General features: G+C 68.2%; 50 protein-coding genes and 1 pseudogene (1 of these 51 cut by a window edge). 21 read left to right on the forward strand and 30 right to left on the reverse strand.

Translation table 11 applies throughout. The annotated features are described in order from the left end of the window. Positions 1–633 precede the first annotated feature (633 nt). From BM388_RS18240 to BM388_RS18055, 3 genes and pseudogenes are all read left to right on the forward strand, one after another. On the forward strand, positions 634–783 hold the full coding sequence (locus tag BM388_RS18240; RefSeq protein ID WP_425431900.1) for a hypothetical protein: 150 nt from the start codon (positions 634–636) through the stop codon (positions 781–783). Between the two features lie 462 nt (positions 784–1,245). Continuing rightward, a complete protein-coding gene (locus BM388_RS01805; protein ID WP_217641030.1) occupies positions 1,246–1,587 on the forward strand; it encodes a YbjQ family protein in 342 nt (113 codons plus the stop codon). 277 nt (positions 1,588–1,864) lie between these two features. After that, positions 1,865–2,062: pseudogene (locus BM388_RS18055) on the forward strand (carboxylate--amine ligase); the annotation flags it as partial. Here the strand turns inward: BM388_RS18055 and BM388_RS01815 are convergent. The 4 genes from BM388_RS01815 to fabI all read right to left on the reverse strand — a co-directional run bounded on the left by BM388_RS01815 (position 2,010) and on the right by fabI (position 6,927). Then, the gene (locus BM388_RS01815; RefSeq protein ID WP_089846577.1) at positions 2,010–3,185 is read right to left on the reverse strand and encodes a histone deacetylase family protein; all 1,176 of its coding nucleotides are present in this window, start codon (positions 3,183–3,185) and stop codon (positions 2,010–2,012) included. The pseudogene BM388_RS18055 and the gene BM388_RS01815 sit on opposite strands and share 53 nt — an antisense overlap. A gap of 272 nt (positions 3,186–3,457) precedes the next feature. After that, positions 3,458–4,672, reverse strand: a complete 1,215-nt coding sequence (locus BM388_RS01820) for an acetate/propionate family kinase (RefSeq protein ID WP_089846579.1) — start codon at positions 4,670–4,672, stop codon at positions 3,458–3,460. 1 nt (position 4,673) lies between these two features. After that, positions 4,674–6,101, reverse strand: coding sequence for a bifunctional enoyl-CoA hydratase/phosphate acetyltransferase (locus tag BM388_RS01825; RefSeq protein ID WP_089846581.1), 1,428 nt, complete (start codon positions 6,099–6,101; stop codon positions 4,674–4,676). A 52-nt stretch (positions 6,102–6,153) separates the two neighbouring features. Then, the gene (gene fabI, locus BM388_RS01830) at positions 6,154–6,927 is read right to left on the reverse strand and encodes an enoyl-ACP reductase FabI (protein ID WP_089846583.1); all 774 of its coding nucleotides are present in this window, start codon (positions 6,925–6,927) and stop codon (positions 6,154–6,156) included. 280 nt (positions 6,928–7,207) lie between these two features. Between fabI and BM388_RS01835 the strand changes: the two genes are divergently transcribed. The 4 genes from BM388_RS01835 (at position 7,208) to BM388_RS01850 (ending at position 11,909) form a co-directional block, all read left to right on the forward strand. Next, positions 7,208–7,627 carry a phasin family protein gene (locus tag BM388_RS01835; RefSeq protein ID WP_089846585.1) on the forward strand — a complete coding sequence of 140 codons (420 nt, stop codon included), beginning with the start codon at positions 7,208–7,210 and terminating at the stop codon, positions 7,625–7,627. A 248-nt stretch (positions 7,628–7,875) separates the two neighbouring features. After that, the gene (locus BM388_RS01840) at positions 7,876–10,158 is read left to right on the forward strand and encodes a CehA/McbA family metallohydrolase (RefSeq protein WP_089846587.1); all 2,283 of its coding nucleotides are present in this window, start codon (positions 7,876–7,878) and stop codon (positions 10,156–10,158) included. A gap of 122 nt (positions 10,159–10,280) precedes the next feature. Further along, the gene (locus BM388_RS01845; RefSeq protein ID WP_089846589.1) at positions 10,281–10,742 is read left to right on the forward strand and encodes a DUF3592 domain-containing protein; all 462 of its coding nucleotides are present in this window, start codon (positions 10,281–10,283) and stop codon (positions 10,740–10,742) included. Between the two features lie 102 nt (positions 10,743–10,844). After that, entirely contained in the window at positions 10,845–11,909 is a 1,065-nt protein-coding gene (locus BM388_RS01850; RefSeq protein WP_175535014.1) for an endonuclease/exonuclease/phosphatase family protein, read from the forward strand. 12 nt (positions 11,910–11,921) lie between these two features. Here BM388_RS01850 and arsH read toward each other — a convergent pair whose 3' ends face one another. Then, a complete protein-coding gene (arsH, locus tag BM388_RS01855) occupies positions 11,922–12,638 on the reverse strand; it encodes an arsenical resistance protein ArsH (protein WP_089846591.1) in 717 nt (238 codons plus the stop codon). 601 nt (positions 12,639–13,239) lie between these two features. On the opposite strand from arsH, the gene BM388_RS01860 reads away from it, so the two are divergent. Then, positions 13,240–13,845 (forward strand): DUF4202 domain-containing protein, encoded by a 606-nt coding sequence (locus BM388_RS01860; RefSeq protein ID WP_089846593.1) that lies wholly within the window; start codon positions 13,240–13,242, stop codon positions 13,843–13,845. 36 nt (positions 13,846–13,881) lie between these two features. Here BM388_RS01860 and BM388_RS01865 read toward each other — a convergent pair whose 3' ends face one another. From BM388_RS01865 to BM388_RS01880, 4 genes are all read right to left on the reverse strand, one after another. Beyond that, positions 13,882–14,265 (reverse strand): DUF6746 family protein, encoded by a 384-nt coding sequence (locus tag BM388_RS01865; protein WP_089846595.1) that lies wholly within the window; start codon positions 14,263–14,265, stop codon positions 13,882–13,884. Between the two features lie 72 nt (positions 14,266–14,337). Then, entirely contained in the window at positions 14,338–15,447 is a 1,110-nt protein-coding gene (locus BM388_RS01870; protein ID WP_089846597.1) for a C45 family autoproteolytic acyltransferase/hydrolase, read from the reverse strand. 221 nt (positions 15,448–15,668) lie between these two features. Further along, positions 15,669–16,925 (reverse strand): dicarboxylate/amino acid:cation symporter, encoded by a 1,257-nt coding sequence (locus BM388_RS01875; protein WP_089846599.1) that lies wholly within the window; start codon positions 16,923–16,925, stop codon positions 15,669–15,671. Positions 16,926–17,083: 158 nt separating this feature from the next. Continuing rightward, positions 17,084–17,851, reverse strand: a complete 768-nt coding sequence (locus tag BM388_RS01880; protein ID WP_390882397.1) for a dienelactone hydrolase family protein — start codon at positions 17,849–17,851, stop codon at positions 17,084–17,086. Between the two features lie 235 nt (positions 17,852–18,086). Between BM388_RS01880 and BM388_RS01885 the strand changes: the two genes are divergently transcribed. Next, complete coding sequence (locus BM388_RS01885; RefSeq protein ID WP_089846700.1) at positions 18,087–19,295, forward strand: ABC transporter substrate-binding protein; 1,209 nt, start codon at positions 18,087–18,089, stop codon at positions 19,293–19,295. Positions 19,296–19,627: 332 nt separating this feature from the next. After that, positions 19,628–21,433 carry a methyl-accepting chemotaxis protein gene (locus BM388_RS01890; RefSeq protein WP_089846601.1) on the forward strand — a complete coding sequence of 602 codons (1,806 nt, stop codon included), beginning with the start codon at positions 19,628–19,630 and terminating at the stop codon, positions 21,431–21,433. Between the two features lie 94 nt (positions 21,434–21,527). Here BM388_RS01890 and BM388_RS01895 read toward each other — a convergent pair whose 3' ends face one another. The 8 genes from BM388_RS01895 to BM388_RS01930 form a co-directional block, all read right to left on the reverse strand. Continuing rightward, positions 21,528–22,829: a branched-chain amino acid ABC transporter permease gene (locus BM388_RS01895; protein ID WP_089846603.1), complete on the reverse strand. Its 1,302-nt coding sequence runs from the start codon at positions 22,827–22,829 to the stop codon at positions 21,528–21,530. Further along, positions 22,829–23,833: a branched-chain amino acid ABC transporter permease gene (locus tag BM388_RS01900; protein ID WP_089846605.1), complete on the reverse strand. Its 1,005-nt coding sequence runs from the start codon at positions 23,831–23,833 to the stop codon at positions 22,829–22,831. Before BM388_RS01900 ends, BM388_RS01895 begins: the two co-directional genes overlap by 1 nt. Positions 23,834–23,861: 28 nt before the next feature. Continuing rightward, positions 23,862–24,566, reverse strand: a complete 705-nt coding sequence (locus tag BM388_RS01905) for an ABC transporter ATP-binding protein (protein ID WP_089846607.1) — start codon at positions 24,564–24,566, stop codon at positions 23,862–23,864. 83 nt (positions 24,567–24,649) lie between these two features. Beyond that, positions 24,650–25,417, reverse strand: a complete 768-nt coding sequence (locus tag BM388_RS01910; RefSeq protein WP_089846609.1) for an ABC transporter ATP-binding protein — start codon at positions 25,415–25,417, stop codon at positions 24,650–24,652. 66 nt (positions 25,418–25,483) lie between these two features. Continuing rightward, positions 25,484–26,929, reverse strand: coding sequence for a sodium-dependent transporter (locus BM388_RS01915; protein ID WP_089846611.1), 1,446 nt, complete (start codon positions 26,927–26,929; stop codon positions 25,484–25,486). Positions 26,930–27,058: 129 nt separating this feature from the next. Continuing rightward, the gene (locus tag BM388_RS01920) at positions 27,059–27,397 is read right to left on the reverse strand and encodes a hypothetical protein (protein ID WP_089846613.1); all 339 of its coding nucleotides are present in this window, start codon (positions 27,395–27,397) and stop codon (positions 27,059–27,061) included. Between the two features lie 125 nt (positions 27,398–27,522). Further along, on the reverse strand, positions 27,523–29,349 hold the full coding sequence (typA, locus tag BM388_RS01925; RefSeq protein WP_089846615.1) for a translational GTPase TypA: 1,827 nt from the start codon (positions 29,347–29,349) through the stop codon (positions 27,523–27,525). A gap of 139 nt (positions 29,350–29,488) precedes the next feature. Beyond that, positions 29,489–30,028, reverse strand: coding sequence for a hypothetical protein (locus tag BM388_RS01930; RefSeq protein ID WP_089846617.1), 540 nt, complete (start codon positions 30,026–30,028; stop codon positions 29,489–29,491). A gap of 586 nt (positions 30,029–30,614) precedes the next feature. Between BM388_RS01930 and glnA the strand changes: the two genes are divergently transcribed. Further along, a complete protein-coding gene (gene glnA, locus BM388_RS01935; protein ID WP_089846619.1) occupies positions 30,615–32,021 on the forward strand; it encodes a glutamate--ammonia ligase in 1,407 nt (468 codons plus the stop codon). Between the two features lie 127 nt (positions 32,022–32,148). Here the strand turns inward: glnA and BM388_RS01940 are convergent, their stop codons facing one another. Next, entirely contained in the window at positions 32,149–32,862 is a 714-nt protein-coding gene (locus BM388_RS01940; RefSeq protein ID WP_089846621.1) for a ZIP family metal transporter, read from the reverse strand. A 149-nt stretch (positions 32,863–33,011) separates the two neighbouring features. Between BM388_RS01940 and BM388_RS01945 the strand changes: the two genes are divergently transcribed. The 3 genes from BM388_RS01945 to glnG all read left to right on the forward strand — a co-directional run bounded on the left by BM388_RS01945 (position 33,012) and on the right by glnG (position 36,639). Beyond that, positions 33,012–33,590 carry a DUF4124 domain-containing protein gene (locus BM388_RS01945; protein ID WP_089846623.1) on the forward strand — a complete coding sequence of 193 codons (579 nt, stop codon included), beginning with the start codon at positions 33,012–33,014 and terminating at the stop codon, positions 33,588–33,590. 597 nt (positions 33,591–34,187) lie between these two features. Beyond that, the gene (gene glnL, locus BM388_RS01950; protein WP_089846624.1) at positions 34,188–35,234 is read left to right on the forward strand and encodes a nitrogen regulation protein NR(II); all 1,047 of its coding nucleotides are present in this window, start codon (positions 34,188–34,190) and stop codon (positions 35,232–35,234) included. Next, entirely contained in the window at positions 35,227–36,639 is a 1,413-nt protein-coding gene (gene glnG, locus BM388_RS01955; protein ID WP_089846626.1) for a nitrogen regulation protein NR(I), read from the forward strand. Before glnL ends, glnG begins: the two co-directional genes overlap by 8 nt. A 311-nt stretch (positions 36,640–36,950) precedes the next feature. Here the strand turns inward: glnG and BM388_RS01960 are convergent, their stop codons facing one another. Together BM388_RS01960 and BM388_RS01965 are read right to left on the reverse strand one after the other, a co-directional pair. Then, positions 36,951–38,765 carry an aminopeptidase P family protein gene (locus BM388_RS01960; protein ID WP_089846628.1) on the reverse strand — a complete coding sequence of 605 codons (1,815 nt, stop codon included), beginning with the start codon at positions 38,763–38,765 and terminating at the stop codon, positions 36,951–36,953. Position 38,766: 1 nt separating this feature from the next. Beyond that, the gene (locus BM388_RS01965; protein WP_089846631.1) at positions 38,767–40,347 is read right to left on the reverse strand and encodes a peptide MFS transporter; all 1,581 of its coding nucleotides are present in this window, start codon (positions 40,345–40,347) and stop codon (positions 38,767–38,769) included. Between the two features lie 258 nt (positions 40,348–40,605). Here BM388_RS01965 and BM388_RS01970 point away from each other — a divergent pair, with 258 nt between their 5' ends. Both BM388_RS01970 and BM388_RS01975 read left to right on the forward strand, forming a co-directional pair. Beyond that, complete coding sequence (locus BM388_RS01970) at positions 40,606–41,955, forward strand: deoxyguanosinetriphosphate triphosphohydrolase (protein ID WP_089846633.1); 1,350 nt, start codon at positions 40,606–40,608, stop codon at positions 41,953–41,955. 2 nt (positions 41,956–41,957) lie between these two features. After that, complete coding sequence (locus BM388_RS01975) at positions 41,958–42,776, forward strand: ribonuclease T2 family protein (RefSeq protein ID WP_089846634.1); 819 nt, start codon at positions 41,958–41,960, stop codon at positions 42,774–42,776. 40 nt (positions 42,777–42,816) lie between these two features. Here BM388_RS01975 and BM388_RS01980 read toward each other — a convergent pair whose 3' ends face one another. After that, positions 42,817–43,716: a nuclease-related domain-containing protein gene (locus BM388_RS01980; RefSeq protein WP_089846636.1), complete on the reverse strand. Its 900-nt coding sequence runs from the start codon at positions 43,714–43,716 to the stop codon at positions 42,817–42,819. Positions 43,717–43,860: 144 nt separating this feature from the next. Here BM388_RS01980 and BM388_RS01985 point away from each other — a divergent pair, with 144 nt between their 5' ends. Beyond that, on the forward strand, positions 43,861–44,742 hold the full coding sequence (locus tag BM388_RS01985; RefSeq protein WP_089846702.1) for an NAD-dependent protein deacetylase: 882 nt from the start codon (positions 43,861–43,863) through the stop codon (positions 44,740–44,742). Here the strand turns inward: BM388_RS01985 and BM388_RS01990 are convergent. Together BM388_RS01990 and BM388_RS01995 are read right to left on the reverse strand one after the other, a co-directional pair. Beyond that, complete coding sequence (locus BM388_RS01990) at positions 44,723–45,097, reverse strand: translation initiation factor Sui1 (protein WP_089846638.1); 375 nt, start codon at positions 45,095–45,097, stop codon at positions 44,723–44,725. The two genes, BM388_RS01985 and BM388_RS01990, sit on opposite strands and share 20 nt — an antisense overlap. A 209-nt stretch (positions 45,098–45,306) precedes the next feature. Beyond that, positions 45,307–45,990 (reverse strand): HAD family hydrolase, encoded by a 684-nt coding sequence (locus BM388_RS01995; protein ID WP_089846640.1) that lies wholly within the window; start codon positions 45,988–45,990, stop codon positions 45,307–45,309. A gap of 232 nt (positions 45,991–46,222) precedes the next feature. Between BM388_RS01995 and BM388_RS02000 the strand changes: the two genes are divergently transcribed. After that, the gene (locus tag BM388_RS02000; protein WP_089846641.1) at positions 46,223–46,606 is read left to right on the forward strand and encodes a DUF6394 family protein; all 384 of its coding nucleotides are present in this window, start codon (positions 46,223–46,225) and stop codon (positions 46,604–46,606) included. Positions 46,607–46,672: 66 nt separating this feature from the next. After that, positions 46,673–48,406 carry a potassium channel family protein gene (locus tag BM388_RS02005; protein ID WP_089846643.1) on the forward strand — a complete coding sequence of 578 codons (1,734 nt, stop codon included), beginning with the start codon at positions 46,673–46,675 and terminating at the stop codon, positions 48,404–48,406. A 102-nt stretch (positions 48,407–48,508) separates the two neighbouring features. Here the strand turns inward: BM388_RS02005 and BM388_RS02010 are convergent, their stop codons facing one another. Then, the gene (locus BM388_RS02010) at positions 48,509–49,546 is read right to left on the reverse strand and encodes a sodium:calcium antiporter (RefSeq protein WP_089846645.1); all 1,038 of its coding nucleotides are present in this window, start codon (positions 49,544–49,546) and stop codon (positions 48,509–48,511) included. Positions 49,547–49,749: 203 nt separating this feature from the next. Between BM388_RS02010 and BM388_RS02015 the strand changes: the two genes are divergently transcribed. Then, entirely contained in the window at positions 49,750–50,355 is a 606-nt protein-coding gene (locus BM388_RS02015; protein WP_245781434.1) for a histidine phosphatase family protein, read from the forward strand. Between the two features lie 70 nt (positions 50,356–50,425). Here the strand turns inward: BM388_RS02015 and fba are convergent, their stop codons facing one another. From fba to BM388_RS02040, 5 genes are all read right to left on the reverse strand, one after another. Beyond that, complete coding sequence (gene fba, locus BM388_RS02020) at positions 50,426–51,490, reverse strand: class II fructose-bisphosphate aldolase (protein ID WP_089846649.1); 1,065 nt, start codon at positions 51,488–51,490, stop codon at positions 50,426–50,428. Positions 51,491–51,570: 80 nt separating this feature from the next. After that, positions 51,571–52,737: a phosphoglycerate kinase gene (locus BM388_RS02025; RefSeq protein WP_089846651.1), complete on the reverse strand. Its 1,167-nt coding sequence runs from the start codon at positions 52,735–52,737 to the stop codon at positions 51,571–51,573. Between the two features lie 37 nt (positions 52,738–52,774). After that, complete coding sequence (locus BM388_RS02030; RefSeq protein WP_089846653.1) at positions 52,775–53,830, reverse strand: type I glyceraldehyde-3-phosphate dehydrogenase; 1,056 nt, start codon at positions 53,828–53,830, stop codon at positions 52,775–52,777. Positions 53,831–53,921: 91 nt separating this feature from the next. Continuing rightward, positions 53,922–54,632, reverse strand: a complete 711-nt coding sequence (locus BM388_RS02035) for an LrgB family protein (protein WP_089846656.1) — start codon at positions 54,630–54,632, stop codon at positions 53,922–53,924. Beyond that, entirely contained in the window at positions 54,629–54,991 is a 363-nt protein-coding gene (locus BM388_RS02040; RefSeq protein WP_089846658.1) for a CidA/LrgA family protein, read from the reverse strand. Before BM388_RS02040 ends, BM388_RS02035 begins: the two co-directional genes overlap by 4 nt. A 202-nt stretch (positions 54,992–55,193) precedes the next feature. On the opposite strand from BM388_RS02040, the gene BM388_RS02045 reads away from it, so the two are divergent. Continuing rightward, positions 55,194–56,246, forward strand: coding sequence for a class I fructose-bisphosphate aldolase (locus BM388_RS02045; RefSeq protein WP_089846660.1), 1,053 nt, complete (start codon positions 55,194–55,196; stop codon positions 56,244–56,246). Between the two features lie 118 nt (positions 56,247–56,364). Here the strand turns inward: BM388_RS02045 and tkt are convergent, their stop codons facing one another. Next, on the reverse strand, positions 56,365–56,791 hold the 3' portion of the coding sequence (gene tkt, locus BM388_RS02050) for a transketolase (RefSeq protein WP_089846662.1). 1,577 nt of this gene lie beyond the right edge of the window; the window shows 427 of its 2,004 coding nt (coding positions 1,578–2,004); the start codon falls outside the window, past its right edge; it ends in the stop codon at positions 56,365–56,367.

The raw sequence follows: 56,791 nt of genomic DNA on the forward strand, positions 1-56,791 counted from the left end.
TGCCGGTCCCCGCAGCCGCGGGGATGATCCGCATCCGCTACGCGGGCGACGCGTCCAACCGGCCCGGTCCCCGCAGCCGCGGGGATGATCCGGACGAGGCCGAGCTTTGCCGCTGGGAGGGTGACCGGTCCCCGCAGCCGCGGGGATGATCCGGTGGCTGACGGCACGTGGCGGATGCGGAAGAACCGGTCCCCGCAGCCGCGGGGATGATCCGCAGCAGGCGGTGCACAAGATGGAGGGCTTGGCCCGGTCCCCGCAGCCGCGGGGATGATCCGATCGACAACACGGACAGCGTGGCGAGCGTGGCCCGGTCCCCGCAGCCGCGGGGATGATCCGGTGTCGGTGGGCATGACTACCCCCTGAATAGCCCGGTCCCCGCAGCCGCGGGGATGATCCGTCGTCGGTGGCATGGGTCTTCCACGGCGTAGACCGGTCCCCGCAGCCGCGGGGATAACCCGCGGTGAGAACCTGACCCAAGCACACATGGAAGCCGGTCCCCGCAGCCGCGGGGATAACCCGGCGTCTGGGTCTCCGTTGCGGCGAGCTGAGAACCGGTCCCCGCAGTCGCGGGGATAACCCGCTCGGCACCTCGGGCACCATCGCCACCGGCACTCGGTCTCCGCAGGCGCGGGGATGATCCGCAAACGAGCGATTGGCAAGGGTGGAGACTCGACCGGCCCCCGCAGGCGCGGGGATGATCCGCCGCTGGTCGGCGCGCTGGTCGGCGCGCTGGTCGGCGCGCTGGTCGGCGTGCTCTCCCGATCCCCGCAGGCGCGGGGATGATCCGCGGGCCTGGGCCGATCACGCCGCATTCATGTACCGATCCCCGCAAGCGCGGGGATGATCCGATCATCGAGATCGCCACCAGCCTGCCCGAAGCCCGATCCCCGCAAGCGCGGGGATGATCCGACGGCCATGCCGTGGCTGGAGACGGTGGACGCCCGATCCCCGCAAACGCGGGGATGATCCGCAAGCGACCGAGAACGTCGCCGGCATGCTCAACCGGTCCCCGCAGGCAAGGGGATAATCCTACGATGGGGAAGTCGCCCGCGTAGGCATCGAAATGGTCCCCGCAGAAGCGGAAACGACGAGGAGCGCCAGATTTCTGTTCTCCGGCGACACTGGCATCTGAGGGGCAAAGCTTGCCCGCCCGCTCGCCCCCTGCGCATGATGGGTGGGCGGTCGCCGTGCCGTTACTCGCGCCGCCTCGCCTACCGTGACCGCCATCAAAGGGAGAAACTCCGTATGTCCGAGCGCGTGATCCTCACTACCTCCTCGCACCTCGAGGGCTACCGGGTGACCGAACACATCGACATCGTGTCCGCCGAATGCGTGTTCGGCATGAACGTTCTCAAGGACATGTTCGCCGGCTTTCGCGACTTCTTCGGCGGGCGCAACAAGTCATCCCAGGATGCGCTGCGCGATGCTCGCGTGTCCTGCCTGGACGAGTTGCGCCGGGAGGCCGAGTCGATGGGTGCCAATGCCGTCATCGGCATCGATCTCGACTACAGCGAGATCTCCGGCGGCGGCAAGTCGATGCTGTTTCTGGTGGCGACGGGCACGGCGGTGAAGGTCACCCGCGCCTGAATCGGTCGCGGAGAAGCCGATGGCCTTCCACAACCTCGACCCGAAGATCCGCGCGCTGGAGCAGCGCAACGCCGAGCTGCTCCGGCGTGAAGCCGGCTAGTCTGCTGTGATGATGCTGCAGGTAGCAGCCACAGACATAGGCGCTATCCGGCGGGCGCCAAATCGCCCCGGGTAGTCCGGCTGGTACGTTTAGGGTTACGGGTCTTGAATTGGCGTTCGCTAAAAGGGTGGTCGTTACCGACCCGTGGCCGGCTATGGCTGCAAGCCACCCCCGGCATCAACGCTGGAAATGCCCAAGGAAACCGTAGATCACCCCTACTTCGAGTCTCACGAACTGGTCGCGCCGACAGAGGAGATGGTTCCGGATCGGTCAGCCTTCGGAACTCATTGAGACCTGACATTCTTCTTTGGTGACGACCCCATCAAGACGTGGGACCTCCTGAAAGCCCAGGAAGAGCTGGACTTCTACGTTTAGCGGTTCTGCTCAGCGCGTCGATGGATTCGATGTGGAAGGCCGCTGCGTCGGCCACGGCGGCACTGCCGGGGTCGTCCGGCAGGACGTTGAGGGCGCTCACCGGATTCCCCGCCAATGCGTCAATGACCGCATAGGTGCTGTCGGCCAATGCCTTCGCGTTGTAGCCGCCTTCCAGCATCATCACCAGTCGGCCGTCACAGAGCTCATCGGCCAGGGCGCACAGGCGCTGGGTGACGGCGGCATAGCCGGTCTCGTCCATGGCGCAGATCATGTCGAGGTAATGGCAGTCGAAGCCAGTGGATATCAGCAGAAGTTCGGGCTGGAATGCGTGCGCTGCCGGTCGTACCACCTGCTCGAACACCTCCAATAGCGCGGCGTTGCCAAACCCCATGGGCAGCGGCACGTTGAGGTGGTAGCCAACGCCCGCCCCGGCGCCGGTTTCGGCCAACAGGCCGCTGCCCGGGTAGAACGGTGCCGCGCAGTGGCTATCGACCACCAGCACATGGGGATCGTCATAGAAAATGTCCTGGGTGCCGTTGCCGTGGTGCATGTCCAGGTCCCAGATCATGACCCGGTCATGGCCGAGCGCTTGGCGTGCATGCGCCGCGGCGACCGCCAGGTTGTTATACAGGCAAAAGCCACGGGCACGGTCGGCCGGCGCATGGTGGCCCGGCGGGCGCACGATACAGAACGCCCGCCGGGCCTCATCGGCGGCGATCGCTTCGACCGCGCTGATTCCGGAGCCGGCCGACAGGCGGGCCGCTGTCACGCTGCCCGGCGATACGGCGGTCGTGTCCTTGGCCAGCCAGCCGGATTGACCGTCCAGCGATTCGACATGGGCCACATAGGCCGCATGATGTGTCCTCTCTAGCTGGGTGGCGCTGGCCGGGGCCGGCAGCATCCAGCGCAACCCGTCGATAGGCCCGTTAAGCAGCCGATCGACGATCGCCGTCAGCCGCCCCGGACGTTCCGGATGACTATAGGTGTCCAGGTTGGCATAGGGATACTGAAGCTCGATCATCGCCTTGACGGCGTCAGTCCACTCGGGACGCTCAGGGTCCCAGCCGTGTGGATTGTGACCGAGCATGCGGAAGTCGTAATAGACCAGTACGGTTGTCGCCATCGCTGTCACTCCCCCGGCTCTTTGGGTTCGTGTTCATCAACCGGGGCGGCCGATCTGGAAACCCAATCGTGGCCGAGGAGCTTTGGCTCCCCGGCCCTTCAGCCATGTTGCTCCCCTCCGGCGCAACTGTACATAGGGACACTTCGGCGCTGTGCGTTCTACCGTCATCGACCAGCGCAGGCTTTCCTCGTCCTGCGCTAAATCCTTCAGCGACAGCCTCCGAGGGGCAAGCGCTGGCCACCGGCACTTCGCCACGCCGTCCAGGCGCACCTTCATGCGGGTGCCGCCTTCAGTCTGCTGGCGTGCCAGGCGATCATGCGTTCCTCGTCGGTGGGGATGATCCAGGCGCCGACGCGGCTGTCGGTGCGGGAAATGCAGGCCGCATCGCGACGATTGGCATCGTCGTCCAGGGTAACGCCGAGCCAGGCGCACCCCCGGGCGATGGCGCGGCGCACCGGGGCCGCCCGCTCGCCGATGCCCGCCGTGAACACCAGATGATCCAGCCCGCCCATGGCGGCGGCGAGGCTGCCGATGTCGCGGACGATGCGATACACGAAGAGGTCGATCGCTTCCCGGGCCTCGGCGGCGTCGCTCTCCAGCAGTCGGCGCATGTCGCCGCTGATGCCGGAAACGCCGAGCAGGCCGGAGCGTGAGTAGAGCAGCTCATTGACCTCGTCGACGCTCATGCCCTCCTCGCCGAGCAGGTAGAGGACCAGGCCGGGGTCGAGGCTGCCGCAGCGGGTGCCCATGGGCAGGCCTTCGAGCGCGGTGAAGCCCATGGTCGAGCCCACGCTCTGGCCGTCCTGAATGGCGCAGAGGCTGGCGCCGTTGCCCAGGTGGGCGACCACCACCCGTCCGGCGGGCTGGCCGTTCAAGTGACGCGGCAGCATGCGATTGATGTAGTCGTAGGAGAGTCCATGAAAGCCGTAGCGAATCAGGCCCCTGGCGGTCAGTTCGCGAGGCAGGGCGAAGTGCCTGGCCACTGCCGGCTGGGTGGTGTGAAAGGCGGTATCGAAGCAGGCGATCTGCGTGATCTCGGGAAGCCGCTCGGCCAGGCGCCTGCTCGGCTCGAGGCCGAAGGGCTGATGCAGCGGGGCCAGGGGCTCGAGGGTCTGCAGTTCATCGATGATGGCCGCGTCGAGCACCACCGGTGCATGGAAGTGGCGTCCGCCGTGCACCACGCGATGGCCGACCACGGCGAGGTCGTCGAGATCGGGACGTTCATCGATCCAGTCGAGCAGCCGCTCCAACGCACCGTGATGATCCAGGGCGGGGGGCAGGTCGCTGAAGGCGCCGGCCCGTACCGGCCGGCCCTCGGCGTCTTGCAGGCGGGCGGCGGAGGCGGCCTGGCCCTGGCCGAGCCCGGTGAGCTTGCCTTGATAACGCAGCGCGAGGCCGTCGAGGTCGTGATAGTCCGCGTCGGGCGCGGAAAACAGGGCGAACTTGAGACTCGACGAACCGCTGTTGATGACCAGGATATCGCCCATCTCAGCGCTCCTGTTGCGGCGCGGCGCCCTGGCGCTGCTGGTGGTCGGCCAGCAGCAATGCCAGGGCGCAGGAGGCCATGCGCGTGATGGCTTCGTCGGCGCGGCTGGTCAGCACGATCGGCACCCTGGCCCCCAGCACGATGCCGGCACCGGTGGCGTCGGCGAGGTAGGTGAGCTGTTTCATCAGCATGTTGGCGGCCTCGAGGTCCGGGGCGACCAGGATGTCGGCCTTGCCGGCCACCGGCGAGACGATGTGCTTGGCCTCGGCGGCGGCCTCGGAGACGGCGTTGTCGAAGGCCAGCGGGCCATCCAGGGTGCCGCCGGTGATCTGGCCGCGTTCGGCCATCTTGCAGAGCGCGGCGGCGTCCAGGGTGGAGGTGATCTTGGGGTTGATGGTTTCCACCGCCGAGAGTATCGCCACCTTGGGGTCGGCGTTGCCCAGCGCCTGGGCCAGCTCGATCACGTTCTGCACGATGTCGCGCTTGTGAGCGAGGGTGGGATAGATGTTGATGGCGGCATCGGTGATAAACAGCGGGCGGGGGTAGGTGGGCACGTCGAACGCCATCACGTGGCTGATGCAGCGTTCGGTGCGCAGGCCGCTCTCGCGCTTGAAGACTTCGCGCATCAGCTCGTCGGTGTGCAGGGCCCCCTTCATCAGCGAGGCGGCGCGACCTTCGCGTACCAGGGCCACGGCCTTTTCTGCCGCGGCGTGACTGTGAGGGGTGTCTATCACCTCGATGTCACGGATATCGACCTCGGCGGCATCGGCGGCGGCCCGTATCTTGCCAGCGGGCCCCACCAGCAAGGGCACGATGAGCCCATGCTCGGCGGCGGCCACGGCTCCCAGCAGCGATTCGCGATCTACCGGGTGGACCACGGCCATGACGATCGGCTCGGGGTGGTCGGCGGCGCTGAGGATCTCATGCAGGCGGCCACGCTCGGCCAGACGCACCTCGGGCATGGCGGTGCGCGGCCGCCGAATCTTCTCGGTCGGGGCGAGCACATGGGCCTGGCCGTCAATGACGACCTTGCCCTTCTGGTTCTCGCAGCGGCATTCCAGGTCGAGCTGCTTCTTCGCCTCGTCCTTAGCCGTGACCCGGACGCACACCTTGAGCACGTCGCCGAGGTTGACCGGGGCATGAAAGCTCAGGGTCTGCCCCATATAGATGGTGCCGGGCCCGGGCAGCTGGGTGCCGAGCACCGTGGAGATCAGCGCGCCGCCCCACATGCCATGGGCAATCACCTCCTGGAAGCGCGTGCTGCGGGCGAAGTCGTCGTCGACATGGGCCGGGTTGACGTCGCCGGACATGATCGCGAAAAGCTTGATGTCTTCCATGGTCAGGCGCTTTTCGAGACACGCCTGGTCGCCGATCCTGATCTCGTCGAAGGTGCGGTTCTCGATAAGGCCATCGTCGCTTGTCGCGGGCATTTTCCTCTCCTCGTCGTTCGCTTCGCCAGGGGCTTCGCTGGCGATGTGGGGCTCAGTAGCGGATGTGGTCGCCGGCATCGACATAGTGCAGCGAGCCGGTGGTCGCGGCGCCGGCAGGGGAGGCCAGGTAGACGACCGCATTGCCCACGTCGCGCACCGTCGCCAAACGCCGCAACGGCGCATGGGCTTCGCTTTCCCGGGCCAGGGCCTCGAAATCCTGGAGGCCGGAGGCCGCGCGGGTGCGGATCGGCCCCGGGGAGACGGCGTGCACGCGAATGCCCTTGGGCCCCAGCTCGGCGGCCAGGTAGCGGGTGGCGGATTCCAGGGCGGCCTTCACCGGGCCCATCAGGTTGTAGTTGTCCACCACCCGTTCGGCGCCGTAGTAGGACATGCACACCAGGGTGCCGCCATGCGGCATCAGCGACTCGGCGCGTTTCGCCATGCGCAGGAAGGAGTGGCAGGAGACATCCATCGCCAGCGTGAAACCGTCTCGCGAGCAATCCACCACGCGGCCATGCAGGTCATCCAGCGGTGCAAAGGCGATCGAGTGCACCACGAAGTCCAGACGCCCCCAGCGCTGATGAGCCCGGTCGAAAAGCTCATCCAGCTGGGCGTCGTCCTGCACATCGCAGAGCCGCAGTTCGGGATGACCCATCTCGGCACCGAGTGGAGTGACGAAGCGCTCGGCCTTGGGGCTGGCATAGGTCACCAGCATCTCGGCGCCGGCTTGGTGCAGGGCCTGGGCACAGCCGAAGGCGATACTGTCCTGGTTGGCCAAGCCGGTCACGATGCCGACCTTGCCCTCCAGAGAGAAGGGGTTCGTCATAGGGGCTCCACGATTTATTGCGTTGCAGCACAGGCTAGCCCAGTGGTGTGGCCCATGCATTACATTGATCTGAATTTCGGGTCCCTGATCGACGCATGCCCAGGCGGTCAGGCGTTTTTTTTCGGCGGGCGGGCGAATGCCAGCCCATGCGCCCTGGCGTAAGGACCTTCGGCGATAAGAAGGGCTTATGTTGCACTGCACAAAAGCGCCTGCTATGATGCACTGCATCAGGACGGGGATCGCCCGTTCCATGGTACTCAGAACCTTGGAGGTTCCCATCATGACCAACGTATTCGCTTTCGACACCAAGCAATTCGACACCGCTCAGTTCGAGTCCATGTTCTTCGCTCCGGCGCGTGCCTTTGCCGCCTTGTCCGTCGACTTCACCGAGAAGATGGTCAACGCTCAGCTCGACGCCACCAGGGCCTATGCCGACACCAACATGTCGCAGCTGCGCAAGCTGGTAGAGGTCAAGGACGCCGAAGGCTTCAAGAGCTTCCTGGAAGGCCAGCAGGAGGTCGCCAAGTCTCTGACCGAGCGCGTGCAGGGCGATGCCGAGAAGATGACGGCTCTCCAGCAGGAGTTCGCCCAGGAAAGCCAGAAGCTGAGCGAGGGCAGCGTCAAGCAGGCCCAGGAAAGCGCCCAGCAGGCCACCGAGACCGTCAGCAAGGCCGTCACCGCATCCAAGGCAGCCAAGTAAGCCTTGAACTCGGCCTGCGGGCCGGGGTGAGGAAAGCATCCAGAAGGCCGCCGATCATTGATCGGCGGCCTTTTTTGGTTCGGCGACGGGCTAACCGAACAGAGCCCATGTCAGCCGTTTCCCGGCGTCGCCAGGAGATCAAGCCGCGCCAGACCGCCTCGTGGTCGTTATTTGAATGGTCAATCAAAATAAAGCAGGATAGAAGCGTTACCTACCAATAACGACATACTCTGCAAGGGAGCGCTTCAATGACCAAGCGGCTCGAACGACTACTGCTTGCCGGCCTGCTGGCCGGCGCCTCCGCGGCGTCTCACGCCGATGTCAGCATCACCCGCGGCGCCACGACGATCCCCGATGGGGAAGCTCAGGCGAGCGAGGACCTGACCATCGCCAATGAGCGGCTGGCCTTCTCCCTCGCCGTGGAATCCGCGCCGCCCTGGGGCGTGCCCCGCGGCACCCTGGTCGACCTGGCCGCCGTGAAGGAGGGCGAGATCGACCTGGATCGCATCGCCTTCGCCGACTTCATCCCCAACAACTGGTCCTCCTGGCCCAACGACGGCAAGGAGGTGGAGATCGTCGAGGACTCGCCCGAGCGTGCCGTGGTCCGCATCCGCCGCAACTGGGGCGAGGCCTGGGTCACCACCAGCTACACCCTCGAGGCGGGAAGCGATCGCATCCGGCTCAAGACCGAGCTGGAAAACGCCGGCGAGGCGCCGCTGGAGGCCATTCGTTCGGGCTACACCCTGTGGCCGGACACCGGCTTCCTGTTCGGCGTCCCGGGGCTTGGCGATGCCAAGGAAACCGTGGCCGTTGAGGCGCTGACCGATCGCATGGTCGCCTACGATCGCGACTGGGTCTTCGCGCTGCATGCCCCCTACTTCGATCGCGTCAACTACGAAGGCCAGGACATGTACCTGGAGTATGACCTCGCGCCCGGCGAGTCGCGCACCTTCGATGGCTGGCTGCAGGTGGTGCCCGAGGGCGACCTGTCGCCGGTGGTGGCCTTCGAGGCCGAGCGGCATGGCGATGCCGTCGGGCAGATCGCGGGCAGCCTGCGCAACGACAGCGGCGAGGCCCCGCAGGACGGCCTGGTCATGGTGGAGCAGGACGGCCACCCCTATGCCTGGACCCTGGCCGAGGACGGCAGCTTCGCGATGTCCCTGCCGGCGGGCGAGTACCGCGCCTATGCCACGGCTCAGGGCCACGCCAACAGCGAGCCCGTCGCGCTGACGGTGACCGAGGGCGGTGAGCAGACGCTCGACTTCGCGGGCCTTAAAGGGCCGGGGACGCTGAGCCTCGACGTGCGCGATGCCGAGACCGGCGCGCCCCGCGATGCCCGCCTGGCAATCCTCGAGGGGCAGCAGCCGCCCGTCGAGTTCCTCGGCAAGCAGACCTTCTTCACCGAGCTGACCCCGGCCGGCACGGCGGAGCTCAACTTGGCGCCCGGCGACTATCGCATGAGCGTCAATGCCGGCGCCGGCTTCACCGCCGAGCAGCAGGAGCTCGAGGTCAGCCTGGCCTCCGGCGAGAGCGTGCAGAAGACCCTCGAGATCGAGCGGCTCGCCGAGCCCAACAACGACTCCTGGTACGGCGCCGACCTGCACCACCACGCCAACATCCTCGAGGGCACCACTCCGCCGGAGACGGTCGTTCGGGCGCAGCTTGCCACCGATCTCGACCTGACGTTCATCAGCGACCATGACTCCACGGCCAACCATGAACGCTTCCAGGCGCTCTCCGGGCAGCGCGGCGTGCCCTTCATCCCGTCCATGGAGGTGTCGGCGTCCTGGGGGCACATGAATCCCTTCCCCATCGACATTGCCGGTGAGCTTCAGGTGGATCCGGGTACCGACAGCGTCCAGGAGATCCTGGCGGAGGCCCGTCGCCTGAACGCCGAGGTGATCCCCCTCAACCACCCGTTCAACGACTACGGTTACCTGCGCAACCTCGCCAATGACAGCGTGCCGGGCGGCTTCGCCACCGGGTTCGACCTGCTGGAGCTCAACGCCGAGGTCGACAACGTCCCGACGCTTCAGACGGCGCATAACCTGTGGGACGAGGGCAGCCGCGTCTACTTCACGGCGGGCACCGACACCCACGACGCCTGGAATGACCTGACCGGCCGCATCCGCATGATGGCCAAGGTGCCGGGCGAGCTGACCCCGCGCGCCTTCGCCCGTTCCCTCAAAGACGGTCATGGCTACGCGACCCAGGGGCCGCTGCTGCATCCGCGCAATGGCCTGTTCGGCGACGAGCTGCGCCTGCCCGAGGGCGAGGACTTCACCTGGCAGGTGGACGTCGTGGCCGTCGACGGCCTCAAGGAGGCCCGCCTGATCGGACCGGGCGGTGAGGTGCTCGAGACCGTCGCCCTGGACGGCCGCGAGGCCCGCCTCTCGCTGACCCTGGACGAGACCGTCGAGGGCTGGGTCGCCCTCGAGGTCGACGACCAGGACGACGAGACCGCCTGGAGCAACCCGCTGTGGGTGGAGCGTGAGCAGCCGGCCCCCTACACGGCCGCCGCCAAAGGCTGATCGCCCGGCTGTCGTGCGTGACCAGGCCGCGCCCTTTGGGGTGCGGCCTTTTTGTATGGCGCCTTTGCAGCGGCGCCGTCGACGGCCATCATGTCGGCTGACCCGGTGAGGAGCCGAAGACCATGCTCGATATCCCCCTGCTGATCGCCGTCGCCGCCCTGGCCGGTGCCGTCCTCTCGGCGCGCGGCGTATGGCGGCGGCGCGGCGCGAATCGCTGGCCGCAGGTGACGGCCACGGTGACCGGCAGCGAGCTCGAGGAGCTCGGTTCGCCGGTGCAGAATCGCGAGAGCCCGGATCAGTCGCGCCGCTACCTGGCGCGGGTGCACTTCGCCTATCGGGTCGACGGCCATGAGATCATCTCCGACAATGGCCGCTTCGATGGCGCGCCCACCTTCGCGAGCCGGGAGGAGGCCGAGGCGTACCTGACCGACTACCCTACCGGCCGCACGCTGGCGATTCGCCACGACCCGGGCAGGCCCTCGCACGCCCTCATCGGCGCGGCGCGCCTGCCGACCCGGCGCCTCGGCCTGACGCTCTTCCTGCTGGGCGTGGCCGCCGCCGCGCTGTGGCTCGGGTGGCGCTGAGTCCCGGGCCGGTTATCTCTCTCCCTCGTTTGTCGCTTTTCGTAACAGATTGATCTTCATGCAGAAGGCCGCCAGGATAGCGGCCTTTTGCCTGGAGATGGCATGCCGCGTTATCTGCTGGCAGGGCTGCTGGCCCTGTCCCCCCTTTCCCTCTCGGCCGACGTGCTCGTCGGCAGCTGGAACATCGAGCATCTGGGCTGGAACAACGACAAGGCCATGCCCCAGGTAGCCCACGTGGCCAACCACTTCGACCTGCTGGCGGTGCAGGAGCTGATGGATCCGGCGGCGCTGAGCGCGCTGGAGCGCGAGCTCGAGTCGCGCTCGGGCGAGGCCTGGTCCTCCATGGCCAGCCACGCCCTGGGCCGCGGTTCCTACGAGGAGCACTACGGCTTCCTGTGGCGGGAGAGCGAGGTGGCCTACCAGGACGGGGCCGTGGTGTTCATCGATCACGGCGACGTCTTCTCCCGCGAGCCCTACTCGGCACGCTTTCGCGACGTGGCGAGCGGCGAGCGCTTCACCCTGGCGACCGTGCACGTGGTCTACGGCGACAGCGTGGGCGACCGCCTGCCGGAGATCGCGGCGCTGGCCGACTACTGGCAGTGGCTCGGCGAGATCGCGCCACAGACGCCGCGGCTGCTGGCGGGCGACTTCAACCTGCCGCCCGACCATCCGGGCTGGGCGCCGCTGCGTGCCCTGGGCGCGGTGCCGGCGATCACCGAGGGGCGCTCGACCCTGGCGACCACGGCGGGCGAGTACGCAAGCCTCTACGACAACCTCTGGTACGACGCCGAGCGCCTGACGCCCGACGGCCGGGGCATCCTGCGCTATCCGGCACTGCTGCCCCTGGATCACCGGGCATCGCGCGAGCGGGTCTCGGACCATGCGCCGGTCTACCTGGCGCTCAACGGCGCACGCCTCGAGCCCATACCGGCGGCAGGCGGCGGGGCGCTGGCGGTCGGCGGCTCGCGGAGGCGCTGCATCGACCTCAACGACAGCGACGCGACGCGGCTCGCCGAGCTGCCCCACGTGGGGCCGGCGCGCGCCGCGGATATCATCGCCGGGCGGCCGTGGCGAGGTGCCACCGAACTTACCCGGATCGGGGGGATCGGCGACGGACGGCTGGGGGAGATTCGCCAGAGCGGCCTGCTCTGTGGCGATCGCGGCTGACGGCCGCGGCGCTCAGATCGCCCGCTGGTTGACGCGTGCGGAGAGCTCACTGGCGCTCTCCTTGCGCTCGGAGTAGCGGTCGGTGAGGGTGTCGGTGCGCCCGCGCACCAGCCAGGTGAACTTCACCAGCTCCTCCATCACGTCGACGATGCGGTCGTAATAGGGCGATGCCCGCATGCGATCGTGCTCGTCGAACTCCAGGTAGGCCTTGGGCACCGACGACTGGTTGGGGATGGTCAGCATGCGCATCCAGCGTCCCAGTACGCGCAGCTGATTGACGCTGTTGAACGACTGGGAGCCGCCGCAGACCTGCATCACGGCCAGCGTCTTGCCCTGGGTGGGGCGCACGGCGCCCAGCGAGAGCGGGATCCAGTCGATCTGCGCCTTCATGATGCCGGTCATCGCCCCATGGCGCTCCGGCGAGCACCACACCATGCCCTCGGCCCAGGCGGCCAGCTCCCGCAGCTCGGCGACCTTGGGGTGGCTGGCCTCCTCGGCATCGGGCAGCGGCAGGCCGCGAGGATCGAAGATGCGGGTCTCGGCGCCCATGGCCTCCAGCAGCCGCGCGGCTTCCTCCACCGCGAGTCGGCTGAAACTGCGCGCGCGCAGCGAGCCGTAGAGCAGCAGGATCCGGGGCCGATGCGCCGCGGCATCGGCGCCGAGGGTCTCGGGGTCGGGGACGCGAAACAGCGGGCGGTCGATATTGGGCAGGTCGTGCAGAGAGGGCATGAGCGTTACGGGGCCTGGGAGGTGGAATGTCTTGCCAACATATCTGCCATTCCATATGTAAGCAACGCCGCCAGCCTGCATCCCTGAGTGCCGGGGAGTCGGCGGCGTGACATCCCGATGATCTTGCGGTGTCCCGGTAATCTCGCTGGGTCCTGATGATCTCTGACGAGGCGCGATCGGCGGGCTGTGATGGGGCACCGGGCCGGCGTGTGGATCCGCCATGGTGCAGGTGCGAAGTGATCGGATGCCGCTAGACGTGGCGTCGAGGCGTCATTTTCCGTCAAGAGGTTGTTATATATGTGCTTTATTTTTATTGGCCCGCTTATCGCAACACGTATGACAGGATCGCCATTGGAGTGGCGATGCAACGAGTGAGCTGGCGTGCTCCCACTGGCCCCCTTCGGGGGGCTTTTTTTATGCGCGCTCGTTACGCCTCGTGCGGGCCGAGGCGAGCGAGGCCATCGCACGATCACCGCGGCCTGGGCGGAGGACGATCCGTGGCGGCGGGGCTGGGCCCCGCGCCCGGCGGCCCGGTATGCTGTGGCCGGCGGCGGCCGTCGCCGTCACCGGACCCGACCCTATCCGATCAAGGAGTGCGCCCATGCCCGTCGAACCCCCTCGCGACCCCTCTCCGTTCGCGGCGACCCTCGCCGCCCTGGATGCCCTGCACGCGGAGGACCCTCGCCCAGTGACGGTGGAGGGCGAGTCGATGCCTCAGGAGCTGTGGCACGCGGGGCGGATGAGCGCCTGGCTGGAGCGGCTCGTCGAGGTGCCGGACGAACTGGTGCGCCTGGCGGTGCGCGGCCAGCACCTGCAGCGCTGGCAGGTGCCGCGCGGCGACTATCCCGAGGGGCGCGTGGGCTATCTGACCTGGCGTCGTGATCAGGGGCAGCGCGCCGGCGAGACCACCGCGGCGCTGATGATTGATGCGGGCTATGACGACGCCTCGGCCGAGCGGGTGGCGACGATGATCCGCAAGCAGGGTCTGGGACGCGACGCGGGGGTGCAGGCGGTGGAGGACTGCGCCTGCCTGGTGTTCCTGGAGAACTACTTCGGCGACTTCTCCCGGCAGGTCGACCACGATCACCTGATTCGCATCGTGCAGAAGACCTGGCGGAAGATGTCGCCGGGCGCCCATGGGCTGGCCCTCGAGCTGCCGATGACCGCCGAGGCCCGTGCGCTGGTCGAGGAGGCCCTGGCCGGCTGAGGCGCCGGCGCGGCCGTGAGGGCCGCGTTCAGGCCCTTACTCTGCTGCCGTCAGCGGACGCGCGGCGTTGAGGTAGGCCATGCCGTTGAGGCGCACGCGCTCGCGATCGACGCTCTCCGAACCCAGGTGCACTTCCTCGAGGGAGACGGCCATGGCGTCGACCTCGGCATCGATGCGGGCCAGGGCGTTCTCCAGGGTGTAGGAGAGCTCGTGGACGGTGCCCAGGTCGCGGTTGCTCAGCTCGTCCTTGGCCAGCAGCTCGGTCAGCCGCTCGTTGTACTCGCCGAGGTTAGCGATCGCCTCCTCGAGGGTGCGCGACGGCTCGCCCGAGAAGTGGTCCGGCCCTTCGGCGTGGGCGGTGGTGGCGAGCATACCGGTGCAGAGGGCGGTAGAGAGTGCGGTGAGCAGCAGCTTCTTCATGCGGGGATCCTTGGTGCAAATGAGAATGTATCGCACGGCTAAGCTATCACCCGCCATTGCACCTGACAATCATTATTGTTCGTTACCCTGTCGCGTTTGACCCGAATCAACGCCGGGCTCGTCGCCGAACTGGACCGTCAGGCTCTCGTCGCTCTCGCACGGCTTGCCGTGGCGCAGCGTGAGGCGCCGCTGGGTCAGGTCCATCACCACCGAGAACAGCGTCTCCATGCGCTCCTCGGCGGGCTGGTCGGGGTTGAAGTGGCGACACAGCGAGAGCGGCGCGCCGTGGTGGTCGGCGAGCAGCGCGAACAGCTCCCTCTCGCCGATCGCGCCCTGGTGTGGCAGCGCATCATCCTTCAGAGCGCCCAGCAGGGCATCCAGCCGGGCCAGGCGAGACCGGGAATCGGCGCGCGGGAAGTCCGCCACACGCTGGGCACCGTCGCCGGCATAGAGATGGTTGGTGTGGGTGACCAGGCCGTTCTCGGGGAGCAGCACGCCGGGCTCGCCGGGCTGCACCTCGAGGCCCAGCGCCCGGCCGTCGCCCTGGGCGATGAGGAAGTGCGCCGGCGAGCAGACCCGGTCGTGGCGCGCCACCGCCACGGCGTCGTCCAGGTCGCGGCACTCCAGAATCTTGCGCAGGGCGACGTGGATGGGCAGCCCCGCACCGCAGGTACGGGAGCGGATGGCGTTGAGGCATACGCCGAGGCCGTGTTCGTTCATGCCGATCTTGGCCACCATGCCGGCCTCGCCGATGCTGAACAGCGTCGGGGCGTCGTCGCCGCTGATCTCCAGCGCCACCACGTTGTGCAGCTGATCGCTGCGCCAGTCCCAGTTCTGGGCCAGCCACTGGGTGTGGTCGCGGGCGAGGGCAAAGGCCGAGCAGCCGCCGCTGGCCTGGGTCAGCGAGATCTCGCTTCGGCAGTTCAGGGTCAGGATATCGGCGAAGTCGAGGCTCGCGCCCCGGGCGATGCCGTCCATCTCCTCGAGGATCGCCGGGAAGCCGCGCTCGATCATCGGCAAGAAGCGCTCGGCCACACGGCGCGCCCGGGACCAGTCCATTCCCACGAAGTCCTGGAAGAGCCGGTCGTAGACCGCGAGGCTCTGGGTGATCCGCTCGCCATGGGCGCGGCCGTGGGCCTCGCCGATCTCGGCCCGGCTGCCGGAGAGAGGGGTGATATGCATGGTGACCTCGCGACTCGCTGCGCATCGACAGGATCACTGTAGCATTCGCCGGGAGCCGGCAGGGCAGGGGGCTGGTCGCGAGCCGGGTCGGGGAGCGCACCAGGATAGCGGCTAAGGGCGAGCCGCTTTTTACAGCGGCCCGGGATGCGCCGTTTATTACAGCGGCCCGGGACGCGCCGCGGAGGGACGCGGCGCCGGAGCGGGTCCGGCGCCGCGGGGGATCAGCTCTTGTGAGTGGCGTTGTAGACGCTCTCGTCTAGCTCGCCTTCGCTCTTGCCGACCAGGGTGGTGACCATCAGGTCGCCGGCCACGTTGACGCTGGTGCGGGCCATGTCGAGGATGCGGTCGATGCCGGCGATCACCGCGATCGCCTCCAGCGGGAGGCCGATCTGGGCCATCACGATGGAGAGCATCACCAGGCCCGCGCCGGGCACGCCGGCGGTACCGATAGAGGCCAGGGTACCGGTCACGATGATCATGCCGTAGTCCATCATGCTGAGCTCGACGCCCAGCAGCTGGGCGATGAATACCGCCACTACGCCCTGGTAGATGGCCGTGCCGTCCATGTTGATGGTGGCACCCACCGGCAGCACGAAGCCGGCCACGCCCTCGGAGACGCCGAGGTTCTTCTGGGCGCAGCGCAGCGAGACCGGCAGGGTGCCGGAGGAGGAGGCCGAGGAGTAGGCCACCACCAGAGCATCGAGGATGCCCTGCAGGTAGCGCACCGGGTTGAGGCGGCCGAGCAGCGCCAGCAGGCCGGAGTAGACGACCAGCACGTGCACCACGCTGGCCAGGTAGGCCACGCCGATGACCTTGGCCAGCGGCAGCAGCACCTCGAGGCCGTAGCTGCCCGAGACGTGGGCGATCAGGCCGAACACGCCGAACGGGGCGAGGGCCATGACGAAGCTGGTCAGCTTGTACATCGCCTCGGCGAAGCTCTCGAAGACGCGCACGACCGGCTCGCCCTTCTCGCCGATCAGGGTCAGCGAGATGCCGAGCCCGATGGCGAAGACGATGATCTGCAGGATGTTGCCGTTGGCCAGCGCGTCGATGGGGTTCTGGGGCACCAGGCCGACCAGGATCTCCACCAGGCTGGGGGCCTCCTTGGCCTCCATGCCGGACTCGAAGCTCATCTCCAGGCCCACGCCGGGCTGGAAGATCAGCGAGGCCAGCAGGCCGATGGCGATGGCGAAGGCGGTGGTGATCAGGTACAGGCCGATGGTGCGCACGCCGATGCGGCCCATCTTCTGCGGGTCGCGCATCGCCGTGATGCCCACCACCAGGGTGGAGAACACCAGCGGCACGATCAGCATCTTGATGGCGCTGATGAAGACGTCACCAATGGGCTTGAAGACGCTGGCGTCCTCGCCCATCAGCGCGCCGGCGAGGATGCCGAGCGCCAGGCCGGCGAGGATCTTCTGCCACAGGGGAATGCGCCGCCACACGTTGGTGGGCGCGGCCGTCGAGGGGCTCGTCACGTCGGTACTCCTTTCTGCAAAACAGCTTTTATGTGGTGGTTGTCAGTTCCGGAAAGCGATTCTACAGAAAGAAAAACCATTAATCTTTGATTAAACGAACGGCTTCTTGCGAGATGGCGACGAGTGCGGCGACCCGCGCCGCGGGCCGCCCGGGGGGATCACAGCGCCTCGTCGAGCAGACTCAGGAAGGCGGCCCAGGACTTCTCGTCGGCCCGCGCCTGGTAGCGCTCGCTGCCGAAGACGGTGAAGGCGTGGGGCGCGCCCGAGTAGATCTCGATCTCGTAGGGGGTGCCGGCGGCCTCGAGCTCACGGCCCAGGGCCGCGACGTCGTCCAGCGAGATCGAGCCATCGGCGCCGCCGTGGGCCACCAGGATCGGTCCGGTATCGGCGCGATAGCCCTGGCCGTCGGGGGTGGTCAGGCCGCCGTGGAAGGTAGCGAAGCCGGCCATCTCCCCGGCCGCGTCCGAACGGGCGAGCTCCAGCACCACCGCGCCCCCGAAGCAGTAGCCCATGATCACCACCGGGCCGGCGGCCCCCTGGGCGCGCGCCTCCTCGAGGCCGGCCAGGGTCAGGCGGCGCATGCGCTCGCGATCCTCGTAGAGTCGCGCGGTCTCGGCCTTCTTGGCGTCCGTCTCCACCGGGCGATTACCCTGTCCGTACAGATCGATGGCGAAGGCGTCGACGCCCAGCTCGGCGAGCATGTCGGCGCGCCGGCGCTCGTAGTCGGTGAGGCCGTCCCAGTCGTGGACGATCAGCACGGTGCCGCGGGATTCATCCGGGGCGCTCGCCAGGTAGCCGGCGAAGGCCTCGCCGTCCACGGCGTAGTCGATGGCCTGGCCGGCGGGTTGATCGGCCTGGGCATGGCTCATGAAAAACGTGAGGGGAGTGATGAGGGCGAAGGCGAGGGGCGTCAGGCGTGGTGTCATGGTGACCTCTTGGCAGGGGGAACGGCCCTCAGTATAGGTCGGGGTGTGCGGTTGCGTTGAAGCGTGTGTGCGAACCCTTAAGCACTGGCGTTCCGCCATTTTGATCAATGACTTGGCGAGTTCCGACGGGCCCGAAGCGTTGGCAGCGCCGGCTTGTGTTTTACTCCTCGGCCTTCCAGATTGGGAGGTGTGATTCATGCAGTTCATGATCCGAGCAACCAGAGCGAGACTAACAATCATGAAGAAACGCGTTCTAGCGACGGCGGTGGCGGCGACCACCCTGGCCCTCTCCGGCATGGCGCAGGCCGAGGTCAAGGTCGGCTTCCTGGGTGGCTTCACCGGCGGCATCGAGAGCCTGACGCCGCCGATCTTCGACGGCGCCCAGCTGGCGGTGAGTCAGGTCAACGAGCAGGGCGGCCTGCTGGGCGGCCAGGAGCTGGTGATGCCCACCGGCGACACTACCTGTTCCGATGCCTCGGCCGCCTCGAATGCCGCCGACCGCATGGTCAACACCGAGCAGGTCACCGCCATCGTCGGGGCTCTGTGCACCGGCGCGACCATCGCCGCGGCCAACAACGCCGCCGTCCCGGGCGGGGTGACCATGGTCTCGCCGGCCTCCACGGCGCCGGCGGTGACCGACCTCGACGACAACGACCTGGTGTTCCGCACCGTGCCCTCGGATGCCTTCCAGGGCGAAATGCTCGCCAAGCTGCTGATCTCCAAAGACATCGAGGAAGTCGTCGTCACCTACGTCAACAACGACTACGGCCGCGGCCTCTCCGAGGCCTTCAGCGCGGCCTTCGAGGCCGCGGGCGGCACGGTGGTGGAGAACCTCGCCCACGAGGACAATCGCGCCGACTACCGCTCGGAGCTGGGGATCCTCTCCTCCACCGGCGTGCCGAACCTGGTGGTGCTGGCCTACGCCGACACCTCCGGCCAGACGGTGGTGCGCCAGGCCTACGAGAGCGGCATGTTCACCCAGTACATCGGGGCCGACGGCATGGTCGGCGACAGCCTGGTCGAGGCCATCGGCGCCGACGTGCTCGACGGCATGATCGCCACCCGCCCGGGCAGCCCCGAATTGCCGGGCACCGAGATGTTCCAGGCCCAGGCCGAGGAAGCCGGCATCGATCCCAGCGCGGTGTTCGCCGCCCAGGCCTACGACGCCGCCTTCCTGGTGGCGCTGGCCATCGAACAGCACGGCAGCGCCGAGCGCGAGGGGCTCAACGAGGCGCTGCGCAGCGTGGCCAGCGCGCCGGGCGAGGTGGTGCTGCCCGGCGAGTGGGAGAAGGCGGTGGAGCTGATCGCCGCCGGCACCGAGATCAACTACGAGGGCGCCTCCGGCACCCACGAGTTCGATGCCAACGGCGATGTGCCGGGCGTGGTGCTGGAGATGGTGATCGAGGACGGCACCTTTACCAGCCAGGGCTACGTCGACCTCTGAGGGTCGCGCTCCCGTTGATCGGAGGCGAATGAACGAGGGCCCCGGCGGGCAACCGCCGGGGCTTTTCTGTGAGGGGTAAATACATAATCATTAATTTAGTTTCATATTTAGCAACAAAGCTTGATCTACATCATTCGGCGGCACCGCCCAATCCCGACAATGGGACGATGTGAGGCACCGCCTCGCCAGGCCAGCGGCCAGAGCCCCCCATAACATCCATGCTTGCCGTCGGCCCGATCCTCGCCCCCGCGGCACGCCGAGGGTCGGGGCCCGCCGTCACCTCGTGGCGCTGGCGAGCTTTCGCCACTTCTGTTTCCCTGGGAGACCCAATAATGAACAATGCTTCCTCCGCCGCGCCCCCCCGGTTTCGCCTGCTGCGGTTCGTCACCGACAGCCTGCAGGTGAAGATCCTGCTGCTGGTCCTCATGCCGCTGATTCTCTCCTCCTCCTGCCTGCTGCTGCTCGAAGGGTATGGCGGCATTCAGGCCAATCAGCAACAGGTCGAGCAGCAGCGTGAGCTGCTGCTCGAGGCGCGCCAGCGCGGCGTGCGGGGCCACGTCGAGCTCGCCACGTCCATGGTGGAACGAATCGCCGCCACGGTGCCCGACACCGACGAGGCGAAACGACGCGCCATGGAGTTGCTCGATAGCCTGCGCTTCGAGGGCGACAACTACATCTTTGCCTTCGAGTCGGACGGCCACATGCTGGTGCAGCCGGCGGCGCCCGACACGGTGGGCACCAACATGTTCGGGGCCACCGACGCCAACGGCATTCACATGATCCGCGACATGGCCCAGCTGGCCGCGCTGGGCGGCGGTTCCTATCGGTACGAGTGGCCGGACCCCGAGACCGGCGAGCCCGAGCCCAAACACTCCTATGTCGCCTCCGTCGAGCCCTGGGGCTGGGTGATCGGGGCCGGCGTCTATGTCAGTGATATCGAGGCGGCCATGGCGGGTATCGAGGCGGCGGCCGAGGAGTCGCTCATCGCTTCTCTGGTCCGGCTCTGGAGCCTGGGCACCGTGGCCAACCTGATCATCGCGGCTTTCGCGATGTGGCTGGCGCGCCGCACGGTTCACCAGGTGCGCTACACGGCCTCGACCATCAAGGAGGTCGCCAGCGAGGTGGCGGCCGGCCGGGGGGATCTGACCCGGCGCCTGACCGTTCGCAGCCGCGACGAGATCGGCGAGCTGGGCGAGCAGTTCAACGCCTTCCTCGAGCGCATGCAGTCGATGCTGCGCGACGTGCGCCACGGCGCCAACGCGGTCTCCTGGGCGGCCAACGATATCGCCCAGGGCAGCGAGGAGCTGGCGGCACGCACCGACCAGGCCGCGGACAGCCTGCAGCAGACCTCCTCGGCCATGGAGGAGATCACCTCCACGGTGGAGAACAACGCCAGCCACACCGAGCAGGCCGACCAGCTGGTCACCGCCACCTCCGGTGTCGCCCAGCAGGGCCAGGCGGCCATGCAGGGCGTCGAGAAGACGATGGGCGACATCAACCGCTCGTCGTCGCAGATCGGCGATATCGTCTCGATGATCGACTCCATCGCCTTCCAGACCAATATCCTGGCGCTCAACGCCTCGGTCGAGGCGGCGCGTGCCGGCGAGCACGGTCGCGGCTTCGCCGTGGTGGCTCAGGAGGTGCGCAAGCTCGCCCAGCGCTCGGCGGAGGCGGCCAGCGAGATCAAGGGCCTGATCGAGTCGTCGGTGACGCTCTCCCAGGACGGCACCAAGATCGTGCAGCGGGCCGGCGAGACCATGCGTGAGATCTTCGACCGCGTGGGGCAGGTGACGGCCGTGATCTCCGAGATCAACGCCGGGTCGCGAGAGCAGAGCGCCGGCATCGCGGAGGTCAACACGGCCGTCAATCAGCTCGATACCATGACCCAGCAGAATGCCACCATGGTCGAGCAGAGCTCCGACACGGCCGCCCAGATGCGCCGCCAGGCCGAGCAGCTCAGCGGCCTGATCAGCGGCTTCGTGCTGGGCGATGAGCGCGAGGAGAGCGCCCTTCATGCCAGCCACCATGCGAGCCAGGCGTCGTCCACCGCCTCGGCGACGCCGGCGTCCGACGAGGCCTCGCCCCGGGCGCGTTTGTCGAAGGCCGAGGAGCGTGAGCCCGAGTGGGAGGCCTTCTAGCGGCAGCCGGCCCGCTCGTCACCTGACGAACGGGCCGGTCAGCCAACAAGAGAGATGCCATCGGCCCGGGACCGCGTCCCGGGCCGATGACGTGTCAGGCCACGTGCCTGACCTTCTCCGGCAGCAGCCCCTTGGGCGCGAAGCGCAGCACCAGGGTGATCAGCAGCCCGATCACGAACACCCGCGCCTGCAGCGCTCGGCTGTCCATGTTGGTGGGCGCCTCCCAGCCGAAGGTGCCCTCGCCGAAGGCGACGACCAGCTCCATCACAAACAGCGCCAGCGGCTCGGACATGATCCAGATGAGATAGACCGCTACGGCGCCGAAGATGGTGCCCAGGTTATTGCCGGGACCGCCCAGGATGACCATCACCAGGACCAGGAAGGTGTGGTTGAGCGGCAGGTAGCCCTGGGGATCGAACATGCTGTTGAAGCTGCCGAGCGCGGCGCCGCCGATGCCCATCAAGATGCAGCCCAGCACGAAGATCTCCAGACGACGCCGGTTGATGTCCTTGCCCATGGCGGCGGCAGAGAGCTCGTTGTCGCGAATGGCGCGGATCATCCGCCCCCAGGGGGCGTGATAGGCGCGACTCAGCAGGAAGAAGATCACCGCGATCATCACCGCGGTCACCGACAGGTACATCGCCCGGGCCAGGGTGAAGCCGACCTCGGCAGGGCCCGGCACCGGCCAGGGCAGTGGCGAGACGGTGGCGGTGCCGCGGGTCAGCCAGTCGGAGTTCTTGAGGAAGGCCTTGATGATCTCGGCGATGCCCAGGGTCGCGATTGCCAGGTAGTCGCTGCGCAGCCCCAGGCAGACCCGGCCGATGAAGAAGCCCACTGCGCCTGCCAGCGCGCCGCCGACGATCCAGCCCACGCCGACCGGCAGCCCCAGGCCGCCGATGAAACCGGCCTGGGACTCGATCTGATCGGTCACGTCGCGCAGGGCGTTGATCACCACCAGGTAGAGCACGACCCCGAGCACCACGGCGATGACGGTGCGCAGCCGCTTCGGCACGCCGAGCCGGTCGAGCCGGGTGGCGCCGAGCACGACGAGGATGGCGGCCAGCATGGCGAGCAGCACCAGGCCAAGCTCGCCGGGCAGCTCGCTGCCCCAGAACGCCTCGTTGACCGGGATGCTGAAGAACATGGCGCTGAAGCCGCCCAGGGCCACGAAGCCCATCACCCCGGCATTGAACTGTCCGGCATAGCCCCACTGGATGGTCAGGCCGAGGGCCAGGATGGCGTAGCAGGAGGCCTCCACCAGCATGCGGGTGCTGTAGGCACTGCCCATCGCGGCGTAGACGCCGAGCACGGCCGCCAGCAGGGCGAGGAAGAGCAGTATTTCCCGCAGCGGCAGGCGGCTGGGGGTGGCGACGATATCGGTGCGTCTGGTTTCCATCAGATCACCTTGCCCTTGAAGATGCCGGTGGGGCGCCACACCAGGATGACGACCAGGATGAAGAAGGGCACCACGATCTTGTACTCGGTGCCGACGAAGGCGAGATTGCCGGCCTGGGTCAGCCACTCCGGCAGGCTGTCCCGGAAGGGCCTGAGCAGCACGCTCCAGTTGAACACCGCCAGGGTCTCGGCGAAGCCCACCACGAAGCCACCGGCCACCGCCCCGAAGGGATGACCCACGCCGCCGACGATGGCGGCGGCGAAGATCGGCAGCAGCAGGAAGAAGCTGAGATCGGGCTTGAAGGTGACGTCCAGCGACAGCAGGGTGCCGGCGATGGCGGCGAGCCCGCCGGCGATCACCCAGGTCACGGCGACGATGGTGTTGGTGTTGATGCCCGAGGCCTGGGCCAGGTCGGGGTTGTCGGACATGGCGCGCATCGCCTTGCCGAGCCGCGAGCGGGTCAGGAAGAGGTGCAGGCCCACCACGGTGACCAGGGTGATCCCGAAGAGCCAGAGCTGCGGCTCGGTGATCACCACCGGCACCCGCACGCCCTCGAAGGGCAGGGCGAGGCGGAATATCTCCTTGCGATCATCGACGTAGAGGCTCTGGCCGCCGGTGCCCGAGAACAGCCGGATCAGGCCCTGTAGCATCAGCGTCACCCCCAGCGAGCCGATCACCAGCACGATGGGCTTGACGCCGTGGGCGCGCAGCGGCTTGTAGAAGGCGCGGTCGATGCCCACCGCGAGCAGCGCCGTGAGCGCCATGGCCACCGGCAGCAGCACCAGCGCGGCGGGCACGCCGAAGGCCGCCCCGGCCCCCGGGAAGGCGCTGGCCAGCAGCAGCACCATGAAGGCGCCGAAGGTCATCATGTCGCCATGAGCGAAGTGGGCGAAGCGCATGATGCTGAAGATCAGCGTCACGCCCACCGCGCCGATGGCGTAGATCGAGCCGGTCACGCTGCCGGCGATCACCACGTTGTTGATGAAGAAGACGAGTTCGTTCACGAAGGATTCTCCAGGTCGGGCGCCGGGACTAGCCGCCGAGGAAGCTCTTGGCGACGTCCGGGTCGGCCAGCAGGGCGGCCCCGGTATCGGTGAAGCGATTCTGGCCGGCGGCCAGCACGAAGCCCTTGTCGGCGATGCCGAGCGCCTGCTTGGCGTTCTGCTCGACCATCAGGATGCCCACGCCGGCCGAGTTGACCCGCTTCACCTGCTCGAAGATCTCGTTCATGTAGAGCGGCGAGAGGCCGGCGGTGGGCTCGTCGAGCAGCAGCAGGCTGGGTTCGGCCATCAGCGCCCGGCCCATGGCCACCATCTGGCGCTGACCGCCGGAGAGCTCGCCGGCCGGCTGGTGGCGCTTCTCATGGAGCGGCGGGAAGAACTCAAAGACCTGGGCCAGCATGCGCTTGACGTTGCCCGGCTTGAGGAAGGCGCCCATCTCCAGGTTCTCCTTCACCGTGAGGCTCGGGAAGACGTTGTTCTCCTGGGGCACGAAGCCCATCCCCTTCTGCACCAGCTTGTTGGGGGGCAGGTTGTGGATCGGCTCGCCGCGCAGCAGGATCTCGCCCTGGCTGACGTGGAGCAGCCCGAACACGGCCTTGAGCATGGTGGACTTGCCGGCCCCGTTGGGACCGACGATCACGCCGATCTGGTCGGACTCGATGGCCATGTCCACCCCGTTGAGGATGTTCATGCCGCCGTAGCCGCCGTGCACGTTGCGTGCGTCGAGTAATGGCATGGTCAGTCGTTCTCTGCGTTCGTTATCGTTATTGGCGGCGTCCCGTGGGACGCCGGACCCCCGAGGAGGCATCGGCACACCGCTCAGCTGGCCGCGCCAAAGTACGCCTCGATGACCTCGGGGTTGTTCTGGATCTCCGCGATGCTGCCCTCGACCATCACGCTGCCCTGGGCCAGCACGATCACCGGGTCGCAGAGCCGGGCGATCATGTCCATGTCGTGTTCGATGACCAGGAAGGTGTAGCCCAGCTCGCGATTGAGCCGCTCGATGTTGGTGACGAGATCGCCGAGCAGGGTGCGGTTGACGCCGGCGGCGATCTCGTCGAGCAGCACCACCCGGGCGTCGGTCATCATGGTGCGGCCGAGCTCGAGGAGCTTCTTCTGGCCGCCGGAGAGGTTGCCAGCGAGCTCGTTGCGCACGTGGTGCAGGCCGATGAAGTCGATCACCTCCAGCGCCCGGCGGCGCACCTCGGTCTCCTCGCTTCGCACCAGGCCCGGCGTGAACCAGGCGGCGAACAGGTTCTCGCCGGACTGGGCCGGCGGCACCATCATCAGGTTCTCCAGCGCCGTCATGTGGGAGAACTCGTGGGCGATCTGGAAGGTGCGCAGCAGACCCCGGTGGAAGAGCGCGTTGGCCGGCTGGTTGGTGATGTCGTCGCCGTCGAGCAGGACCCGGCCGCTGTCCAGCGGCAGGGCCCCGGCGATGATGTTGAACAGCGTCGACTTGCCGGCCCCGTTGGGCCCGATCAGGCCGGTGATCGAGCCTTTCTCCACCTGGATCGAGCAGTCGTTGATGACCTTTAGGCCCCCGAAGGCCTTGTTGACGTGCTGTACATCGATGATGGCGGCCATTGCGGATCCCGTGGGTTGTTGTTCTGGTGATGCGCTTCGGACGCTGCCGTTATCACGCTCCTGCGCTTACTGTTGCTGGCTGTCGTCGGCGAGGAAGGTGCGACCCGCGGCGAAGGCACCGACGATCACCACGGCGCCGATGGCCGGGATCAGGTAGCCCTCCACCTGGGGAATGCTGCGCAGGAAGACGAAGGCCACCGCCGCCGGCGCCACGAAACGCACCAAAAAACGCCAGAGGCGGAACCAGCGCTCGTTGGTGTGCATCTCCTTCATCACCTCGGAGTGGGTCAGCGCCCAGCCGGCGAACAGCGCGATCATCAGGCCGCCCAGCGGCATGAAGATGTTGGTCAGCATCTCGATCAGGCCGAAGGCGCTGCGCCCGAACAGGGTGTGAAAGAGCGTGCCCTCGGCCCACAGGTTGAAGCTGACCACGGTGAGCAGGCCCAGCGCCCAGCTGGCGATCACCATCATGATCACGGCCTGGGGGCGGGTCAGGTCGAAGCGCTCGACCAAAAAGGCCGCCACGGGCTCGATCAGCGAGATCGACGAGCTGATCGCCGCGCCCAGCACCAGCAGGAAGAATACGCCGCCGACCAGGGCGCCGCCCGGCATCTCGGCGAAGGCCAGCGGCAGGGTGACGAACATCAGGCCGGGGCCCTCGCCGGGGTTCAGGCCGGAGCCGAAGACCAGCGAGAAGATCGCCAGGCCCGCCACCATGGCCACCGCGGTGTCGACCACGGCGATCGCGAAGGCGGTGCGGGTCAGCGATGACTCGCCCGGCATGTAGGCGCCGTAGGCCATGATGGCGCCCATGCCGAGGCTCAGCGTGAAGAACGACTGCCCCATCGCCTCGAGCCAGCCCTCGAGGCTCAAGTCGGCCAGGTTGAAGGTGAACAGGAAGCTCGCTGCGGCGCCGATGTCGCCGACCACGGCGCCATAGCCCAGCACCACCAGCAGGATCACGAACAGCGAGGGCATCAGCAGGCGCAGGCCGCTCTCGATGCCCTTGTGGATGCCCAGGCCCACGATCAGCGCCGAGGCGGCGATAAACAGGGTGTGATAGAGGGTCAGCAGCATCGGCGAGGCGAGCAGCGCATCGAAGCTCTGGCCGGCCCCGGCGGCGTCGATATCGGCCATCCCCCCGGTCAGCATCAGCCCGGTGTAGTGGATCGCCCAGCCGGCGATCACCGAGTAGAAGCTCAGGATCAGGAAGGCGGAGGCGGCCCCCAGCCAGCCGATCGACTCCCAGGCGCGGGAGGTCTGGTGGGTGCGGGTGAGAAAGCGCATGCCCATGATCGGACTGCGTCGGCTGTTGCGGCCGAGCATGATCTCGGCGATCAGGATGGGGATGCCCACGGCGAAGATGGTCAGGGCGTAGACCAGGATGAAGGCGCCGCCGCCGTTTTCGCCGGTCAGGTAGGGGAAGCGCCAGAGGTTGCCGAGCCCGACGGCCGAGCCGACGGCGGCCAGCAGGAAGGTGCCCTTGTGGGTCCAGACGTTATGCGTGCTCATGGGAATCCAGGATTGCCTTGGTGGGCCTTGTGAGCCTGTGCCGCCAACTTTGCGGCACGAGGGCCTGTCTGGCTAGTAGGCCAGCGTTTAGGAGGCGTTGGCGGTGCCCGGTGGTCACCGCCGTCGGGATCAGTCTTGGGGATCTTCCGGCTCTTCCGACTCGTCCGATCCCTCGGGGTGACGAGGTTCGAGGGCGCGGAAGGCGTCGGGCAGGCGCACCGTGTCGCCGAGCGTGAGGTCGCCGGCGGCCTGCTGGCGTCGACCGTTGTCGTCGGCGATCAGGGCCACCACCTCGCCGATGCTGGTGCTTTCGACCCGGGCCGCGACCTTCACCCTGACGGTGAATCCACGGTAGCTGGCCGACAGGATGCTGCCGCGCTGGGGCTGGCGGTAGTCGTCGGGATGGTTGGCATAGTAACGCAGGACGCCCCGCTCGCCGGGATCGTCCCACTCCACGTGCTTGTGCATGTCGGCACTCCTTGGGTGGGTGATTCAGCCTCCAGCATAGCCGCCGCCGGGACGCGGGGCCGTTTGCAGCGGCCACAAACGACAGAGCCCGCCGGATGGGCGGGCTCTGGCGGTGGCGGGCCGGCTTACTTCTTGCTGGCGCGCTTGCGTTCGTTCTCGGTCAGGTGCTTCTTGCGCAGGCGGATGTGGCTGGGGGTGACTTCCACCAGCTCATCGGAATCCAGGAATTCGATGGCCTGCTCGAGGGTGAAGTTGATCGGCGGGGTCAGCACGATGTTCTCGTCGTTGCCCGTGGAACGCATGTTGTCGAGCTTCTTGCCCTTGGTGGGGTTGACCACCATGTCGTTGGCACGGTTGTTGATACCGATCAGCATGCCCTCGTAGACCTCGGTGGCATGGTCGATGATCAGCTTGCCGCGATCCTGCAGGGCGTAGAGCGCGTAGGCCAGCGCCTTGCCGGGGACCATGGAGACCAGCACGCCGTTGCGCCGCTCGATGGAGGCGTCGGGCTTGAGCGGGCCGTAGTGATCGAAGCGGCTGGTGAGGATGCCGGTACCGGAGGTCAGGGTCAGGAACTGGCCACGGAAGCCGATCAGCCCGCGGGCGGGGATGATGAAGTCCAGACGCACGCGGCCCTTGCCGTCCGGGTTCATGTTGACCAGCTCACCCTTGCGGTAGCCGAGCTCCTCCATGACGGAGCCCTGGTGCTGCTCCTCGCAGTCGATGATCACTTCCTCGTAGGGCTCCTGCTGCTCCCCGTCGATCTCGCGAATGATCACCTCGGGACGGCCCACGGCCAGCTCGAAGCCCTCGCGGCGCATGCTCTCGATCAGCACCGAGAGGTGCAGCTCGCCGCGACCGGAGACGATGAACTTCTCCGGGCTGTCGCCCTGCTCGACGCGCAGCGCCACGTTGTGGATCAGCTCCTGGTCGAGGCGATCCCTGATGTTGCGGCTGGTGACGAACTTGCCTTCCTTGCCGGCGAAGGGCGAGTCGTTGACCTGGAAGGTCATGGAGACGGTCGGCTCATCGACGGTCAGTGCCGGCAGCGCCTCGACGACGGCCGGGTCGCAGAGGGTGTCGGAGATCGCCAGGTTGTCGATGCCGGTGACGCAGATGATGTCGCCGGCGGTGGCCTCGTCGGTCTGCACCCGCTCCAGGCCCAAGTGGGTCATGACCTGGCCGATCTTGCCCTTGCGCTCCTTGCCTTCCTTGCTGATCACGGTGATCTGCTGGTTCGGCTTGACCGAGCCGCGGGTGATGCGGCCCAGGCCAATGACGCCGACGTAGCTGGAGTAGTCCAGCGCCGAGATCTGCATCTGGAAGGGGCCGTCGAGCTCGACCTTGGGCGGCTCGACGATGTCGACGATGGACTGGAACATCGGCGTCATGTCCTCGGCCAGCTGCTCCGGCTCCGGCCCGGCGATGCCGTTCAGGGCCGAGCAGTAGATGATCGGGAAGTCGAGCTGGTCGTCGCTGGCGCCGAGGTTGTCGAACAGGTCGAAGATCTGGTCGATGACGTAGTCGGGACGCGCGCCGGGGCGGTCGATCTTGTTGACCACGACGATCGGCTTCAAGCCCTGGTCGAAGGCCTTCTGGGTCACGAAGCGAGTCTGCGGCATGGGGCCGTCGACGGCGTCGACCAGCAGCAGCACGGAGTCGACCATCGACATCACGCGCTCGACCTCGCCGCCGAAGTCGGCGTGTCCGGGGGTGTCGACGATGTTGATGTGGTAGTCCTGGCCGTCGGGGGCCTGCCAGCGGATCGCCGTGTTCTTGGCCAGGATCGTGATGCCACGCTCCTTCTCCTGGTCATTGGAGTCCATGATGCGCTCCTGCCCCTCGGCCTTGCGGTCGAGAGTGCCGGACTGGCTGAGCAGTTTGTCGACCAGGGTGGTCTTGCCGTGGTCGACGTGAGCGATGATGGCGATGTTGCGAAGATTCTCGATCACGACGGGATCCTGCTGACAAAATTGGGGGCGCATTATAGGGGCAGGGCGACGACGGCTACCAGCTTTGTCGCCGTGAATCTTCCGTCACGACCATATATCAGTGGTTTGGGAGCCACTGAAAAGAGGGTGAAAGGGCGATTCAGGCCTCGACGGCGGTGACGCGTGCCTGGCAGGCATGCAGGCGGGCGATCAGGTCGGGCAGGGCCTCGGTGTCCAGCGACGGGTCGCAGCCGCCGATGCGCTCGAACCAGGCGCGGGAGACGCAGAGAGTGTCGGCGAGGGGCTGGTGGCGCAGGCGCTGCCAGAGCAGCATCAGCCGATTGGGACGCAGGGCGGTCAGGACCACGGCGTCCTGGGCATGACGTTCGATGTCGGCCAGGGTATCGACCAGCCAGCCGGGGGAGATGAGCGGCCCCGGGGCCGGGAACAGCAGCACCTGCCCCTGGCTGTGGGCGACCGCCGTGTTGAGGCGGTCGCCAAGCGGGGTGCCCTCGGTGGTCACGAGGCGCACCTCGTGGCGACTGGCCATGCGTATCAGGCGCTGATCGCCGGTATCGTCGGCCAGCAGTAGCTCGAGCCGCAGGTCGCGGCGCTGTCTCAGGGGCCTCAGCGCCGCCAGGCGGCGCGGCAGGCCTGCACCCGAGGCGCGGGCATCGAGGAGGATGCTGCAGACGATCATGCTCGCGTCGGCTCCCTTGGTTGGGCGCGGGTCGCTTGGGATGGCACTCACCCCAGAATCCGCGCTGCCTCTCCGGAGCCCGCGCCACACCGGTCGGCGCCGCCATGTAAACGAGTGTAGTTTTTGGTGTTAACACGTATCAATGCGCATCGGACTGATATTTCTGTGTTGCGAAGATGACCTTCCGACCGCAGCAGGGATGAGGGAGGCCATCGCATGGCGTCGGGGCACGGAGGGCCGAAGCGCGGTTCGCGAGACATTCTGGTGCGAGGGACGTTTTTTGTGCACTTTTGTGGTGCGTAAAGGCGGGTGATGCGGTGCGCGGAAAAAATGAATGGCGATTCTGGTGCATGAGTCGGCCAGGAGTGAGTGGAGAAAAACCTTTTTAATCAGTGGCTTGTGATGTTTTTGTCGTTCGGTGGTGCAAAGCTGGCACGCGGCCTGCATTCTTATCGGCAAGGTTATCTTGCGGCAGGTTGGCCGTGGGCATCGGCCCGGCGGCATGCTACAACATCGTCGGAACCCACCTGCGGCAATGCCCTGACACCGCTCAAGCTTTTCAGCTCAGCTCACTGTGGAGGACTCCATGTCCGATAAGACACTCGCCCTGATTGAAGAACACGACGTGAAGTGGATCGACCTGCGCTTTACCGATACGCGTGGCAAGGAACAGCACGTGACCATCCCGGCGCGCGACGTCGACGAGGAGTTTTTCGAGAACGGTCAGATGTTCGACGGCTCCTCCATCTCCGGCTGGAAGGGCATCAACGAATCCGACATGATCCTGCGCCCCGAAGACGGCTCCGGCTTCCTCGACCCCTTCACCGAAGACGCCACCCTGGTGCTGCGCTGCGACATCATCGAGCCGGCCACCATGCAGGGCTACGAGCGCGATCCGCGCTCCATCGCCAAGCGCGCCGAGGCCTTCCTGCAGTCCTCCGGCCTGGGCGACACCGCCTTCTTCGGTCCGGAGCCCGAGTTCTTCATCTTCGACGAGGTGCACTGGAAGTCCGATATCGAGGGCTCCATGTACAAGATCTCCTCCGAAGAGGGTGCCTGGTCCACCGACCGCTCGGTGGAGGGCGGTAACCTGGCCCACCGTCCGCGGGTCAAGGGTGGCTACTTCCCGGTGCCGCCGGTGGACAGCTTCCACGACATTCGCGGCGCCATGTGCAACACCCTGGAGGCCATCGGCCAGACGGTCGAGGTGCATCACCACGAGGTGGCCAACGCCGGCCAGAACGAGATCGGCGTGAAGTTCAACACCCTGGTCAAGAAGGCCGACGAGGTCCAGGAAATGAAGTACGTGATCCACAACGTGGCTCACGCTTACGGCAAGACCGCGACCTTCATGCCCAAGCCGCTGGTCGGCGACAACGGCAGCGGCATGCACGTGCACCAGTCGTTCTGGAAGGATGGCACCAACCAGTTCGCCGGCGACGAGTACGCGGGTCTCTCCGAGATGGCGCTCTACTACATCGGCGGTGTCATCAAGCACGCTCGTGCCCTGAACGCCTTCACCAACGCCTCCACCAACTCCTACAAGCGTCTGGTGCCGGGCTTCGAGGCGCCGGTGATGCTGGCTTACAGCGCCCGCAACCGCTCCGCCTCCATCCGTATTCCCTACACCGCGAGCCCCAAGGGCAAGCGTGTCGAGCTGCGCTTCCCCGACCCGACCGCCAATCCCTACCTGTGCTTCGCGGCGATGCTGATGGCCGGTATCGACGGCATCCGCAACAAGATCCATCCCGGCGATGCCATGGACAAGAACCTCTACGACCTGCCGCCGGAAGAGGGCAAGTCGATTCCGACCGTGGCCGAGAGCCTTGACCAGGCCCTCGCGGCGCTGGACGCCGATCGCAGCTTCCTCACCGAGGGTGGCGTCTTCACCGACGACATGATCGATGCCTACATCGAGCTGCTCGAAGAAGACGTGGAGCGTATCCGCATGACCACGCACCCGATCGAGTTCGACATGTACTACAGCTGCTGAGCCCGCGGCGCCTGGCGCCGCGTCCAGCATCGCAAGAGGCACGCCCCTGGGCGTGCCTCTTTTCTTGTGCGTGGCGGATAAAGAGGGCGACGTGAAGGGGCCTCGTGAAGGGGCCTGGCGGCGGCCGCTAGATCAGCAGCATATGGCCGACAAGGCCCAGCGCGAAGCCCAGTACCGCGCCCAGGGGCGGTCCCCAGTGGTAGTCGAGCTTGGCCTGGGGCGCGAGGTCCTGGAACACCGAATAGAGGATGCCGCCGGCGGCGAACAGCATGATCATCGCCACCGCCGTGGGATACGGTGCCAGCCACAGGAAGCCGCTCAACCCGGCCAGCGGCCCCAGCCAGGCCATGGCGAAGAACATCGCGATCAGCCGGCGGCTCGAGTAGGGGGTGGTGCTGCGCAGTTCGTGGTAGGCGTTGAAGCCTTCGGGCAGGTTCTGCAGCGCCATCAGGCCGGCGAGCAGCAGGCTGCCGCTGCTGCCGTGGGCGAAGGCCGCCCCCAGGGCCAGGGCCTCGGGCACGAAGTCCGCGAGCATGGCCGCCAGCTGACTGGCCGAGGTGCCGCTGCGGTGCAGGGCGATGTCCAGGGCCATGAACGCCAGCCCGCCGGCCACGAAGCAGCCTGCGGCGGTGGCGATGTCGAGAACCGGCAGGCTGTCCGGCACCAGCACCAGCGCCACCGCCGAGAGCAGGGCGCCGCCGCCGAAGGCGATGATGCCGTGGCGCAGCTCGTTTTCGAGCCAGTCGATCGGGATGCACTCCACCCGCGCCAGCCAGGCACCCATCGGCATCGCCATGCCGGCCATCAGCGTGAGCACGATCACCGTCTGCCAGGCGTCCATGCGTCGTCTCCTTCTTCCATCACGGCATGACGTCTTCACCGGAGCGGATCGGTCGGCCCGGGGAGCGCCATCCGCGTTCCTTGGGCGGTCGCTTCTGCGCTAGTCTGTCATCATAAAGGGAAATTCATCGATCACGCAGGAATCGGCGCATGAACAAGGCACTGGCAGTGGTGGCGCTGGGGCTGTCGTTGAGCCTGGCGGCTCACGCCCAGACCATCTACCGCACCACCGACGCCCAGGGCAATACGGTGTTCACCGACAATCCCGAGGGCGGCGGCGAGGAGGTGACGCTCGACTCGCTCACCGTGGTGCCGAGTCCCGGCGAGGCGACGAGCATGGCGCCGGTGGCCCAGGGCGGACGGGACGAGCCCGACACGGCAGCGCCGGGGCAGCCGTTCATGCCCTACGATCGCTTCGGCATCCTCTCGCCCGACCAGGAAGAGACCCTGCCCACCGGCGCGGCGGGTAACGTTCAGGTGAACCTGGGCATCCAGCCGGCGCTGCGCGAGGACCACCGGGTGCGCCTGCTGGTGGATGGGCGCGTCAGCCAGTCGGCCATGCACACCGATACCTTCCTGCTCAACAACCTCGCGCGCGGTGAGCACGTGCTGCAGGCCGAGCTGCTGGACGGTGGTGGGGCGGTGCGCCATCGCAGCTCGCCGGTGACCCTCTACGTGCAGCGGGCCAGCGTCAACCTGCCCAGCAACCCCAATAACCCGAGCGGTTAGCTCGCCCCTCGCCGGACACATCGGCCGCCGTGTCCGGACGGCACCTACCGGCCCTGTCGCGAGCCCCCGCCCCGCGACGAGGGCCGCTTCGATGCCTTCGAGCACGCCGACCGGGTGAAGGAGGGACGCGCCTTCGAGCACCTCGACCGGCTGCGTGACGGGCGAAGGGACAATCCCGCCTTTCACCCTCCCCATTATCCGCCGATTCATGGCCCCAAGCCCCATTACCCGCCGTACCGGCATCCCTTGCCCCACTATCCGCCGTCCCCGCATCACCGGCGCGATCCCTCGACGCGCGAGCGCTTCTCGATCGATCGGCGTTTGCACCGCCCGCTCTCGCCCCACGACGTGCCCTGATCGATCGGCCCGCCCGGGCGCGAGACACGATGGCATCCCTGGGATTCACCTAAACAGTGGCACGTAAACGGGCGTTCGATGGCCTGATGCACTAAAGTGGTGCGCCAAGATGGGGCGGTCCTGCCCCGGAAAGGCGCCGCCAGCCGTCTCATGAGGTGGCGCGCTTCTTGCAGGTCTTCTCCCATGCAGGCTCACGGCGCTTCTCCGGAAGGCGCTAACCGGATCGGGCAGGACGGCTTCATGTATCGACGCTTGATGGAACATCTCACCACCGCGGTGCTGCTGCTCGATGGCGAGCTGCGCCTGCGCTGGATGAACCCGGCCGCGGAGGCGCTGCTGGCGATCAGCTTGAGCCGCCTCAAGGGCCAGCCCCTGCCATCCCTGATTGATGGGGAGGAGGATATCGGCGGGCTGCTGGCCAAGGCCCGAGACGAATTCCATCCCTTCACCCAGCGCGAGGCGCGCCTGACGCTGACCACCGGCGAGGTCCTGACCGTCGACTACACGGTGTCGCCGCTCGGCGCCGACGAGTTGCTGCTCGAGGTGGAGCCCCGCGACCGGCTCTTGAGGATCTCCCGCGAGGAGGCGCTGCAGACCCGCCAGGAGACCATCAAGGTGCTGGCCCGCGGTCTGGCCCACGAGGTCAAGAATCCCCTGGGCGGGATCCGCGGGGCGGCCCAGCTGCTGGAGCGGGATCTCGCCGATCCCGGCCTCAAGGAGTTCACCCGCATCATCATTGAGGAGGTCGATCGGCTGCGCGACCTCGTCGATTCGATGCTGGGGCCCAACCGGATGGTGCGTCATGAGCCGCTCAACATTCATAAGGTGCTCGAGCGGGTCCGCGCGCTGCTGATCGTCGAACACCCGGCCGTGTGGATCGAGCGCGACTACGATCCCAGTCTGCCGGAGCTCTCCGGCGACGAGGCACAGATGATCCAAGCCCTGCTCAATGTGGCGCGCAACGCCGTGGAGGCGATGACCGAGGCCGGTACCGCCTCGCCGCGGCTCAGGCTGCGGACCCGTGCCCGCCGCCAGTTCACCCTGGGCGCCGAACGCCATCGCCTGGTCTGCGAGGTGGCGATCATCGACAACGGCCCGGGGATCCCCGACTCGCTGCGCGAGACGCTCTTCTACCCCATGGTCTCCGGTCGCGCCGAGGGCAGCGGCCTGGGACTCTCGATCGCCCAGTCGATCCTGCATCAGCACCAGGGGCTGATCGAGTGCGATTCGGTCCCCGGCCACACCCAATTCCGACTGCTGATTCCGCTGGAGAAGCGCCATGACTGATGTCGCCCGCGTCGTGGTCGTCGACGACGACCGCGCCATTCGCTGGGTGCTGGAGCGCGCCCTGGCCCAGCCCGATCTCGAGGTGGAGACCCTTGATCGTGCCGATCACGCCCTCGAGCGCCTGCTCGAGGACCCGCCCGAGGTGCTGGTCACCGATATCCGCATGCCGGGGCTCGACGGCCTGGACCTGATGGCCCGGGTGCGCGAGGCCCACCCGGAGCTGCCGGTGATCGTGATGACCGCCCACTCCGACCTCGACAGCGCCGTGGCCTCCTATCAGGGCGGCGCCTTCGAGTACCTGCCCAAACCCTTCGACGTCGACGAGGCGCTGGCCCTGGTGCGCCGGGCGGTGGCCCATGCTCGCGAGCGCAAGCGCCCGGTCAGCGTGCCCGAGGGGCTGGATGCCGAGATCATCGGCGAGGCGCCGGCCATGCAGGAGGTGTTTCGCGCCATCGGTCGGCTGTCGCACTCGCACATCACGGTGCTGATCAACGGCGAGTCGGGCACCGGCAAGGAGCGCGTCGCCCGTGCCCTGCACCAGCACAGCCCACGAGCCGGCAAGCCCTTCATCGCCCTGAACATGGCGGCGATTCCCAGGGACCTGATCGAGTCGGAGCTGTTCGGCCACGAGAAGGGCGCCTTCACCGGCGCCACGGCCCAGCGCCAGGGGCGCTTCGAGCAGGCCAACGGCGGCACCCTGTTCCTCGACGAGATCGGCGACATGCCGGCCGAGACCCAGACCCGCCTGCTGCGGGTGCTGGCCGACGGCGAGTTCTATCGGGTAGGCGGCCACACCTCGGTGAAGGTGGATGTGCGCATCATCGCCGCCACCCACCAGAACCTCGAGACCCTGGTGGAGGACGGGCGCTTCCGAGAGGATCTGTTCCATCGCCTCAACGTGATTCGCGTGCACCTGCCCACCCTGTCCCAGCGCCGCGAGGACATTCCGCGGCTGGCGCGCCACTTCCTCTCCGAGGCGGCCAAGGAGCTCGCCACCGACATCAAGGTGCTCACCCCCGAGGCCGAGGCCCATATCACCCGGCTGCCCTGGCCGGGCAACGTCCGCCAGCTCGAGAACACCTGCCGCTGGCTGACCGTGATGGCCTCCGGCCGCGAGGTGCTGGTCGAGGACCTGCCGCCGGAGCTGCGCGAGCCCGGCGCCACCGAGGGCAGCGTCGGCGACTGGCGCACCGCCTTCCGCGACTGGGCCGACCGCGCGCTGAGCGACGGCCATACCCACCTGCTCGAGGAGGCGGTGCCGGACTTCGAGCGCATCCTGATCGAGACCGCCCTCAAGCATACCGGCGGTCGCAAGGGCGAGGCCGCCGAGCTCTTGGGCTGGGGGCGCAACACCTTGACCCGCAAGCTCAAGACCCTGCTGCCGGCGCTGGCCGAAGGAGAATGAGGAAGCGGTGCCGCTTCCCAGAGCTCACGAGCGCCTCCTGATCGAGACCGCGCTCAAGCACGGCGGCGGGCGCTCCCCACACGATCGGCGAGGCCGCGGAACTACTGGGCTGGGGGCGCAATGCCCTCTTTCTTGAAGGGCCGGCAAGCTCAATATCTTGCTGCTGGTGCCGGCGGAGGATTAAGGCACGAAGCCGCCGATGCTGGCGGAGGACGTGCGGCTAGGAGCGAGAGAACAGCCTGCATCAAAAAGGGGCGCCGGCATGCCGGCGCCCCTTTTGTCGAGCCTCGCCCCGCGGGAGCGGTGCGCGATCAGCCGCGCGCGAGCGGCCGGGTGCGCGCCTCGAGCCAGGCCAGGGCGTCGCCCTCGAGCCTGGGCGCGAGGCGTTCACGCACTTCGGCGTGGTAGGCGTCGAGCCAGTCGGCCTCGGCGGCCTCGAGCAGTGCGACGTCGATGGGCCGGGTGTCGATGGGGCACAGCGTCAGCGTCTCGAAGCGCAGGAAGTCGCCAAAGTCGCTCTCCCCGGCGGGGCGGTTGGCGACCAGGTTCTCGATTCGGATGCCCCACTCGCCCGGGCGATACACGCCCGGCTCGATGGAGGTGATCATGCCCGGCTGCATGGCGGTGTGCGCCGCCGCCGGCGCCGACCAGGCGATCACCTGGGGCCCCTCGTGCACGTTCAGGAAGTAGCCCACGCCGTGGCCAGTGCCGTGGCCGTAGTCGCGGCCGCTGACCCACAGCGGCGCCCGGGCGATGGCGTCCAGGTGCGGCGAGGGGATGCCCCGCGGGAAGTGCGCCCGGGACAAGGCGATGGTGCCCTTGAGCACCCGAGTGTAGTCCTCGCGCTGAAGATCGGAGATCTCGCCCACCGGTACCACCCGGGTGATGTCGGTGGTGCCGCCGTGGTACTGGCCGCCGGAGTCGATCAGCAGCAGGCCGTTGCCCGCGATGGTGGCGTGGGCCGCCGGGGTGGCGTGGTAGTGCGGCAGGGCGCCGTTGGCGTTGAAGGCGGCGATGGTGGAGAAGCTGCGGCTGACGAAGCCGGGGCGCCGGGCGCGGGCGGCGGTCAGCTTCTCGTCCACGGTCAGCTCGGTGACCGTCTCGCCGCGCTCGATGGCCGCCTCCAGCCAGGCGAAGAACTCGCACAGCGCGGCGCCGTCTTCCGCCATGGCCTCGCGCACGTGGGCGAGATCGGCGTCGCTCTTGCGGCTCTTGGCCAGGGTGCTGGGCTGGCTGGCTTCCACCAGGGTCACGCCCGCCGGCAGCGCCTGGCGAGTGCCCAGGGTCAGTTTGGCCGGGTCGAGCAGCACGCGGGCCTCACCGGGCAGCGCATTGAGGCGAGGCTGCCAGTCGGCGTAGTCCGCCACCGCGATGCCGTCGGCGGCCAGCGCCGCGGTCAGCTCCTCATTCAGCTTGCCCGGGGCGACGAACAGGGTGGCCGTCTCGGTGCCCACCAGCAGGTGGGCCAGGAACACCGGGTTGAACGCGACGTCGTCGCCGCGCAGCTGGGTCAGCCAGGCGATGTCGTCCAGGGTCGAGATGGGGTGCCAGTCGGCGCCGTGCTCGGCCATGGACGCGCGCACCCGGGCCAGGCGCTCGGCGCGGCTCTCGTCGAGGTAGGCCGCCGGATGGGCATAGAGCGGCGCCTCGGGCAGTGCCGGGCGCTCGGGCCAGACGGCGTCGAGCAGGTCCCGATCGCCGCGCAGGCGGATGCCCTTGGGCGCGAGCGCCTCCTCGAGCCGCCGCGCGTTGGCGAGCGACACCACGTCGGCGTCGAAGCCCAGGGTCGCGCCCTCGTCGAGGCGCTCGGCCAGCCAGCGCATGGGTGCCTCGGCCTGGCCGGGCTGGAGCTTCATCAGCGCGATGCCGCTGCCCGCCAGCTGCTCCTCGGCCTGCACCCAGTAGCGGCTGTCGACCCAGACGCCGGCGGCGTCCTGGGTGATCACCAGGGTGCCCACCGAGCCGTCGAAGCCGGAGAGCCAGGCGCGGCCGGCCCAGTGCTCTGGCAGGTACTCGGAGTTGTGGGGGTCGGAAGAGGGCAGCCACCAGGCGTCGATGGCGTTCTCGCGCATGGCGTCGCGCAGGGCGGCGAGACGGTCCGCGGGGTTCGAGGGGGCGTGGCTCATGTCAGGCTCCGGTGGTGGAAGAAGAGGGAGAGGAGGCAATGGCATCGCGCTGGCTGCCCTTGAGCATGCGGCCGATCAGCGGCGTCAGCAGCGCCAGCACCAGGGCACAGAGTACCAGTGCCACCGCCGAGCGGCCGAACAGCGCCGGCAGCTCGGCGAGCTTGTCGGCGCTGACGTTGCCGCCGATCAGGCCGGCCACCAGGTTGCCCAGCGCCAGCGAGGTGAACCACAGGCCCATCAGCTGCCCACGGATGCGCTGCGGTGCCAGGGTGCTCATGGTGGAGAGGCCCACCGGGCTCAGGCACATCTCGCCGAGGGTCAGAAGCAGCAGGCTTCCGGTGATCCACAGCGGCGAGACCAGGCCGTCGCCGCTGATCACCTGGCGCGCGGCGAGCATCATCAGGCCGAAGCCGGCGGCGGCGAACAGCAGGCCCATCACGAACTTGGTGGCGCTACTCGGCTCCAGGCCGCGGCGGCCCAGCAGCGGCCACAGCCAGCCGAACAGCGGGCCGAGCAGGATGATGAAGACGGCGTTGAGCGACTGGAACCAGACCGTGGGGACCTCCCAGCCGCCGAACAGCGCGCGGTCGGTGTAGTCGTTGGCGAAGAGGTTGTAGGAGGTGGGCTGCTGCTCGAAGGAGGCCCAGAAGAAGGCCGAGGCGACGATCAGCAGGAAGGCCACCACCACCCGGGCGCGCTCGCGGGCGTCGAGGCCGGCGAAGGCCATCAGGTAGACGAAGAAGCCCAGGGCGCAGACGATGATCACGCTGGTCATGGCCTCGGCGATCGCCACCGGCTCCAGCTGGATCATTCCGACGGCCGCGAGGCTCACCAGGGCGGCGGCGAGGATCGACAGTCCCGAGACCGCCAGGCCCACGCCGCGGCGCCGTACGGCCGGGGCGTCCCAGCTGGAGTCGCGGCCCTGCTGGCGGTCGGCGCGGCGCATGGCGGGAATCGCCCAGAGGCGGAAGATCAGCAGCGCGGCCAGCATGCCCAGCCCGCCGATGCCGAAGCCCCAGTGCCAGCCGCCGCTCTCGATCAGCAGCCCGGTCATCAGCGGGGCCAGCAGGGCGCCCAGGTTGATGCCCATGTAGAAGATCGCGAAGCCGCCGTCGCGGCGCGCATCGCCCTCGTCGTAGAGGCTACCCACCATCACGGTGATGCAGGTCTTGAACAGCCCCGAGCCCAGCACGATCAGCAGCAGGCCGACGAAGAAGGCGGTGGCGCCCCACAGCGCCGAGAGGGCGATGGCCAGGTGGCCCAGGGCGATCAGGATCGAGCCGTACCAGACGGCGCGGCGCTGGCCGAGCCAGTTGTCGGCCAGCCAGCCGCCGGGCAGGGCCGAGAGATAGATAGCGCCGGCGTAGATGCCGACGATGGCCGCGGCGTCCTCGCGGCTGAAGCCCAGGCCGCCCTCGGCGAGGCCGGCGGCCATGAACAGCACCAGCAGCGGGCGAATGCCGTAGTAGGAGAAGCGCTCCCACATCTCGGTGAAGAACAGCGACCCCAGCGGGCGGGGGTGGCCGAAGAAGCCGTGATCCCGTCGGGACGTCGCGTCGGGGGCATCGGAGGTTGAGGACATGGATCGTCTGCCTTGTGAGGTGTTGGTGGCGTCACGGACCGTGCCGAGTCGTGTGATGTCAGGCGACCCTGTGGCCTGACTCGCTTTTATCTGGTGTTTTTACTGAAAGGCACGGCGTATGCAGGCGATTCTATGGAAATTTGTTAGTCGGCGAAACGATATGGCGATCGAGCGTCGCTATCCTGCAAGCCCGCGGCGCGGCGATGGCAATCTCGCGCATCCCGGTGCCAGAATGGAACCTCCAAGGAGAGATTGCCCATGACGCAGATGAGCTGGGAGCGGCTGCTCGATCCGGGGCGGCTGCACGACCGTCGCGGCGCGCGCCCCGGGAACGGGCGCGGCGAGATCGGCCGCAGCCCCTTCCACAAGGATCACGACCGGATCGTCTTCGCCGGCTCCTTCCGCCGCCTGGGGCGCAAGACTCAAGTGCACCCGCTGACCGATAACGACCATATCCACACCCGCCTGACGCATTCGCTGGAGGTGGGCTGCGTGGGGCGCTCGCTCGGCATGATCGTCGGTGAGCGCCTCAGTGAGCGCCTGCCGGCCTGGATCACCCCGGCCGATCTGGGGGTGATCGTCCAGGCGGCGTGCCTCGGGCACGACATCGGCAACCCGCCCTTCGGCCACGCCGGCGAGTACGCCATCCGCGACTGGTTCGCCCGCGCCGAGGTCGATGGCAGCGGGCTGCTCGACGGGCTGTCGGCGCGCGAGCGCGAGGACCTGCTCACCTACGAGGGCAACGCCCAGGGCTTTCGCATCGTCACCCAGATCGAGTACAACCAGTTCCGCGGCGGCATGCGCCTGACCACCGCGACGCTGGGTACCCTGCTCAAGTATCCCTGGACCGTCGAGCACGGCGGGGCGGCCGGCAAGTTCGGCTGCTACCAGAGCGAACGCGCACTGCTCGAGGAGGTGGCCGACCGGCTCGGCCTGCTGCCCCGCGGCCAGGATCGCTGGTGTCGCCACCCGCTGGCCTGGCTGGTCGAGGCGGCCGACGACATCTGCTACGCGCTGCTCGACCTCGAGGACGGCCTGGAGATGGGCATCCTCGGCTTCGACGAGGTGGCCGAGATCCTCACCCAGATCGCCGGCGGCGTGCCGCCGGACTACGCCGAGATGCAGCAGAGCGGCGTCTCCCAGCGCCGGCGCATCGCCGCCCTGCGCGGGGCCGCCATGGAGCGCGCGGTGAGCGACGTCGGCGCGGTCTTCGTGCAGCACGAGACGGAGCTTCTGGGCGGGCGCCTCCAGGACGATCTTCTGGAGCTCTGCCATCCGGACCTCGGCTGGGGGGTAAAGGCGGCCAAGCAGCTGGCCCGCAAGCGGATCTTCCAGAACGAGCGCAAGGCCAAGCTGGAGATCGGCGCCTACACCACCCTAGGCATCCTGCTGGAGGCCTTTATCGGCGCCGCCCACGAGCTGCACTACCAGGGCCGCTCCACCTTCAAGCACCAGCGGGTGCTGGCGCTGATCGGTGAGAACACCCCGCGCTCCTCCTGGAGCCTGTATGACAGCTACCGGCGCATGCTCGACTTCATCGGCGGCATGACCGACCACTACGCGGTGGACCTGGCCCAGGAGATGGGCGGCCGGCTGAGGGGGGACTGAGCATGGGAGGCTGGCGTCATCTAGGGAGGGGGCTGGCGCTGGCACTGCTGGTCGGCGTCGCGGCGGTGTCCGGCGCTCATGCGTCGGGCGCACCGGCCTCGGTTGAAGAGCAAAACGCCGCGCTCACAGGGCTTTCGGCCGAGGGCTTCGAGCACTACACCCTGGCGCTGACCTGGCACCCCGGCTTCTGCGCGAGCCGCTCACGTCCGCCGCGGGAGTGTCGCGAGCCGGCCCTTGCCGAGGGCGCCGATCGCGGCTTCGTGCTGCACGGCCTGTGGCCCTCGCTGCCCGAGCGCTTCGCCGAGCGGGGCGTCGATCGGCGCCGCTGGTGGCGCGACGGCTGCTTTCTCGAGACGCCCCGCGCCGATGGCGGCTTCTGTCGCGCCCATCCGCCGCTGGACCTGCCGGCGGGGCTTTCACGGCGCCTCGAGGCGGCGATGCCGGGGCGCGCCAGCTGCCTGGATCGCTACCAGTACGCCAAGCATGCCGCCTGCCTGGCGCTGCCCGAGGCCGCCTACTTCGCGGCCTCGGTGGCCCTGGTCGAGGCGGTCAACGAGAGCGCCTTCGGCGCCTTCGTGACGCTGAACCAGGGCGGTGAGGTGGCGCGCAACGCGCTGATCGATGCCTTCGAGGCGGCCTTCGGTGAGGGCACCGGGCGGACGCTGAAGCTCTCCTGCGCCGGACGGGGCAACCGGCTGCTCACCGAGGTGCGGATCGGCATCGCGGCCGACCGGCTGGCGAGCTTCCCGGCGGCCGAGAGCCTGGTGCGCCAGCCGCGCGGCCGCTGCGCGACGCGGGTGCGCATCGCCCGGTTCGAGTGAACGGGCGACCGGCGATGGATCGATGGCTCGTCTGGGGCTATCAGGCCGCGGGAGGCGGGCTCGCCAGGCTGGTGCGCTGACGCAGGGCGACGATGGCAGCGTCGTGCAGGGCGGTGTCGATCTCGCCCTGCGAGCTCTCGCTGAGGCGCCGCGCCAGATCCTCGCCGTTGACCACCAGCAGATCATCCGTCGCGCCCGCCTCCTCGACCCGCCAGCCGGGCAGGGCCAGCACCCCCTTGACCGGCACCGCCTCGCCCACCTGGCGCTCCAGCCAGGTCGCCAGCCAGCGCGCGGCCTCGCGCGTCCTGTGCATCGGCGCCCGCTCGCTCCAGCCGGGGAAACGCAGCCGCGTCGCCTCGACGACGACGCGGTTGTCCTCCTGGCCGCCGGGTGAGAGGGCCGGCGGGCGGGCGCGAGTCTCGACCACGAAGATGCCGTGGGGGGTGACCGCCACGTGATCGAGGGACCGGCCGTCGCCCGGCACGTCGTGGAACACGAAGTAGGGATGGCCCTCGGGGCGGATCAGCCGCTCGAGCTCCTGACCCACGGCGAGCTCGCAGGCCAGCCCCAGCTTGAGTCGGCGGATGCGCTGGAAATCGCGGATCAGCAGCAAGCAGAACACCAGCACCAGCACGGTGCTCAAGGCGCCGTAGAGCGCCCACTCGATCCAGTTCTGCTGGTCGGCGAAGAGCATGCGGCCCATGCCGTAGACCAGCGGAGCCAGGATGACGATGGGGCCCAGGGCGCCGTCGAGGAACAGACCGGCAAAGGCGCGATCGAGGCGGTCGCGCAGGCTCTGGCCGGGCTCCTTCAGCGGATGGGCGTCGAAGGGCGAGTGCACTCGGGCATCGTGCAGGTTGCGCAGCGCCAGCACGATGACGGCGGTGGCCGCCAGCGGAAACAGGAAGATAAGCGGCAGCAGGTATTCCAGCCAGGCCATCGGGTGTCCTTGCCCTGAGGGAGAAGCTCCATTCTAGACAACCTGCCCCCCGGGGGGCCATGCTCACTTCGGCGTGGTCGGCGAGGCACGGGACGTGGGCGCGAGGAGGCAGACGTGAAACATCGCAGCGAGAGACAAGGCAGCGTGAGACAGAGCAGCGTGGCAGGCAGCGACCATGACCTCGAGGCCCTGGCGGCCTTCGTTCGCCGGCATCCGCGGCTGGCCGTGCTCACGGGCGCCGGCATCAGCACGGCCAGCGGCATTCCCGACTACCGCGACGATCACGGCGACTGGAAGCGTCCCCCGCCGATGCAGCACCAGGCGTTCATGGGCAGTCACGCGGCCCGCCAGCGCTACTGGGCGCGGGCGCTGATCGGCTTTCGCGCCCTGCAGGAGGCAACCCCCAACGTGGCCCACGCGGCGCTGGCCCGGCTCGAGGCGCTGGGCCACGTGAACGGCGTGATCACCCAGAACGTCGACGGCCTGCACCAGCGGGCCGGCTCGCGGCGGGTGATCGACCTGCACGGCCGGGCCGATCGGGTACGCTGCATGGGCTGCGGCGCCCAACGCATGCGCCACGACCTGCACGCCGAACTGGCCGAGCGCAATCCCCACTGGCGGGAGGTCGGCGCCCGGGCGGGGCCCGATGGCGACGCCGACCTCGAGGCAGACTTCACCGATTTCCGGGTGCCCGGCTGCACGCGCTGCGGCGACGGCATCTACAAGCCCGACGTGGTGTTCTTCGGCGACAGCGTGCCGCGCGACACCGTGGAGGCCGCCTTCACCCTGCTCGGCGAGAGCGATGCCCTGCTGGTGGTGGGCTCGTCGCTGATGGTCTTCTCCGGGTTCCGCTTCGCTCGGGCCGCGGCCAAGGAGGGGCGGCCCATCGCCTGCCTCAACCTGGGCCGTACCCGCGCCGACGACCTCTATGCCCTGAAGGTGGCCGCCTCCGCCGACGCCCTGGTGGGCCTGTGCGAGGCGCTGGACTCAGCCCCCGGGGCCTCGTTCAGCCGCCGGCCAGCTTGACCCGGTAGCCGCGCTGCTCGAGCTCGGCCTTGAGCACCTCGCGCTGGTCGCCCTGGATCTCGATGATCCCCTCCTTGACGGCACCGCCCGTGCCGCAGCGTTTCTTGAGCGCTTTGGCCAGGGTCTTGAGCTCGTCGGCCGGTAGCGGGATGCCCTCCAGGGTGGTCACGCCCTTGCCCTTGCGGCCGCTGGTCTCGCGACGAATGCGCACCGTGCCGTCGAGCTCGGCCAGGCGCCGCTGTTCGGCCTGCTCGGCACAGGCGCACTCGGCCAGGGGGCGGCGGCACTCCGGGCAGGTATCGCCGTGTTCGGTGGAATAGACCAGCCCACCGAGCTGCTCCTTAAGGGATGCCATGGGGCCTCCTCGCGATTGCGTGTGTCGCTGCGATGATAGCCATCCCGGCGGCGGGCTGCATCCGCCAGACTATCCACAGCCCATGCAAGACATGCCATGCACAGCAGGCTGTGGATAGCAGATTGTGGATAAAGGGTAGTGGATGGCAGGCGTGATCAGGGGGGGTGGACAGGCGGTGTGGACAGGCATGGTGACCAGAGGCACGGCGCTCAGGCGTGGGCGGCCAGAGCGCGGCTCGTTTCCAGATGGGCGATGACCGTGGGCAGCTGGAACATGTTGCTGATCATGATCGCCCCGGCGGGGGTCTCTTCCACGTCGGGGAAGCGGTTGAGATGGATCACCGTCATGCCGGCGGCCAGGGCGCCGCGCACGCCGACCATGGCGTCGTCGATCACCACGCAGTCCTCCGAGGCGAAGCCCATCCGGCTGGCGGCATGATGAAAGAGACAGGGGTCGGGCTTCCAGCACTGGGCGGTATAGGCGCTGAACAGGCGGTCGCCGAACACCGCGGAGAGGCCGGTGGCGTCAAGCGAGGTACGGATCTTGTTCTCCGGGCCGTTGGAGACCACGCCCATGGGGTGGCCGGTCAGGGCGGCCAGCGCCTCGGCGGCGCCGTCGATGGCGATCAGTTCACTGGCCAGGCGCCGATTGAGGTTGGCGCGCATGCGGGCCTCTAGGGCATCGAGCCGCTCGGGGTCGACGCTGCCGTAGCGCTGCTCCAGCGCAGCGACGATACGGCGAAAGCGGGCGCCGCGAAACTCTCCCATGTAGTCGCTGGGACGAAACGGCAGGCCGGCCTCGGTGAGGCTCGAGGACATCTCGCTGGCGAGCAGCGGTTCGCTGTCGACCAGGGTGCCGTCACAATCGAAGAGCAGGCAGAGGGGGCGTGCCATCACCGGGCCTCATGGGAAGTCAAAAAGTCATAACGTTATTGTTACAGATATCGGAACGTCCTGCCCAACAGTAAAGCCCAGTTTTCGCATTTTGTGAACAGTGTTCTTGAATCTCGGGAGCCGGTCGGCGCCAGGACCTCACCGTGCCTCGGCTCGACCCCCACCGCCGACGGTCGCGGTATATGAGAATTCATGCCTATACTGACGGCGCGCCCCGGTCAGGAGCAGGTTCATGAATCTCGAACGCGTCGTCTTTGGTTTTTTCGTCATTCTCACCCTGAGCCTCAACGCCGCCTTCGTGGCGGGGGGCGTCGAGACGGCCGCCCATCATAATGTCTGGATCCTCACCTTCACCATCATCGTCAACCTGGTCGCCATCGGCTTGAAACTGGGGGACCGCTCCCAGACCGGGGCCTTGCTGCTGGCGTCTGGCCTGGTGGCCGGCCTGCTGCTGATCACGGCGCGCATCGTCTGGATCGTCGCCGACCCCGAGGGCGGCAGCGGGCCGGGGCCGGGCGACATGGCCGATATCGTCTCGATCGCCATGGGGGCGCTGGTCGCGAACATCATCGCGACGGTGATCCTGGTCGGCGATACGCTGCTCTCGCGGCGCTGACGTCATGCGTGGCTGAGTTCAGCGTGGCCGCCGCCATCCGGAACAGGCACAGGGAGGACTGACCCCGTGACGCCGACCTCCGATCTCGACCGCGTGGCGATGATCGTGCTGCGCTACATGCGCCGGCCGCTGTTCGTGCTGCTGTTCGTCTATTCGGTGGGCATCATGGGCATGGCCCTGATGCCGGGAAAGGTCGTCGAGGGCGAGACGACCCACATGAACCTCTTCCATGCCTTCTACTTCTTCACCTACACGGCGACCACCACCGGGTTCGGCGAGCTGCCGAACGGCTTCAGCGAGGAGCAGCGGCTGTGGACGATCTTCTGCCTCTATACCGGCGTCATCGCCTGGTTCTATGCGATCGGCTCGCTGATTCAGCTGGTGCAGAATCCCCATTTCATCCAGGCCATGGACGGCTTCCGGTTCGCCCGCAAGGTCAAGAGCAACGCGGAACCCTTCGTCATCCTCTGCGGGTTCGGCGATGCCGGCAGCCTGCTGGCCCGGGGCCTGAGCGACCACCGGATGCGCGCGGTGATCCTCGATGCCGACCCCGAGCGCATCAAGGCCCTGGGCGTGCGCGACTACACGGTCCCGATGCCGGGCCTGCACGCGGATGCCAGCGCGCCGAAGCACTTGCTGGCCGCGGGGGTGGAGCACCCGGCCTGCCGAGCCCTGGTCGCGCTGACCAACGATGACGACGTCAACCTCAAGATCGCGGTGATGGCGCGCCACCTCAATCCGCGGCTGCGGGTCATCTGCCGTTCGACCTCGGCACGCCACGAGGCCAATCTGCGGGCGCTGGACAATGTCACGGTCGTCGATCCGTTCGAGATCTTTGCCCAGCTCGTCTCCCGGGCGATCGCGCGCTCCGAGCTGCATAACCTCAATGCCTGGTTCGTGGGGACGCGCGGCGTCGAGCTGGGCGCGCCGGTTCAGGTGCCGCGGGGCAATTGGATCCTCTGCGGGTACGGGCGAATGGGCCGCTGGATCCATCGCAACCTCCAGGCTCACGGCCTCGACGTCTGCATCATCGACCCGGAGGTGGACGCCAACCAGGTCGAAGAGGGGACGGCCATCGTCCGTGCGCATGCCGATCATGCGGCCCTGATGACCGCGGGGATCGATGACGCCGCCGGGGTCATCGCCGCGACGAATCGCGATGCCGACAACCTCAGCACGCTGCTCTCGGTCACCGAGCTCAACCCCCAGGCGTTTCGCATCGTGCGCCAGAACAGTCACGAGAATCAGGTCGCGTTCGATGCCGCTCGGGCCGACCTCGTCCTCCAGCACAGCCTGACTACGGCGCGCCGGATCCTGAAACTGTTGATTTCGCCCCTGGTGCAGGAACTGATCGACTGGCTCGCAGGGCGCGAACCGGCCCAGACGCGCGCCCTGGTGGCAAGGCTCAAGGCGGCCGTGGGCGAAGAGCCCCCGCACCTGTGGTCGATCAGGCTGGTCCCGAGCCAAGCACCGGCGGTGGTCGACTATCTGGAGGAAGGGGGGAGCCTGGCCCTGGGGCCGCTGTGCTGCGATGCGCGTGCGTTCCCGGCACGACTGGCGTGTGAGGCGCTGGCCGTTCACCGGGACGGCGAGTCGATCATGTTGCCGGATGCGGATTTTCCGCTGCGTGTCGACGACGAGATCCTTCTCTGCGGTACCCCCTGGTCGGAGTCGATGCTCCAGGCGACCCTGCATAACCCCTATACGCTTCACTATGTCGTCACCGGCGTCGATGAGCCGCGCGGCTATCTGTTCGCCTGGCTCGATGCGCGTCGGCGGCGTCGCGGCGCTCACTCCTAGTCCGGTCGTCGGCCTTCGCCATGACCGGCCCTGCGAGCATCCGCCGTGCGAGCACCGGCCGGGGAGGCGACAGTAGCAGGCTCCCACGGGGCGCCTGGCCCCTCAGGGCGCCAGCAGCAGCGTGAGCGCCCCGGCCAGGTAGCAGGCGATGATGCCGACGCTCTCGAAGCCGATGCGCGCCGGGCCCTGGCGCTCGCGATGCAGCATTCCGACCATCAGGATGGCGGTCATCAGCATCGCCAGGGCGACCCACAGCGAGACCGCGTCGGGAATGGCGTGATAGATCGAACCGCCGCGGTAGGCGATGTCCGAGGCCGCCACGAACAGGGTGTCGAAGGCGTTGCCGCCGATGATCCCCGCCACGGCGAGAGTCAAGGCGCCGCGTCGCACCGCCGCGATCGAGGTGACCAGCTCCGGCAGCGAGGTGACCACCGCGGTCATCAGCGCCCCCACCACCGATTGGCCGAGGCCGGTCTGTTCGGCGATCACCGCCGCGCAGCGCTCCAGCAGCCAGCCGCTCACGCCGAGCAGCGCCGCGAGCCCCGCGAAGGCGAGCCACAGGCGCGTCGCCGAGCGGCCCATGGCCTCTTCATCGGGCACGTCGGGTTCGGTGTCGCGGGTCTGAGCGGGTCGCCACATGGGGTTGTCGCGGCTGAGGCTCACCAGGCGCAGGCCGAACAGGTAGACGAGCAGCAGCAGCGGGGTGACGGGATGCACCTGCCAGAGGGTCCACTCGGGGGCGAAGCGACCGACCAGCACCAGCGACAGCAGGCACAGCAGCAGCCCCCCCTGCATCAGGTTGCCAAGCGAGGCGGCGGCATGCTCCAGGTTGGCGCGCCGATGGGTGATGTCGGCGACGGTCAGAAACAGCGTCTGCACGGCGATGCCGCCGAGCGCATTGCTCATCGCCAGGGTCGGGCGGTCGGCCAGGGCCGCCGAGGCCGAAACCATCAGCCCCGACAGCGAGGTGGCCATGCCCAGCAGCAGGGTGCCGGCGATGGCCTCGCCCAGGCCGGTGCGATCCGCCAGGTCATCGACGATGCCGGTCAGCCGAGTGCCCACCACGCCGATCACCAGCGCGCAGCCGGCGAACAGCGAAAAGGCGGCGGCCAGGGACAGGTCGTTGAGCAGTGAGGTCATGGGATAGGCTTCCCGACTCTGGCCGTTGGGTGTGGCAAGCGTGGTGTGCTGTCCATGGAAGGCTCCTCGGCGTTGAGCATCACGAGCGTAACGTGGGATACCCCGCCAGGTCAGGGTTATTCCCACCGGCGGTCGATACTCGATGGGCTAGTCTGAACGAGTCACCGCGCTGTCGGTCTTCGCGAATCGCCCACGAGGTCAATATGCACTCAGCTCACCCGATGCCGTCGCGGCTGCCCCTGCTGAGGCGGGTGCTCCTGCGGGTGGTACTCCTCGCCTTGATCGCCGCTCATCCGGCCATGGCCAATGCGCAGGACGGCGATGATACCGCCTTGGCGGCGCTTGCCCGAGGCGGCCATGTCGCGCTGATGCGTCACGCCCTGGCCCCCGGCATCGGGGATCCGGCCGACTTCCGCCTGGGCGACTGTGCGACCCAGCGCAACCTGTCGGATGCCGGGCGTGAGCAGGCGCGTCGGATCGGTGCGCGGTTTCGCGAACGGGGGATCGAGATCGGTGAGGTGCGCTCCAGCCGCTGGTGCCGCTGCCTCGAGACCGCCCGGCTGCTCGGGCTTGGCGACGTCATCCCCACCCCGGCGCTGGACTCCTTCTTTCGCGATCGCGCGACGGCCGAGCGCCAGACCGCCTCGACTCGCGCCCTGATTCGCGGCTGGAACGGCGAGGGCAACCTGCTGCTGGTCACCCATCAGGTGAACATCACCGCGCTGGTGGGCGGCGGCGTCGGCTCCGGGGAGATCATCGTAGTGCGCGCGGACGAGGCGGGGCTGGTGCGGGTCGGCCGCCTGCGCTGAGGGCGTCACCGACACCGGAAACGACAGGGGCGGCCCCTTGGCCGCCCCTTTTTCGATCACTCCGTCGCGATCACTTCACCCGCGGATCGAGTTCGCCGCGCTCGTAGCGCAGGAACATCTCCTCGAGGTTGATCGGCTTGATCTTGCTGGCGTTGCCGGCGGTGCCGAAGGCCTCGTAGCGGGCCTTGCAGACCTCCTTCATGGCCGCGGTGCTGGCCTTGAGGAACTTGCGCGGGTCGAACTCGGCCGGGTTCTCGGCCAGGAAGCGACGCACCGCGCCGGTGGAGGCCAGGCGCAGGTCGGTGTCGATGTTGACCTTGCGCACGCCGTGCTTGATGCCCTCGACGATCTCCTCGACCGGCACGCCGTAGGTCTCGGGGATGGCGCCGCCGAACTCGTTGATGATCGCCAGCCACTCCTGGGGCACCGAGGAGGAGCCGTGCATCACCAGGTGGGTCTCGGGGATGCGGGCGTGGATCTCCTTGATGCGCTGGATGGAGAGGGTGTCGCCGGTGGGCGGCTGGGTGAACTTGTAGGCGCCGTGGCTGGTGCCGATGGCGATGGCCAGGGCGTCCACCTGGGTCGCCTTGACGAACTCGGCGGCCTCTTCCGGGTCGGTGAGCAGCTGCTCCATGTCGAGCTTGCCCTCGGCGCCCACGCCGTCTTCCTCGCCGGCCATGCCGGTCTCGAGGCTGCCCAGGCAACCCAGCTCACCCTCGACGGAGACGCCGCAGGCGTGCGCCATCTCGACGGTGCGACGGGTGACGTCGACGTTGTAGGCGTAGTCGGCCGGGGTCTTGCCGTCTTCCTTGAGCGAGCCGTCCATCATCACCGAGGAGAAACCCAGCTGGATGGAGCGCTGGCACACCGCGGGGCTGGTGCCGTGGTCCTGGTGCATGACCACCGGGATGTGCGGGAACTCCTCGACGGCAGCCAGGATCAGGTGGCGCAGGAAGGGGGCGCCGGCGTACTTGCGGGCGCCCGCGGAGGCCTGGACGATCACCGGCGAGTCGGTCTCGTCGGCGGCTTCCATGATGGCGCGCATCTGCTCGAGGTTGTTGACGTTGAAGGCCGGCACGCCGTAACCGTATTCGGCGGCGTGGTCCAGCATCTGGCGCATGCTGATCAGTGCCATGGGGGCTCCTGTGGTCTGTCGGGTCGTGTCGGCGCGGCCGTGACGGCCGCGCCGGCTGGGAAATCGGGGCTGCCGGCGCCTCAGCGGGCGGCGGCGTCTTCCAGGGCGGCCACCGCGGGCAGGGTCTTGCCCTCCACGTACTCGAGGAAGGCGCCGCCGCCGGTGGAGATGTAGGAGACGCGGTCCTCGATGCCGTACTTGTCGATGGCCGCGAGGGTGTCGCCGCCGCCGGCGATGGAGAAGCCGTGGCTCTCGGCGATGGCCCGCGACAGCGCTTCGGTGCCGTGGCCGAACTGGTCGATCTCGAACACGCCGACCGGGCCGTTCCAGAGGATGGTGCCGGCGTCCTTGAGCAGGCCGCCCAGGCGTCCGGCGGTCTCGGGGCCGATGTCGAGGATCATCTCGTCATCGCTCACCTGGTCGACGGGCTTGACCACCGCGGAGGCGGAGTCGGAGAACTCGGTGGCCACCACCACGTCGGTGGGCAGCGGGATCTCGACCTTCTCCATCAGCGCCTTGGCCGCCTCGATCAGGTCGGCCTCGTGCAGCGACTTGCCGACGTTGTAGCCGGCCGCGGCGATGAAGGTGTTGGCGATGCCGCCGCCGACGATCAGCTGGTCGCACTTTTCGGAGAGGGCGTTGAGCACCTCGAGCTTGGTGGAGACCTTGGAGCCGCCGACGATCGCGGCCATCGGCCGCTTCGGCGAGGCCAGCGCCTTCTCCAGGGCGTCGAGCTCGGCGGCCAGCAGCGGGCCGGCGCAGGCGGTCGGCGCGAAGCGCGCCACGCCGTGGGTGGAGGCCTGGGCGCGATGGGCGGTGCCGAAGGCGTCCATCACGAAGACGTCGCACAGCGCGGCGTAGCGCTTGGCCAGGGCCTCGTCATCCTGCTTCTCGCCGCGGTTGAAGCGCACGTTCTCGAGCAGCACCACCTCGCCGTCGGCCACCTCGACCTCGCCGTCCAGGTAGGCCGCGACCAGGCGCATCGGGCGACCCAGCAGCTCGCCCAGGTGATCGGCCACCGGGCCCAGGGAGAACTCCTCGGCGGGCTCGCCCTCGGTGGGGCGACCCAGGTGGCTCATCAGCATCACTCGGGCGCCGGCCTCGAGCGCCGCCTGGATGGTCGGCAGGCTGGCCCGCAGGCGGGCGTCGCTGGTCACCTTGCCGTGCTTGACGGGCACGTTCAGGTCCTCGCGGATCAGCACCCGCTGGCCGCTGAGGTCGAGGTCGGTCATCTTGCGCACGTTCATGGAAGCGGGTTCCTCGTCTGGAAAAGCCGAAGGGATGTCATCTGTCGGGGGAACCGGTCGGGGCCGGGGGAAGGCGGGCCAGCCGCCGGGTGACGTCGAGCATGCGGCTGGCGAAGCCCCACTCGTTGTCGAACCAGCACAGCAGCTTGATCAGGCGGCCGCCGGCCACTCGGGTCTGGGTGGCGTCCACGATACCGGAGCGCGGATCGTGGTTGAAGTCGACCGAGGCGACCGGCTCCTCGGTGTAGCCGAGCAGCCCCGAGAGCCGCCCGCGGCTCGCCTCGCGCAGCAGAGCGTTGACCGCTTCGGCCGAGGTGTCGCGGCGCACGCAGATCGACAGGTCCATGGTCGAGACGTTGATCGTCGGCACCCGCACGTGCAGGCACTCGAAGCGTCCCGCCAGGTGGGGCATCAGGCGGTTGATGCCGCGGGCCAGGCCCGTGTCGACCGGCACGATGGAGTGCATCGCCGAGCGGGTCAGGCGCAGGTCGGTCTGGTGGTAGGCGTCGATCACCGGCTGGTCGTTCATCGCCGAGTGGATGGTGGTGGTGACGCCGTGCTCGATGCCCAGCGCCTCGTCGAGCACGGTCAGCACCGGCACCAGGCAGTTGGTGGTGCAGGAGGCCGCCGAGACGATGCGGCACGCGGCCGTCAGGTCGGCGTCGTTGATGCCGGTGACGATGGTGGCGTCGACGTCGCTCTCGGCGGGCTGGGAGAACAGCAGCCGCCCGGCGCCGGAGGCCAGGTGGGCCTCGGCGGTGGCGCGATCCTTGAAGCTGCCGGAACACTCCAGCACCAGGTCGATGCCGAGCTCGGCCCAGGGCAGCCGCGTCGGGTCGGGCTCGCAGAGCACGCGGATGGGCTGGCCGTTGACCACCAGCCGATCGCCGTCGACCTCGATGCTGCCCGGGAAGCGGCCGTGGGTGGTGTCGTAGCGGCTCAGGTAGGCGATGGTGGCGAGATCGGAGAGCTCGTTGATCGCCACGACCTCCAGGGCCGGCCCGTCGTGGCGGGCCGCCTCTCCCTCGATCAGGGCGCGCAGCACGCACTGGCCGATGCGGCCGTAACCGTTGATGGCGATGCGAAGGGCCATGAGGGGACGCGGGACTCCGAAGCCGGGAAACAGAAACGGCGATTCTAGCGCATCTGGCCCCCGAGCGTCTGCTATGCAGGTCGCGCGGCGCTCAGGCGCCCAGCAAGCGCCAGGCCAGCGGCAGGAAGAGCGCGCTCAGGATGCCGGTCAGGCTCATGCCCAGCGAGGCGAAGGCGCCGGCGACCGGGCCGATCTCGAAGGCGCGCACCGTGCCGATGGCGTGGCCGTTGAGCCCCAGGGCGAGACCGATGATGCGCTCGTCGCGGATGCCGAGCAGTCGGGCCACCAGGCTCACGAAGATGACGGCCGCCACCCCGGTGATCAGCAGGCCGCCCATCATCAGCGAGACCGGCCCGCCGATCTGAGCGTTGATGCCCAGCGCGATGGGCGCGGTGACCGACTTGGGGGCCAGCGCGGCGAGAGTCTCGGGCGGGGCGCCGAGCCACCAGGCGATGCCCACGGCATAGGCCGCGGCGAGGATTACTGCCACCGGCAGGCAGGCCAGCAGCGGGCGCCACAGGGCGATGATCCGCGGCATCTGCTGATGCAGCGGCAGGCCGAGCGCCACCGTGGCTGGCCCCAGCAGCAGCATCAGCCAGGCGGCGCCGCGGCGATAGTCCGCATAGTCGATGGAGAGCAGGGCGAGCACGCCGGCGAGCAGCAGCGCGGCGGCGAGGATCGACGGGCACCAGGCGGGAGCGCCGAGGGCCTTGAGCAGCCGGGCGCCGGCGACGTGGGCGGCGAGCGTCAGGGCGATGGCCAGGATCGGGGTGGTGAGCAGGTGATCGAGCAGCGCCGTCATGGGGAGGCGTTCTCGTCCGGGGCGCCCATCAGGCGGCGCATCAGCCAGAGGGTCGTCAGCACGCTGAGCAGGGTGCCGCCGATCAGGGCGGCGAGGATCGCCGTCCACTGTCCCTCGAGCGCATCGAGGATGAAGAAGGCGCCGACCACCCCGGGCATGATCAGCAGCGCCAGCACCGCGATCAGTGGCTGGGCGGCCGCGGCGATATCGGCAAGGCCCCCGCCGTGGAGCCGCAGCCAGGCGGTCAGCAGCAGCAGGCCGACCACCCCGGCGGAGACCGGCAGGCAGGTGAGGGTGACCAGGGTCTCGCCGAGCAGCAGGAAGCCCAGCAGCCACAGGAAGCCGCGCAGTGCGGGCATGGCAGGTCCTCTCTTGAAGGGAAGCGTGAAGAGTCGCCGAGGCGGCAGCAAAAAAAGGTGCCGCGGCGAGCTATTGTGCATTTTTGCTGATATGGATTCATCTGGCGGCTCGAGGCCTGCGACGGTCCGCCGCGGCCTCCTGGCGTCGGGGTCTTCCGCTACGCTGGGAATGGCGACTTCCAGCACCAAGGAGAGGAACACCATGAGCGATATCACCCGACTGCTCGGCGACGAGGCCGACGACCTGCTGGGGCACGTCTGCCGCGGCGTGCCCGCCGAGACGATCCACCCTCCTGGCCCGGACTTCATCGACCGGGTGATGGCCCAGGGCGACCGTCGCCCCCACGTGCTGCGCAACATGCAGGCGCTGTTCGACCACGGTCGCCTGGCCGGTACCGGCTACCTCAGCATCCTGCCGGTGGATCAGGGCATCGAGCACTCAGCGGGGGCCTCCTTCGCGCCCAACCCGCGCTACTTCGACCCGGCCAACATCGTCGAGCTGGCCATCGAGGGCGGCTGCAACGCCGTGGCCTCGACCCTCGGCGGGCTCGCCTCGGTGGCGCGCCGCTATGCCCACCGGATCCCGATGATCCTCAAGCTCAACCATAACGAGACGCTGAGCTACCCGGCGATCTACGACCAGACGCCGTTCGCCCAGGTCGATCAGGCCTTCGAGATGGGCTGCGTGGCGGTGGGGGCGACCATCTACTTCGGCTCTCACGAGAGTCGACGCCAGATCCAGGAGGTCAGCGAGGCCTTCGAGCGCGCCCACCAGCTGGGCCTGGTTACCGTGCTGTGGGCCTACCTGCGCAACCCGGCCTTCAAGCACGAGGGCACCGACTACCACCTGGCCGCCGACCTCACCGGCCAGGCCAACCACCTGGCCGCCACGCTCAAGGCGGACATCGTCAAGCAGAAGCTGCCCGAGACCAACGCCGGCTACCGGGAGATCGGCTTCGGGCATACCCACGAGCGGGTCTACAGCGACCTGGCCTCGGATCATCCCATCGATCTGGCCCGCTACCAGGTGGCCAACTGCTACCTGGGGCGTGCCGGGCTGATCAACTCCGGCGGCGGCTCCAAGGGCGCCTCCGACCTCGGCGAGGCGGTGCGCACCGCGGTGATCAATAAGCGGGCCGGTGGCATGGGGCTGATCTCCGGGCGCAAGGCGTTCCAGACATCCACCGCCGAGGGCATCGCGCTGCTCAACGCCATCCAGGACGTCTACCTGGACGAGGCCGTCACCCTCGCCTGAGGGCGCCAGCCTGAAGGGGCCTGGCATCCGCTCTCAGGCTCGATGAACGGCCCACGAAAAAGGGCACGGCGTGTGCCGTGCCCTTTCGTCATGCTTCTTTACTGCGCTGGCGCCGCGCTCAGTCCTCGGCGTCGTCCAGCAGCTGCTCGGCCTCGTTCACCAGGTTATCCACGGTGAAGCCGAAGTGCTTGAAGAGATCGCCGGCCGGCGCGGACTCGCCGAAGGTGTCCATGCCGAGGATGCGACCCTCGAGGCCCACGTACTTGTACCAGAAGTCGCGGTGGCCGGCCTCGACGGCGATGCGGTTGCCCACCTCCGCCGGCAGCACCTGCTGGCGGTAGGCGGCGTCCTGGCGATCGAAGGCGTCGGTGGAGGGCATGGAGACCACGCGCACCGCGCGACCCTCGGCCTCTAGCCGGGCGGCGGCGTCCATGGCCAGGCCGATCTCGGAGCCGGTGGCGATCAGGATCAGCTCGGGGGTGCCTTCGCTGTCCTTAAGGATGTAGCCGCCGCGCTGGATATCGGCCAGCTGCTGCTTGCTGCGC

Origin of the sequence: Halomonas saccharevitans (assembly GCF_900116405.1) — a bacterium.
Classification (GTDB): Bacteria; Pseudomonadota; Gammaproteobacteria; order Pseudomonadales; family Halomonadaceae; genus Halomonas; species Halomonas saccharevitans.

Bases quoted from the DNA above. Each gene is read 5' to 3' on its own strand.
- BM388_RS18240 (WP_425431900.1), top strand. From the start codon at position 634: ATGATCCGCAAACGAGCGATTGGCAAGGGTGGAGACTCGACCGGCCCC.
- BM388_RS01805 (WP_217641030.1), top strand. From the start codon at position 1,246: ATGTCCGAGCGCGTGATCCTCACTACCTCCTCGCACCTCGAGGGCTAC.
- BM388_RS01815 (WP_089846577.1), bottom strand. From the start codon at position 3,185: ATGGCGACAACCGTACTGGTCTATTACGACTTCCGCATGCTCGGTCAC.
- BM388_RS01820 (WP_089846579.1), bottom strand. From the start codon at position 4,672: ATGGGCGATATCCTGGTCATCAACAGCGGTTCGTCGAGTCTCAAGTTC.
- BM388_RS01825 (WP_089846581.1), bottom strand. From the start codon at position 6,101: ATGCCCGCGACAAGCGACGATGGCCTTATCGAGAACCGCACCTTCGAC.
- fabI (WP_089846583.1), bottom strand. From the start codon at position 6,927: ATGACGAACCCCTTCTCTCTGGAGGGCAAGGTCGGCATCGTGACCGGC.
- BM388_RS01835 (WP_089846585.1), top strand. From the start codon at position 7,208: ATGACCAACGTATTCGCTTTCGACACCAAGCAATTCGACACCGCTCAG.
- BM388_RS01840 (WP_089846587.1), top strand. From the start codon at position 7,876: ATGACCAAGCGGCTCGAACGACTACTGCTTGCCGGCCTGCTGGCCGGC.
- BM388_RS01845 (WP_089846589.1), top strand. From the start codon at position 10,281: ATGCTCGATATCCCCCTGCTGATCGCCGTCGCCGCCCTGGCCGGTGCC.
- BM388_RS01850 (WP_175535014.1), top strand. From the start codon at position 10,845: ATGCCGCGTTATCTGCTGGCAGGGCTGCTGGCCCTGTCCCCCCTTTCC.
- arsH (WP_089846591.1), bottom strand. From the start codon at position 12,638: ATGCCCTCTCTGCACGACCTGCCCAATATCGACCGCCCGCTGTTTCGC.
- BM388_RS01860 (WP_089846593.1), top strand. From the start codon at position 13,240: ATGCCCGTCGAACCCCCTCGCGACCCCTCTCCGTTCGCGGCGACCCTC.
- BM388_RS01865 (WP_089846595.1), bottom strand. From the start codon at position 14,265: ATGAAGAAGCTGCTGCTCACCGCACTCTCTACCGCCCTCTGCACCGGT.
- BM388_RS01870 (WP_089846597.1), bottom strand. From the start codon at position 15,447: ATGCATATCACCCCTCTCTCCGGCAGCCGGGCCGAGATCGGCGAGGCC.
- BM388_RS01880 (WP_390882397.1), bottom strand. From the start codon at position 17,851: ATGACACCACGCCTGACGCCCCTCGCCTTCGCCCTCATCACTCCCCTC.
- BM388_RS01890 (WP_089846601.1), top strand. From the start codon at position 19,628: ATGAACAATGCTTCCTCCGCCGCGCCCCCCCGGTTTCGCCTGCTGCGG.
- BM388_RS01895 (WP_089846603.1), bottom strand. From the start codon at position 22,829: ATGGAAACCAGACGCACCGATATCGTCGCCACCCCCAGCCGCCTGCCG.
- BM388_RS01905 (WP_089846607.1), bottom strand. From the start codon at position 24,566: ATGCCATTACTCGACGCACGCAACGTGCACGGCGGCTACGGCGGCATG.
- BM388_RS01910 (WP_089846609.1), bottom strand. From the start codon at position 25,417: ATGGCCGCCATCATCGATGTACAGCACGTCAACAAGGCCTTCGGGGGC.
- BM388_RS01915 (WP_089846611.1), bottom strand. From the start codon at position 26,929: ATGAGCACGCATAACGTCTGGACCCACAAGGGCACCTTCCTGCTGGCC.
- BM388_RS01920 (WP_089846613.1), bottom strand. From the start codon at position 27,397: ATGCACAAGCACGTGGAGTGGGACGATCCCGGCGAGCGGGGCGTCCTG.
- BM388_RS01930 (WP_089846617.1), bottom strand. From the start codon at position 30,028: ATGATCGTCTGCAGCATCCTCCTCGATGCCCGCGCCTCGGGTGCAGGC.
- glnA (WP_089846619.1), top strand. From the start codon at position 30,615: ATGTCCGATAAGACACTCGCCCTGATTGAAGAACACGACGTGAAGTGG.
- BM388_RS01940 (WP_089846621.1), bottom strand. From the start codon at position 32,862: ATGGACGCCTGGCAGACGGTGATCGTGCTCACGCTGATGGCCGGCATG.
- BM388_RS01945 (WP_089846623.1), top strand. From the start codon at position 33,012: ATGAACAAGGCACTGGCAGTGGTGGCGCTGGGGCTGTCGTTGAGCCTG.
- glnL (WP_089846624.1), top strand. From the start codon at position 34,188: ATGTATCGACGCTTGATGGAACATCTCACCACCGCGGTGCTGCTGCTC.
- glnG (WP_089846626.1), top strand. From the start codon at position 35,227: ATGACTGATGTCGCCCGCGTCGTGGTCGTCGACGACGACCGCGCCATT.
- BM388_RS01960 (WP_089846628.1), bottom strand. From the start codon at position 38,765: ATGAGCCACGCCCCCTCGAACCCCGCGGACCGTCTCGCCGCCCTGCGC.
- BM388_RS01965 (WP_089846631.1), bottom strand. From the start codon at position 40,347: ATGTCCTCAACCTCCGATGCCCCCGACGCGACGTCCCGACGGGATCAC.
- BM388_RS01970 (WP_089846633.1), top strand. From the start codon at position 40,606: ATGACGCAGATGAGCTGGGAGCGGCTGCTCGATCCGGGGCGGCTGCAC.
- BM388_RS01975 (WP_089846634.1), top strand. From the start codon at position 41,958: ATGGGAGGCTGGCGTCATCTAGGGAGGGGGCTGGCGCTGGCACTGCTG.
- BM388_RS01980 (WP_089846636.1), bottom strand. From the start codon at position 43,716: ATGGCCTGGCTGGAATACCTGCTGCCGCTTATCTTCCTGTTTCCGCTG.
- BM388_RS01990 (WP_089846638.1), bottom strand. From the start codon at position 45,097: ATGGCATCCCTTAAGGAGCAGCTCGGTGGGCTGGTCTATTCCACCGAA.
- BM388_RS01995 (WP_089846640.1), bottom strand. From the start codon at position 45,990: ATGGCACGCCCCCTCTGCCTGCTCTTCGATTGTGACGGCACCCTGGTC.
- BM388_RS02000 (WP_089846641.1), top strand. From the start codon at position 46,223: ATGAATCTCGAACGCGTCGTCTTTGGTTTTTTCGTCATTCTCACCCTG.
- BM388_RS02010 (WP_089846645.1), bottom strand. From the start codon at position 49,546: ATGACCTCACTGCTCAACGACCTGTCCCTGGCCGCCGCCTTTTCGCTG.
- BM388_RS02015 (WP_245781434.1), top strand. From the start codon at position 49,750: ATGCACTCAGCTCACCCGATGCCGTCGCGGCTGCCCCTGCTGAGGCGG.
- fba (WP_089846649.1), bottom strand. From the start codon at position 51,490: ATGGCACTGATCAGCATGCGCCAGATGCTGGACCACGCCGCCGAATAC.
- BM388_RS02025 (WP_089846651.1), bottom strand. From the start codon at position 52,737: ATGAACGTGCGCAAGATGACCGACCTCGACCTCAGCGGCCAGCGGGTG.
- BM388_RS02030 (WP_089846653.1), bottom strand. From the start codon at position 53,830: ATGGCCCTTCGCATCGCCATCAACGGTTACGGCCGCATCGGCCAGTGC.
- BM388_RS02035 (WP_089846656.1), bottom strand. From the start codon at position 54,632: ATGACGGCGCTGCTCGATCACCTGCTCACCACCCCGATCCTGGCCATC.
- BM388_RS02040 (WP_089846658.1), bottom strand. From the start codon at position 54,991: ATGCCCGCACTGCGCGGCTTCCTGTGGCTGCTGGGCTTCCTGCTGCTC.
- BM388_RS02045 (WP_089846660.1), top strand. From the start codon at position 55,194: ATGAGCGATATCACCCGACTGCTCGGCGACGAGGCCGACGACCTGCTG.